This is a genomic window from Rhodococcus sp. ARP2 (assembly GCF_001029585.1).
GTDB lineage: Bacteria > Actinomycetota > Actinomycetes > Mycobacteriales > Mycobacteriaceae > Rhodococcus_F > Rhodococcus_F erythropolis.
The window spans coordinates 1-43,718 of record NZ_LEKE01000018.1; the positions used below are offsets into that span (position 1 = coordinate 1).

Below are 43,718 nucleotides of genomic sequence, written 5' to 3' on the forward strand. Positions count from 1 at the left end.
GCCACTGCCACCTCTGCCCGCCTCCGATCGGGAACTGCCGATCACGACACCCCTGCAAGGAGGAACGCGATGAAGAACCGAACCGTCTATTTCGAGATCGTCGCCTTTCTCCTCATCGCGGTGGTCAGCACGACGTATGTGCTCCGACAAGTAGGTGCTGGAGATCCCTTCACCGGAACGTTCTCGGTCACCGTCGAATTGGAGAACGCGGCCGGAATCGCTCCGGGTTCGGAAGTGGCCTATCGCGGAGTCACCGTCGGCGACGTCGAGTCGGTGGAGGTGGACTCTGCCCAGGACCTCGTCGTGATGACGTTGAGCATCGCCGCCGACAAACAGATCCCCAACGATTCGCATGTGGCCATCAGCCAGGACACCGCCGTTCCCGTATTGAAAGTTCAGTTGTCCTCGCAGACCGACGGCGGCCCGTATCTGGTTGAAGGTTCGGTTGTTCCGACTGAGCGCACTTCGATCCCGGTCGCGTTGGGAACCGTGATTGCGAATTTCAACGCTGCTGCCGACACCGTCGATCCGGCAGATCTGCGTACCCTCTCGCACGAACTCGGTGAGGGATTGAACGGATTGGGTCCGGATCTGCAGGCGCTCGTCGACAACTTCGACGTGCTCGCGCGCACTGTCCAAGCCGATCAACCGCGTGTCAACACACTCGTCGAGAACTCGCGCTCACTGTTCACTGCGAACGAGGAAAATGTTGACGCTCTTCCCGAAGTTGCACTCACACTTCGCCAATTGACAGATCAGGTACGAAACTCCGATCCGCAACTGCGCACACTCCTCGATCGAAGCCCGAGTGTTCTCGACAATCAGATACTGCCTCTCATCGAACAGAGTCGTGAGCCGTTCAGTCTGCTGTTGGCCAATTCTCTCGTCTCCACTCAGATCGTCACTGCACGGATGCCTGCCGTCGATGCCTTGTTGGTGGTGGTGCCCAAAGGATTCGAGAAGTTCGGAAGTATCGTCAAAGACGGACGGGCACAGCTTGATCTGATCACAGCACTCGGCCCGGTCTGTATCTACGACACGCCCCGGCGATCGGTACAGGACACCTCACCGACCACGCTCGACAAGAACCAACACTGCGCGGACCAGTCGGGCCGGATCCAGAATCGCGGTTCGCAGAACGTCCCCACCGGAACTGGAACGATCGACGGGGTTGCCGAATACGATCCTGCTCTCGGCACAGTTGCGGCCGGTGACGGAACGTCGATTCGTCTGGGCCTCAACGGTGGTCAGTACACCGTTCTCGGTGACAACTCGTTTGCCGCACTACTAGTACAAGGAACGCAATGACCGAGACACCCCAATCCCAGACCCCCGACAGTCCGACACCCGAGAGTCCGACACCCACAATCGTCGAAAAGCCCAAGCGGCTTCGCAAGCAGACCTTGTTGATCGTTGCCGGCGTCCTGGTCGTGGTCGCGGCGCTCGGATGGGGCGCATTCGCGACCTGGCAGAAATCGGCCGACGAAGACGCGCGTACCAGCGCACTGGACAGCGGACGACAATTCGCCACTGATCTTGCGACGTACAACTTCCAGAACCTCGATCAGAATCTTTCCGTGGTGCGTGACAACTCTGTCGGTGAGTTCGCCGGTCAGTACGCCCAGGTGGCAGCCAACCTGCAGAACATGATCGTGCAGTATCAGGCGACCTCGTCCGCTCAGATCATTTCAGCCGGGCTGGCGAGCAGTGATCGCGACAACGCCGAGGTGCTCGTGTTCCTCGATCAGACGATCACCAATACCAACTCCCCCGATCCGAGGATCGACCGTAACCGCATGCAACTTTCTCTGGTCCGCGAGGACGGCGATTGGAAACTGAGCAACGTGCAGTTGTTGTGACTTCGTCGCGGCGTAGTATCTCCCCGAGCATTATCGAGCGATAGCTAGGGGACCACGTATGGCCACGAAAGATTCGGCGAAGGACGCCACAGCCAGTTGGCGACGGATCGAGCCGCTCGAGCTGACTCCTATCCTGGAAGCCGCCCTCGAAGGATTCTACGACAACGGGTTCCACGGTACTTCGATACGCGAGATCGCACGCCGCGTCGGCGTGACGATCCCCGCCCTCTACTACCACCACCAGAGCAAAGAGGGGATCCTCCTTGCTCTGCTGGAGATTTCGACCAGTGACGTCCTCGCTCGTGCCCACAGCGCGTACTCCGACGGCGGAGACGACCCTCGACAACAGCTCACCAACGTCGTCGAAGCGATCGTGCTTCGTATGACGACCCGCTCTCGGTTGGCGGCCCTCGAGGGGGAAGTGCGCTACCTCAGTCCCGAACACCGACAGCGATATCGTGTCGTACGCAAGGGCGTCGAAGAATTGGTGCTCGGTATAGTCACCGAGGGTTCGGAACGAGGTCTCTTCTCAGTAGCAGACGTGCCCGAGACCACCCGCGCACTTCTCGCGATGTGCCAGTCGATTCCGCGCTGGTATCACGCCGAGGGAGAACTCACCCCGGAAGAGGTAGCTCAGAAGTACGCCGTGATCGCACTGAGTACGGTTGGATGCAAACCCGGCCGCAAGCGTGCACGTTGATTCTCATACTGTCCTGTATCGCGCCCGAAGTTCGCGCTTGAGGATCTTGCCCGTAGCACCCAACGGAAGTTCCGTGACTATCTCGATGGACTTGGGGCACTTGTAGCCGGCAAGTCGGCTTCGAACGAAACCTGAAATCGAGTCGGTATCGAGTTGATGCCCTGCAGCAGCAACTACGACGGCTTTGACCGCCTCGCCCCACAGTGGATCCTCCACTCCAATGACGGCAACTTGGGATACTCCCGGATAATCGGCGATGACCGATTCGACTTCGATGGGATAGACGTTCTCTCCACCCGTGATGATCATGTCCTTCATCCGATCGGTGATGTAGACGTAGCCCTCGCTGTCGACCCGTCCCACGTCGCCGGTGTGGAACCACCCGTCGGTATCTATCGCAGCGGCAGTCTCTTCCGGCCGTCGGTAGTAACCTTCGGTCGTTTGCGGAGACCTGACATAGATCTCGCCGGCCTCGCCGACCGCAACTTCCTCGCCTTCCGGTGACATCACCTTCAAGTCCACCCAGGGGTAGGGTTTTCCGACCGAGCGCAGCAGTCCGACCTTCTCGCCGTCCACCGCATGGTCACAAGAATCAAGTTGTGTTACTGCTCCATGCGTTTCGGTCAGCCCGTAGACCTGGAACAGGGGCTTGCGGAACGTCTCGAGAGCTCGCTTCAAGACCCATGGTGTGATCGGGGAGGAACCGTAAGCGATGGATCGGAGAGTTGCGAAATTGCGCTCTCGCGCGCCTGGTACGTCGACCAGCATCCCGATGACGGAAGGCACGAGAAAGGTATTGGTGATACTCATCCCTTCCAGTACTTCCAACAGACCGGCAGGTGTGAATTCTGGGAGAACGACGTTATGGGCGCCATTCGCAAGCCCCACGAGCGCCCAACCCAATCCACCGATGTGGAACAGTGGCATCGCACACAAGCTGACCGAGGATTCGTCGAATCCCCATGGCCCGCCGGTTCGCGTGCATGCCTCCAGGTTCCTGTTGGACGTGAGAACGCCTTTGGGTTTTGCCGTCGTTCCGGATGTATACAGTTGCAGTACAACGTCGTCCAGGCTCCCGCTCCATCCCGGATCGACCGAACTTGCGCCTGCCGATCGCGCTTCGTAGTCGAACTCCTCGGAACCGTCGATCCTCACGACACGCAGCTTCGTCCCTCCCGATGCCTGCACCGCCGAGACCACACCCTCGAATTCACTGTGGAAGAACAACACACGAGCGTCCGCGTCGGCGAGCACCTCGGCAACCTCGGCGCCGGACAACCTCCAATTGATCGGGATTGCCACTGCCCCGATCTTCGCTGCCGCAAGTACGATCTCGACGACTTGAGTCGAGCCTCTGTCCACCACGGCCACCCTGGTTCCAGATCTACAACCCAGGTCGAGAAGAACGTTGGCCAGCCGACTGGTGCGGAGGTCGAGCTCGGCAAACGTCATCGACCCGTCTCGACCTGTCAACGCGAGGGCGTCTGGTCGTGCAGCAGCGTGGCGTCGAGACTCATCGGCAAGGCGATATTGCGAGCACATCGTGAAAAGCCCTTTCTGGATTGGACGTAACTTCCGGCCCGGGCGCGTGGACGACACCCGGGCGCTATCAGAACCGACGAACTCTCGACGAGCTATTGCATCGCCCCGATGTGTTTCATCACGTCCGGGTACCGACGTAAGTGGGCACCCCCGTTGACATCGAGAACCTCGCCCGTGATCCACGAAGAAGCATCGGAAGCGAGGAAGAACACCGCTTCGGCAACGTCGCGTGGCAACCCATTACGTCCGAGCGGAGTGTTCTCGGTGAAGTCCGCCTGAATAGCCGGCACACCGGTGAGACCCTCGACAAGTGGCGTTTCGACAAGACCTGGCGAAACCGCGTTGACGCGTATCCCCCGGTCTCCGAGTTCGAGTGCCGCAACCTCGGTGAGCATGGCGAGGCCAGCTTTGGCGGAGCAGTATCCTGCAAAACCTGCAGCCGCCTGCCGTGCGTTCAATGAGGTGATCGAGACGATCGATCCACCGGCAGTCATGGCACGCGCCGCGTGCTTGATCACGAAGAAACCTCCGGTGAGACAGATGTCAACGGTGCGCCGCCAAGTCTGCGCCTCCAAATCCGTTATGTAGCCCGGCAGATTCACCCCGGCACAATTGACCGCGATATCCAACCGACCATGCTGCGCCTCGGCCCCCTCGAATATCCCCTTGACCGATTCTTCGTCGACGACGTCGACCCGGACTGCTTCAGCTCGCCCACCGAGTTCTACGGCGCGTTTCCGCCCGCCTTCGATGTCGATGTCGCCTATCACGACGCTCACACCTTCGGCAGCCAGCAATTGCGCTGTTGCCCAACCGATACCGGATGCTCCGCCGATCACGACGGCTACTGCACCTTCCATTCGCCCCGGCATCAGCGAGGAATGTTCTCGTAGTACGGGACAACGATTTCGTCCGTACTCGTGACGTCACCGAGCATCATCGTCGTGATGGGGTGGACTACGTGCGGGTCCACCTCGACGTTGATACATGCGGGAACCCCTGCGTCGAACGCGCGTTTCATAGCGTCGGCGATGGAGGCGACATCCTTAACACGCTCTCCGTATCCACCGAAGGCCTCGGCAACCTTCTCGTATGCGCTGTCTGCGAGTTCGGATACGACAATTCCTTCGTCCCCGTACACCGCTTCCTGACCGTGGATCGACATCCCCCACACTGCATTGTTGAATATCACTGTCACAACAGGTATTCCATGACGGGCCATCGTGTCGAATTCCTGGATGTGGAATCCTGCCGCGCCGTCACCGGTAATGAGCACGACGGGTGATTCCGGTCGTGCTCGATGTGCGCCGATTGCGAAACCGGGCCCCACACCCAGACATCCGAGGTAGCCGAGCCTCAAGACACCACCAACCTCTTCGGCGGTAGTGAAGAACTCGCCCCACGACGGGGCCTCGGCACCGTCCATCACGAAAGTAGTACCGGGCGGGCAGGCTTCGACGATCGCGCGCGCTGCAAAGTACGGATGCGCCTTACCGCTTTCCGTCGCTTCGTCCTCGAAACCATGCCGGTGCGCATGTTTCGCACTGGTGGCGGCATCGACCCAGGCACTCCAATCGGGCCATTGACGTTGATCAGCAGCAGTTTTCAAAGCGATGAGCGCTTCTCGACAGTCGGCAAGTATCGGAACGTCCACGTCCTGCATACGCCCGATTTCGGACGCGTCGACGTCGATCTGCACCAACCGCGCACCGGGGAACAAGCTGGTGCGTCCGCCGGTGAACATCCCGGCTCGGGCACCGACAACGAACACCACGTCGGGGGTCGGATACCCAAGGGCAGGCAACGAGCCGATCGCCAACAGTCCGCCGCCGGCCAGTCGATGGCTTGCGGGTACCGCTCCATCGGACTTCCCGGGGTAGAACACCGGCACGTCCACCGTTTCCGCGAACGCCACCAGCGCCGCGCTCGCATGGGAGAAAGTGACGCCACCCCCGATCACAATGGCGGGGTTCGTCGCTTCACCGAGCAGATCGAGAGCGGCCTCGACCGCTGCAGCAGTCGGACCCGACCTCGCACTCACGGTGTAGTTCACCGGAAATCTCACGGTGTCTTCGTCGGCTTCACCGAACATCACGTCGATCGGCACTTCGAGCAGCACCGGACCCGGAATTCCGGTCGTCGCCTTACGAATTGCCAGAGCAACTATCTCGGGGACGCGTGCCGGATCGGTGATGCGGTATGCCCACTTGGTCACCGGAACAGCTGCGGCAATCTGATCGAAACCACCCTGAAGCGGATTCGTCTCGGTCTCACGCATCGGCGGAGCACCGACGACGAAGATAGTCGGCGTGCGATCGAGGAGTGCATTGGTCAGCGCGGTGTAGACATTGGTGAAGCCCGGGCCGGAGGTGACCACACAAACGCCGTAATTGCCCGTCACTCGCGCGTACGCATCCGCAGCGTGTCCCGCAGTGGCTTCGTGTCGGGTGTCGGTGAGCCGGATGCCGTGACGTCGACAGGCTACGAGGAAAGCATCCAAGTGCCCTCCGTGCAGGGTGAAGACCTCGGTTGTGCCCGCTTCAGCTAGTGCCCTGGCAAGTAATTCGCCACCGTTGACAATCATGTATTTCCTTCCGGAGTTTGCCGCTTGATTAACGATCGCTAAGTCATTTCACTGTATCGTGGGTCACAGTGCGACGCCAGAGTGGCATTATGCGAACACATGGCACGAAATTCCCCTCAAACCGATCGAATCGTCATGCTGACCGAACTGCTGGCATCCGACCCCACGGCGGGGCGGAGCCTCGCCGACATCGCACGACACCTCGGCGTCGCAAAGGCGACCTGCTACCCCATGGTCGTCGCTCTCGCCGAGGCCGGCTGGCTTGTCCGTCACCCGATCCGCAAGACCTACCAACTCGGCCCGGCGCTAGTCCCCATTGGCCAAGCCGCTTCCCGCGCAATCGATGTCGTCGATCTTTCACGCACCGTCATGCAAGAACTGGCCGACACATCCGAACTGGCCTGTCTCGGATTCATCCGATCCGGCGCCGACCTCGTTGTCGCCGAGGCAATTCAACCGATCTCCAAGCGCAGCGGAACTCTCGGCTTGCACATCGGCGACAATGTGCTGATGGCACCTCCACTGGGTGCAGGCCTTGCCGCATGGTTCGACGAGAACGATCTTCACGAATGGTTTCTCCTCGGCAAGGAGGCATTGGACACGGAGGCCGCACTTCTACGGTCGGAGTACGAGCCAATCCTCACGGCCATTCGAGAGCGCGGGTTCGCCGTGGAATGCCTTCGCCAACAAGAACGTTCAATTTCCGACGCCGTCGCCGAGATGCGCGGCCCGGGAGTCGGCGGCCAGAGGGCAGCACTCGCACTGAGAGAAGTGCGACGTCTTCTGTCCGCGGATGTCGCGGTCGGAACACTCGACCTCGACGCCAATTATCAATTGCTGTCCGTCAATGCCGTCGCCTTCGCCCAGGACTCGACACCGGCGCTGATCCTCTGCTTGGTCGATGCCCCGTCCTCACTGACCGGGGAGCGGATCGCCGCACTGGGCAAACTTGTGCGTGAAGCCGCCGATCAGGTCACCACTCTCATGCACGGCCGGACACCTCGACCATTGACATCCACAGGCGGAGCAACATAGCTTGTGAGTCGAATGACTTATATAACGATCGCTAAGTCAATGAGTGTGGCGGTTTGCCTACGTCCACGTGAGCGCCCCGATCCCCGCACACCCACCCACCGCAAGGAGCCTGCATGATTCTCACTCACTCCGCCCTTTACATAGACGGAACCTGGCAATCACCGACGACTTCGGACGCCATCTCGGTGCACTCGGCCAGCACAGAAGAGAAGATCGGCAGCGTGCCGGGCAGCGCACCAAACGACGTCGATTCTGCCGTCGCGGCGGCGGGCCGGGCCTTCCGGACGTGGTCGCGACTCGAGCCTGCCGACCGAGCCGACGCCTTGGATCGATTTGCCGCAGCCTTGGGGCGTCGCGCCGACCTCACAGCCCGATTGGTCAGCCAGCAGAACGGAATGCCCGTATCGATCTCCACTGTCGCTGAAGGACAGGGACCTTCAGGGCTTTTGAGCTATTACGCCGCGCTTGCCCGCACGACCGAGCTCGAAGAACCCCGTCACGCGCTGGCCGGAACGGGAACCACCATCGTTCGGAAAGAACCGATCGGTGTTGTTGCCGCGATTGCACCGTGGAACTTCCCATCTCTTCTCGCAATGATGAAAATCGCCCCCGCGCTCGCATCGGGATGCACTGTCGTACTGAAGCCGTCACCCGAGACCTTGCTCGACGCGTTCGTCCTGGCGGAGGCCGCAATGGAGGCCGGTCTTCCTGCCGGTGTTCTCAACATCATCACCGGCGGACCCGAAATCGGCAAATACCTCGTCGCTCATCCGGGTGTACACAAGGTCGCGTTCACTGGCTCTACACCGGCAGGCCGACACATCGGAGCAACCTGCGGACAACTTCTGCGTCCGGTATCGCTCGAACTCGGCGGCAAGTCCGCCGCAGTCATTCTCGACGATGCGGACCTCGACGCGACGATGGCAGGTTTGGCGACGGCATCGTTGATCAACACCGGACAAACCTGCTACGCCTCGACAAGAATTCTCGCGCCCGTCGGACGCTACGAGGAAGTGCTCGATGCCGTCACCGCAATGGTCGAGTCGCTGCCGGTGGGCGACCCGTTGGATCCCACCACCTTCATCGGCCCTCTCGTGAGCGCCGGGCAGCGCGAACGTGTCGAGTCCTTCATCGCCGCAGGCACTGCGGAAGGCGCACGGATCACGACCGGCGGATCACGACCGCGCACACTCGAACGCGGATGGTTCCTGGAGCCAACCGTTTTCGGTAACGTCTCCGCAAACCACACGATTGCAACCGAAGAGATCTTCGGCCCCGTACTCTCTGTCATTCCATACACCGACGAGGCACAGGCCATCGCAATCGCCAACGATTCCGAGTACGGCCTCGGTGGAACCGTGTGGACTGCCGACTTCGACCGCGGGATGGAAATAGCCCGCTCAGTCGATACCGGTTCGTTCGGGATCAACGGCTACACACTCGATTTCGGAGCACCGTTCGGAGGCACCAAGGCGAGCGGCATCGGTCGCGAGCTTGGACCGGAAGGCCTGGCCGCATACTTCCAGACCAAATCGATCTTCACCACGGCCTGATTCGTCACCTGCGCCATGAGTGGCCGGAAATCGTCGAGCACATGATGATTGCACACTTACTTAACGATCGTTAAGCTAGGTTCAATGCAGTAACCGCTACAGAAGATCAAGGAAGTATCCAGTGGCCGTGCGATCCAGTGACCAGTACCGAAAAGGGCTCAGCGACGATCGCCGAGTCTTCTACCGAGGCAAGAAGATTTCCGATGTCTACGCCGAACCCGAACTGACTCTCGCAGTGGACCATTCGGCATTGTGCTACGACATCGCCGACGATCGACCCGACCTCGCGGTCACCGATGTCGACGGTGACCCAGTCAGCGCGTTCTACGTGGCGCCGACATCTGCGGACGATCTGATTCGTCGCGGCGCCCTGATCGAGGAAGTATCGCGGCGCGGCGGCGGAACCATCGTCCTCAAAGAGGTGGGCAGCGATGCGCTGTTCGCCCTTCTTCGTGCAACCAGCGGTGAAGGTCTCGAGAATGCGCGCGCTTTCTACAAGCGGGTCTGCGACGGCGATCTCGCACTCGCCGTCGCGCAAACCGACGTCAAGGGTGACCGGTCACTTGGACCGCGCCAACAGGCAGACCCAGACCTCTACCTGCACATCGTCGACGAGGACGCCGACTCCATCACCGTGCGCGGCGCGAAGTGCCACACTTCGTTCTCGGCGAACGCCGACGAGTTGATCGTGCTGCCCACCCGCGCGATGGGCCCCGAAGACGCCGATTACGCAGTGTCCTTCGCCATCCCGATCGACACACCGGGTCTCGAGCTGTACGTCTCTCCCTACGCAGCCGGAGAACGCAACTCCTTCGAATTTCCGATCTCCACGAAACACAAACTCCTCGAATCGCTCACCGTCTTCAACGATGTCCGAGTACCGAAGAATCGAGTCTTCCTCAACCGTCAACCCGAACTTGCCGGACCACTCGCGTTGGCGTTTGTCGATTACCACCGGTTCACCGCCATCAACTACAAGTTGCCCCTACTCGACATCATGGTCGGAGCAGCTTCACTGATCGCCGAGGCCAACGGCATCAGCAAAGCAGGCCATGTGAAGGGCAAGATCACCGAACTGATCACCTGGAGCGAGACCGTGCGCGGACTGGCTCAACTCGCCGCCGTTCGATCAAAGCCAGGAGCACACGGTGTCAGGCAACCAGATCCGCTTGCCGTCAACATGGCCAAATACCACTTCGCACATGGATTCCACAACGCGGTCGCCATCCTCACCGATCTCTCAGGTGGCCTCCTCGCCACCGGCCCCGGCGGTGAAGACTGGGACAATCCCGAAATTCGTGTAGTTCTCGAAAAATACTACGCTGCAGCAGTTCCTGCCGAAAAGCGTCTCCGTCTGCTGAACTTCATTGCGGATCTGACCGCCCGCGACTACGGCGGATATCAGTCAGTCCTGGCCACGCACGCAGAAGGATCACTCGAGGCCGAGAAACTGCAGATCTCACGCTCCTTCGATCCGACGAGGGCACGCGAATACGTCAGTGACCTCGCCGGAATATCCCACCTCTGACCATTCGTCCCGAGAGAACAACAAGGATTTTCATGATCTCGACAGCATTCACGGAAACGTTCGGCGTTCGCCACCCCATCGTCCAAGGTGGAATGCAGTGGGTCGGCAGAGCAGAACTCGTCGCAGCCGTTGCCAATGCCGGCGCATTGGGATTCATCACTGCACTCACGCAGCCGACGCCGGCCGACCTGGCGAACGAAATCGCCCGATGCCGCGACCTGACCGACCAACCGTTCGGCGTCAACCTCACAATTCTGCCGTCGATCACGCCACCGCCGTACGACGAGTACCGCCAGGTGATCGTCGACTCAGGCGTGAAGATCGTCGAGACCGCAGGTTCCAATCCCGGTCCTCACCTGCCGATCTTCCATGACGCCGGAATCAAAGTGCTCCACAAGTGCACAACAGTCCGGCATGCGGTCAAGGCACAGGATCTCGGTGTCGACGGAATCAGCATCGACGGATTCGAGTGCGCCGGCCATCCAGGGGAAGACGATGTCGCAGGCTTGGTCTTGATTCCAGCGGCCGCAGAAAAGATTTCGATACCCATGATCGCTTCCGGCGGCTTCGCCGATGCACGTGGTCTGGTCGCCGCGCTGGCGCTCGGAGCAGACGGCATCAACATGGGTACGCGATTCATGTGCACCACCGAGTCTCCGATCCACCAGAACATCAAAGAAGCCATCGTCGCTGCAGACGAAACACAGACCGAACTGATCTTCCGACCACTCCGCAATACTGCACGCGTGGCAAGCAACATCGTCAGCCGAGAGGTTGTCGACATACTCTCCCGCGGCGGACAATTCGAGGATGTGCGCGACCTGGTAGCAGGAGCGCGTGGGCGAAGCGTCTACGAAACCGGTGATCCCGACGCCGGCATCTGGACGGTCGGCACATCACAGGGGCTGATCCACGACATCCCCACCGTCGACGAGTTGGTCCAGCGCATGGTGTCCGAAGCAGAGGTCATCATCGGGGCACGCTTGCGTTCGATGACCGAACGCGTTTCCGTCTAGGACAGGAGAGCAACCCATGCGTCGAACACTGTTCACAGCCGACCACGAGGCCTACCGAGAGACTGTGCGCGAGTTCATTGCCCGCGAGATCACGCCTCACTACGACAGCTGGGAAGAAGCCAGGCTCGTCGACCGATCAGCGTGGCTCGCGGCCGGCAAGATGGGTATCGTCGGCCTGGCCGTCCCCGAACAATACGGAGGCTCGGGTGAACTCGACTACCGGTACCGGTACGTGGTCGCCGAAGAGATCGCCCGTACCGGTACCACCTCGTTCGGCGCCGGACTCGGCCTTCAGGACGACATCGTCATTCCGTACATCGCCGACCTCGGCACAGACGAGCAGAAAGCACGTTGGCTACCGGGTATGGCTGCCGGTGAACTCATCTGCGCCATCGCGATGACCGAACCGGGTACCGGCAGTGATCTGCAAGGCATCAAGACCTCCGCCGTTCGAGATGGCGACGACTGGATCTTGAACGGGCAGAAGACGTTCATCACCAGCGGAATTCACGCCGACATCGTCATCGTTGCGGCCCGCACCGATCTCAAAGCGGGGTCGCGGGGATTCAGCCTCCTCGTGGTCGAACGTGGGATGGACGGATTCACCCGCGGTCGCAAACTCCACAAGGTGGGGTTGGCGGGTCAAGACACAGCCGAGCTGTCGTTCGACAACGTAAGAGTCCCGGTAGGCAACCTCCTGGGCGAGGAGGGCGGAGGCCTCATTCATCTCATGGAGCGTCTTCCCCGTGAGCGTCTGTCGATCGCCGCGAGCGCAATCAGTTCCGCGCGTGCGGCCTACGAATGGACCAAAGACTACGCGTTCGACCGCACCGCCTTCGGCAAGCCGATCGGCGACTTCCAGAACACTCGATTCGCCCTCGCCGAGATGCTGACCGAGATCGACGTGACACAGGCATACGTCGACAACGCAGTCCTGGCCATCAACGACGACCAGCTGTCAGCAGTCGAAGCGGCACAGGCGAAGTGGTGGGCCAGCGAACTTCAGAAGCGCGTCGTGGATCGATGCGTACAACTACACGGTGGATACGGCTACATGATGGAGTACCCGATCGCCCGGGCGTACGTAGACAGCCGAATCCAGACCATCTACGGCGGAACCACCGAAATCATGAAGGAGATAATCGGTCGCGACATCGCAAAGAGTTGATCAGCACCGAGAACGACCGTGGTCCCGAACATCCTGTGTTCGGGACCACGGTCGTTGTAAGCGCCGTTCTCGCTTCGTCTATCCGAAAACTGCTGCGCGCTTTTCCTGAAACGCCGCAACACCTTCGGCAAAATCACCACTTCCCAACAGGTCGATCTGGCCTATGCGCTCGCGTGTGAACGCATCACCGAGTTCGGTGAGCGTAGCGTCGTTGATCGCCTTCTTGGTAAACCGAAAAGCAGGGGACGACCCGGCGACCAATCGGTGCGTCAGGTCTGCCAATTCCACCGCGAAGGCGTCGTCCTCGCACACGTGCGAGACCAGGCCGCAGTCGAAAGCATCTCGAGCGGATAGTCTTTCGGCCAGCAGCGCCATGCGCATCGCGCGCGCGCGACCGATCGACGCTGCCACCAGTGCGGTAGCTCCACCGTCCGGCATCAATCCCACCTTGGTGAACGCGAGCAGAAAGTAACTCGACTCCGCCGCGAGCACGAGGTCGCACGCCAAAGCCAGCGAAACACCCACACCTGCAGCAGGGCCTCGTACCGCAGCGACCACCGGAAACGGAAACTCTCGAATGGTCTGCACCAAGGCATTGGCGGCATCGATCGTGTCCGCCGACGGCGGACCGGACAACGTCACGTCCGCGAGGTCCGCGCCCGTGCAAAAGGCCTTGCCCTCTCCTTCGAGAACCGCCACCCGCACATCCGAGGATTGTGCGTGCTCGACGAAGATCGTGGCAAGTCTCTCCAGGGTTTCGGTAGTCAACGCGTTCATTCGCGCTGGCCTGTTGACAACTATGCGGAGCACCCCGCCGTTTCGGCTCGCGTAGACATCCGGTCGCGTTTCGGTCATTGAAATTCCTTGTCAGTCAGACTCGATCGAGTTGTGCTACAAAAGTTGATCTTCGCGATCCATCGACGATGAGTAGGGGGGGCAACGTAAGAACGATCGAGAGAGGCTGTCGCGACATTCCTCGCCTGTACTTCTTCCCCTCAGCCGCCCAGCCAATCCTTCGTCACGACGGTGGTGTCGGCCCCGGGTGGCCGAGCACCTGACGGCTGTGCAGTCCTGGAACGGGAGAACCGCGGCGCGGGTGCCGCCTGCACTATTCCGTCGGCCTCGACAAGAGTTCCCCGCTGGGCAAGATGCGGGTGCAGCGCGGCTTCGGCGGGACTCAGGACAGGAGCAACACAAGCGTCCGTCGATTCGAACAGCGCTGCCCAGGCGTCTCGCGTGCGCGACGAAAACGCCTCCGTGAACCGTTCTCGGATTGTGGGCCAGCCCCTTCGATCCATCTGTTCAGGCAACGATTCCGGCGCGATATCCAGGCCTTGGAGGAGCGCCGCGTAGAACTGCGGTTCGAGGGCACCGACTGCTACGAACTTACCGTCCGAACATTCGTAGGTGTCGTAGAACGGCGTGGAACCGTCCAGGAGGTTGGTTGCACGTGAGTCACTCCACTGTCCGCTCCCTCGCAACGACCACATCATCTGCGCCAACACCGAAGTTCCGTCGACAATTGCGGCATCGACCACTTGTCCTTTGCCCGAACTCTCTCGCTCGTACAAGGCAGAGACGATTCCGACGATCAAGAACATGGAGCCACCGCCGAAGTCCCCGACGAGGTTCAGCGGAACCGTGGGTTTCTCGGCCGGACCGATGGCGTGCAGGACTCCGGTCAGCGCCAAGTAAGTAATGTCATGCCCCGCCCGCTGCGCGAGTGGGCCGTCTTGGCCCCATCCGGTCATACGTGCGTAGATCAGCCGGCTGTTGAGTTCGGTGCACACGTCGGGACCGAAACCCAGCCGCTCGGTCACGCCGGGCCGAAAACCTTCCAGGAGCACATCGGCTTTCGAGACGAGGGCCCTCACCAGCTCTCGGCCTGACTCGGTCTTGAGGTCGGCTTCCACCGACCGTCTCCCCCGCAAAAGTTGGTCCTGCTCCCGTGGCGAGATCTCGAGTCCACCAGACGGACGCTCGACTCGAACTACGTCCGCTCCGAGATCTGCAAGCATCATCGCAGCGTGTGGCCCCGGCCCCAACCCGGCGAGTTCCAGCACTCGAACACCGTGCAACGGGCCGCTCATCCGACGGACACCTTCCCTGAATAGCGCTCGCGCAGTTTCCCTTTGACTAGTTTCCCGGTCGGAGTTCGAGGTAGATCCGTACTGAACACGAGTCGCCTCGGCAACTTGTACTTGGCGATCTGTCCGCGCAAATGAGAAAGCAGTTCGTCGCGAAGCGCATCGCTGGCTTCGGCTTCGGGGACTGGCTCGACGACAGCCATCACTATCTCCCCCATCTCGTCGTCGGGCAACCCGATCACCGCCGCGTCCAATACCGAGGAATGCTCGATCAGCACGTTCTCGATCTCCTGCGGGTATATGTTCACACCACCCGAGATAATCATGAAGGACTTACGGTCGGTCAGAAACAGATAACCCTCCTCATCCATGAAGCCGACATCACCCGTAGTCGTCCAGGTCGGGTGGGCGGGATGCTGTGCTTCCTGGGTCTTTTCGGGCGCATTGTGATAATTGAAGGGCAACTCGTCACGTTCGAAGTACAGCGTACCCACCTCGCCGGAGGGTAGATCTTCGCCGTTCTCCCCACATACGTGGAGCACTCCCAGGGCGGCTCGCCCCACTGTGCCCGGCTTTCGCAGCCACTCGTCCGAGTGAACAATGGTCATGCCGTTGAGTTCCGTCGAGGAGTAATATTCATCCAGAATGGTTCCCCACCAATCGATCATCTTTCGCTTCACATCGACGGGGCACGGTGCGGCTGCGTGGACGGCAAGTCGCAGAGACGATATGTCGTAACGGTCTCGGGTTTCCTGTGGCAGTTTGAGCATGCGCACGAACATTGTCGGCACCCACTGGCTGTACGTGACGCGATAACGCTCGATGTATTCCAGGGCCTTTTCCGGATCGAACCGATTCATCATCACTACGGTGCCGCCCAGCGCCTGGACCGACGCGCACGTCCGGAGCGGAGCGGCATGATAGAGCGGCGCCGGGGACAGATAGATGTCGTCTTCGGTTACACCCCAAACACTTTGGTTCATTGTCGTCATCTGATCGCCGGGATCCTGTATCCGGCGATTCGGTAGAGCCGGCTTGATGCCCTTGGGACGGCCGGTTGTTCCCGACGAGTACAACATGTCGGCGCCGCGCGGTTGATCCGGGAGCGGTATGTCCGACTCCATGTCAGCCGCCTGGTCGAGGGAGTCGTATCCGTCTAGTTGACCGCCGAAGGAAAGCCTGGTCACCTGCCGGGGAACGAGGTCGGACAGCGTCTCTGCCAGTTCGCCCAGAGCAGCATCGACGATGACTACCTTTGCCTCGCAGTCCTCAACGATGTATGCACCTTCCGGAGCGGTCAGGTGCCAGTTGACCATCGTCAGGTAGACACCGGATCGCATAGCCGCCCAGTAGATGTCGAAGACCTGAACGTTATTGGTGGCGAGCACGGCCAGGTTGTCGCCTCGCCGCAACCCGAGTCCGTGGAGCACTCGCGCAATCCGAATCGAATTCGATTCCAGTTGCGCGAACGTCACCGCTTCACCGGTCTCGGCAACGATTACCGCGGCCTTATCCGGGTTTGTCGCAACATACGCTCCGGGATACATGGTTTACTCCAAGGTTCGTTCGCTAAGGTCATTTGTTCACAAAGTTGTTCGTGTAGAGATCATTCGAGAGACAGCGCGACTTTTCCTACCGCCGTACGCTCACTCAACGACTTCAATGCATCGGCGGCACGCGCCAAGGGGTAGAGGGTGGGCTCGGGCACCCTCAGAGCTCCGGACTCGAGCAGGGGGTAGAGCTCCTGCCATTGACGCGCCAGATATTGGGGATCGGTTTTCAGATATTCACCCCATCCTGCACCGGTAATCGAAATATTCTTCAGGAGAAGTCGATTGACTTTGACCGTGGGAATATCACCGCCGGTGAATCCCAAAACGACCAGGCGACCGTTCGGCGCAAGGCTGCGCAGGCTGTCGGTGAAGCGGTCACCACCGACCGGATCGAGAATGATGTCGACACCGCGCCCATTCGTGATCCGTTGGACGCGTTCCTTCCACCCGTCGACCGACACGACGTGCGTTGCCCCGGACTCCGCGGCGATTTTCTCCTTCTCGCCTGTACTCACGACAGCGACGGTCTCCAGACCCAGCGCTGACGCGACATGCAACGCGGCCGTACCCAACCCACCGGCCGCGCCGTGAATCAGGACGGTCTCGCCGGCACGGTATCGCGCGCGTTCGTCGAGGGCGAAATGCGCGGTCAGATAATTCAGGAGAAATCCCGAGCCGGCCGAGAGCGAGACCGCATCAGGCAGAGCAAAGACATTGGACGGCGCGACCGCAACGGTCTGCTGCCACGCGCCTTCCCCGGTCGTAAGCACGGCCACGCGCCGCCCGGGTGTGAAGCCGGACCCTGGCGGCGCGCTCCGAACGGTACCGGCGCCCTCAACGCCTAGCGCGCAAGGTAATTCGCGCACCGTTTGGTAGCTGCCCGTGGTCTGGAGAAGATCGGGGAAACTCACTCCGGCGGTGTGCAGATCAATTACCACCAGTGCCGGATCGACAGGTTCGTCGACATCGACCAACGACAGACCTCCGGGCCCCGTCGCCTCCACCAAGTGGACTGCTTTCATTCAAACTCCTCGGACTGGTCCCGGCGACTTCGTTGACAAACGGAATCCGCCGTAGCAACAGTTTAACGATCGTTAAGTAGGACTCTACGGCGACAGGCAGACCATGGCAATGACGTCTGACCGCGGGATGCCCCCGGGCCGTAGTCCTCGACGATGTTCGCGAAGCCACACTGGCAGAGAGCGGTTTTCGATCAGGTCGTCAGTACAGGTAATCCTCGCCGCTGGCGCGCACGGTTATGTCACTGATGCTGATACCCCATGGTTGATCGATGATGTGAACAACAGCGTCAGCCAGGTCGTCGGGCTTGATCAGCCAGTATTCGATGGAGTCGACGTCCTTCTGCCCGGGGCTGAGGGTGCCGTCGGTTAGATGCCCGACGTTCTCCATGTAGGTACCCGCACGTTGACCGGTGAGACCGAGGATCGCGTTCTCGTTGACGATCCAGCTCGCCAAGTTTGTTCCTGTCACGCCTGTGGGCTTGACCGTCGTCACCTTGATCTTGCCCTTGGCTTCGATTCGCAGTGAATCCGAGATCGTGGTGACTGCAGCCTTGGTCGCGCTGTAGACGCCGGAACCGTCGATGCCTGCGTTTCCGAAGATCGACGAGATGTTGACGACTTGACCGCGTCCCTGCTCGATCATCTGGTCGTATACGGCCGAGATTCCGTTCACGACGCCCTTGATGTTGATGTCGATTGCCTTGTGCCACTTCTGCCACGCACGTTCGTGATCGGCGAAATACGCGAGAGGCATGACGCCTGCGTTGTTGACGAGTACGTCGAGCGCTCCGTACTCCGAAATGCCGTGCTGCGCCGCAGCGATGACCTGATCCATGTCGGTGACGTCGGCAATCTTGTAGGTACCGGTGAATCCCGCGGCCGCGATACCGTCGAATACAGTCTTCAGGCCCGCCTCGTTGATGTCCACGCCGACGACTTTGGCGCCCTGCGCTGCCACCTTCTCGGCGATGAGTTGACCGAACCCACCGCCTGCACCGGTGATGAGAATGACCTTGTCCTGCAAGTACTGAGACATAGCTGTTTCCTCTTGTTCTGGATCTCGGGTTCGTTGTGGGTCAGACGATGTCGATGGCATCGAGGACTGCGGCGACGGTCTTGCGGTCGCCGGAAACCTCGACGGCAGACCGCCATGCAGATCGAGTGGTCCCCCACCGCAGGAATTCGGTGGCCTGGGTGGTCGCGACGTTCTCCGGCACGTCGTCAGCTTCGGTGACGGTCACTCCCCCATCGCCATGAGAGATGACAAAAGTGCGCTCGGTGGCGCCGTTGAGGCGCAGTGCCACAGGCGATGTCAAGGCGGCGGCGACAGCTTCGCCGCACATCTGCGGGAGCCCCGCAACCATCCAGTCGATCGCCGGATCGACAGCGGCCGCCACGTCGATCTCACCGTGAGGAAACGGTCCGAACGGCGACAGAAGATCCGACGTCAAATGGACGAGATGGTCGAACGACACTGCGTCACTGAGCTGATGAAGGCGATAAGTCCCGAGGTCGAGCATCTCGAGTGTGTTGTTGCGAAGCTCCTCTGTCTGCAGCGCGGCCAACGTCGCGAGTCCCGCTTCGGATTGTTCCCGGTAGTAGTCCAGAATCTGCTCGTGCGGTAGATCGGCACGCTCGCGGACGGCAGCGTCGTTGAGCCGCTCGGACTTTCCACTGGGGTTCGGCGGGAACACCAGATCCGGATCGGCGATGAAGTTGAAGAAGAACGCCATGTGACCGATGAGATCGTGGACGCGCCAACCGTGGCACGCACTGTCTGCTTCCCACTCGGTGGTGCCGAACTGCTCGGCGATTTTCAGTGTGTTTTCTGCCAGCGCACGAGCGCCGGCGAGTCCTGCGTCGGACATGGTGGCTCAATTCTTACGAGGATGCGAGGAAAATGGATTTGAGCTGCTGGTACGCCGCGAGCCCTTCGGGACCGAGTTCACGACCCAGGCCGCTGGCTTTGACTCCACCGAACGGTGAACCCCAGTCGAGGTTGAAGGTGTTGACACCGAACGAGCCGGTCTCGACACGTCGAGCAATTGCGATACCGCGTTCCTCGTCGGAGGTCCATACAGTCCCACCGAGGCCGTACTCGGAGTTGTTGGCAAGCACGACAGCCTCATCGACGTCGTCGTATGAAATGACTGACAGCACCGGCCCGAATACTTCCTGCCGTGCGATGGTGCTGTCGTTGTCGATATCGGCGAACACCGTGGGCTGCACGAAGAATCCGGTGTCGAGGTCGGCGGGGCGTCCGCCACCCGTGGTGACAGTTCCGCCCTCCGAGCGTCCCTGGTCGATCAAGGACAGCACACGTTCCTGTTGCCTTGCGCTCACCATCGGGCCGACGAACGTCGACGGCTCCATCGGGTCGCCGACCTGCAGACCCTCGGCCATTGCGGTAATGGCGTCGACGTACGTTCGACTATGGCTGCGGGGAACCAAGATTCGAGTCGACATATAGCACGTCTGCCCACTGTTGAGCAGGGACGCAGTTGCCAGACCGGTTACCGTCTCCTCGACATCCGCGTCGTCGAGGACCAGGGCCGCCGACTTGCCACCCAACTCCAAGGTAACGGGGCGAAGCATACCGCCACACACCGTGCCGATGTGTCGACCGGCCGCAGTGGATCCGGTGAAGGCTACCTTGTCGATCCCGGGATGCGCCACGAGATACTGACCGATCTCCGGTCCGCCAGTCACGATGTTGATGACACCCGCGGGAAGTTCTGCCGCAATGGCGGCCTCGGCCAATATATAGGAGTCCAAGGTGGTTTCGGGAGAGGGTTTCAGCACGACGGTGCATCCCGCAGCAAGAGCCGGGGCGATCTTGAACATCGAAAGCACAGCCGGGAAGTTCCAGGGCGCGATGGCAGCAACGACACCGATCGGCTCGCGTCGCACGATTGTCGTACCCGGCATCGGTTGGCTGGCCCGTCGCTCTTCGGTAGGCATCGACTCGGCGAGGCCTGCGTAATAGCGCAAAAGCTGGACGGGTGCGGCCCCCTCGGCGAAACGGGCGAGCTCGATAGGCATGCCGTTCTGGTGAGTGACCGCCGACGCGCGGTCTTCGGATCGTTTCGCGAGTTCGTCGGCGAACCTGCGGATGACACGCGCACGTTCGGCGGGGGAAAGATCGGCCCAGTCATTCCGTCGCAACGCTTTTCGAGCCGCTGATACAGCTGCGTCGACATCCGTCGATACGGAGGCGGGGAACGAGCCTATCTGCTGCTCCGTGAAAGGTGATACGGCTCGGATGATTTCGGAAGTATCCGGCGCTCTCCACAGTCCATCGATGAACAGTGCAGTGCGGTCGGTGAGTGTTGTCATTTCTGGCTCCTCCAGGGATGGCGCTCGACGTTGAACCAGCCAACCTGTGTTGATCATCACTGCTCAGAGGACGAGAAAATTGACATCATGCGCCAATTTATTTACATTTCGACACATGGCAGATCTGATCAGTGCCTCGTCGCTGACGCGACTGCCCGAGTTGATCTCCGAACTCGGCGGAGATCCGTACGAATTCCTCGACCGTGTGGGCATCGATCCGGCCATCATCGGCGCGTACGACCACTTCTTGCCGTTCAGCGCCCTGTCCACGCTGCTCGGACTCTGTGCGGATGAATTGGAGTCGCCCGACTTCGCACTCAGGCTCGCAGGCAGACAGGACCCGGACATTCTCGGTCCGGTTGCCATCGCGGCCCGCAGTGCCGAGACAATCGGAGATGCGTTGCACGACGTCGCCCGATACGCGCACGTGTACAGTCCGGCGTTGGCGGTCGATCTGACAGTCGGCGACACCGAGGTGTCCTACGGACTCGACACCGTGCTGCATCGACTTCCGTATCGGTCCCACGTCGTGGAACTGGCGATGGGCGTAACGCTTCAGACGTTCCGGATGATGGCCGGCCCGGATTTCCATCCGACGCAAATCTCGTTTCAACATCCACGGATCTCCGAAATACGGAGGTACGTCGAGTATTTCGGTTGTTCCGTCGAGTTCAGCTCGGATCGGAATCTGTTGACCTTTCCGCGCGGAGTCATGCATCGCCACCTGCCCCGGGTGGATCCGTTGGCCTACGACTTCGCCGTGCGTTTCATGGCAGGTCGAGATCCGGATGTGGCGTTCCACGACGCGGTGTCGGCTTTGATCGTGCGTTCCCTGCCTGCAGGGGCAGCCACACTGAAGCAAGTCGCGACATTGATGATGCTGCACCCGCGAACATTGCAGAGACGATTGGCGTTGGAAGGCAAGGCGTTCGAATCGCTCGTCGACGATTCACGACGCGAACTCGCTCTCGGTCTTCTCTCGAACAGAGACGTGTCCCTCTCCGAAGTGTCACGCCAACTCGGCTATTCCGAACCGAGCACCCTCACTCGAAGCTGTAGGCGTTGGTTCTCCACAACGCCCCTGGAGAAGCGGAGGGCACTTACCCGCCGCGCTGGTTGACCGCATGAGCTACGACGCCGACGGTTCGAAGGTCGTAGCGGCTCACCACCGGGGGCGTGGGAGATGGGATGAGAACAGATCTGGCATTGCGTCACTGCAACGGTCAGGAAACACGGCCTCTCGCTTTTCCAGAAACGCCGCAACACCTTCACGAACGTCAGCCTGAGCACCGCGAGCATTAATTCCGATGCTCTCGACGCGATGCGCGACCATGGGATGTTCGACTCCCAGCATGCGCCAGATCATCTGACGCGACAGGGCAACCGATACCGGCGCGCTGTCACGGGTCAGGCTATGCGCGAGCGCCGTCGCCTCCCCTAGAAGATCTTCGCGCGAATGCAGTCGGTAGACCAACCCGGCCGAAAATGCCTCCGTAGCAGTGAAGATCCGTCCGGAGTAGATCCAGTCGAGGGCTCGCTGGAGCGGAACCAGTTTCGGCAGCAACCACGACGAACACGACTCGGGCACGAGTCCTCGCCGATTGAAGACGAAACCCATCCTGGCGTCGTCGGCGGCCAAGCGAAAGTCGGCCGCAAGAGTCATGGTGATACCCACGCCGACCGCCGGTCCGTTGATGGCCGCAATGATCGGCTTCAATGAATCGAACATTCGCAGGACGACGCGTCCGCCGCCGTCCCGACGTAGATCGTCACCGTCCGCGTCAGTTCCGTTCGACTCGGCGCTCCATTCGGAGAACGTCTCTGCCCCCGAGGACAGATCTGCCCCCGCGCAAAAGGCGCGGCCCGCTCCTGTCAGGATCACCGCGCGCACAGCGTCGTTCGCGTCGGTGGAGTCGAACGCTTCGATGAGCTCGTTTTCCATCGTCGTGGTGAATGCGTTCAGCTTGTCCGGTCGATCAAGGGTGATCACGGCGATACCGTCTTCGATACTCATCGATATGTGTTCCACAGGTACCTCTTTCTCCGGGTGGCGATTAGCGAACGATAATCGGTATTCTGCCCATATCGGCAGTTCAAGACGGTTCCTTTCCATCAGGTGTGTCCCGCGACTGTTCGGCTCTAAGCTGGGCAAGACGCAGGCACCGAGGAAATGAGAAGGAAACCGAACAATGAGTGGGTCGAAGACAGTCGTTGTCCGGCAACTCATACTCGATTCCGCTGTCCGAAACATGAACGAGCGCGGCTATCACGGGACGTCCATGCGTGATATCTCCGCCGGCGCCGATCTCACTGTCGCGTCCATCTACCACCACTTCAAATCCAAGCAGGAAATCCTTCAGGAAATCATGATTCGGGCGCTCCACGACGCCATCAGCATGACCCGCAGTGCACTGCTGCGCTCCGGCGGCGACCCGAAAGACCAACTGCAAGCAATCGTCCGCGCTTGGGTCATGTTCCATACGACCAGGCGCGAAGACGCCCTCGTAGGAGCGACAGAATTGCGTAGCTTGGACGAATCGGGTCACCGTCTGGTCGTAGCCCTGCGCGACGAGCAGGAAAGCATGTTTCGCGACGTCGTCGAACGCGGCATTGAAGAAGGTGCTTTCCACACTCCATTTCCCCGAGATGCCGTGCGCGCCATTATCAACATGGGGCAGCAAGTCTGTGTGTGGTGGCGCGTCGACGGACCGATGAATGCGGAAGATATCGCGTCTCGGTACTGCGCATTGGCGACCGCGATGATCGAATCAAGCTGAGCTGGGCGACACCTCCGCCAAAGAAGATCTGAAGGCCCGAAGACCTGAAGGGCTCCAGGACAGAAGCCACATAACGCCGTCGATGTGCGAGACCAGCGTGCCTCGACTTTCGTCCGCACCCCGCCGCTCGAATCGGTATCTCCATTCCTGAGACCTGCATCACTGACTAATCATCATCTCAGGCGAACGATCGTTTGGCAACAGATTCCGAATCGCACCATCCCTGCGGAGAAAGTCGCTGCAAAAGCGCACTTTTCCCGACTATTGACATTTAACGATCGTTAGGTCAATGATGACTCGCAGCCGAACGATCGTTTGGCAAATTCGGAACGAAGGAGTGCGGGCCACATGACCACCTCCGCATTGCCACGAGATGACGCTGCACACGTCGCCGGCGGCCTCGACGTGGTCACCTTCGCCACCCGAATTTGCGAGCGCCTCCGGTACGGCAATGGCGGCGAGATATGACTTCTCGTATCGAAGAACCCACTCGCACTTGGATATTGCGTCACCACCTTTCGACCCCATACCCGGCGAGCACGATTCCGTCTGGTGCCGGCGCTCGGGACAAGCTCGTCGACGGCCGCACACCGAACTTGCCGCAACTCACGTCCTGACCGAACTCAACTGAACGACCCCACAGAGAGCGAATCGCGATGACCAACAACACCGAATCTGCGGTGGAGCGCCCGGGCAGATCTCGGCGCGCGTCCTTTGCAGCCGCTATCTCCACTTCCCTGGAGTGGTACGACTTCTTCATCTACGCGACTGCCGCCGCGCTCGTGTTCAACTCGACGTTCTTCGCCACCGACAGCGAGGTGGTCGCTGCAATGAGTTCGTTTGCCACCGTCGCAGTCGGATTCATCGCCCGTCCTATCGGTGGAGTGCTCGCCGGTCATTTCGGTGACCGGTACGGCCGAAAGCCGGTGCTCGTTGCCGCCGTGGTCCTCATGGCTGTGGCAACCTCCTTGGTTGGTTTCGTCCCCAACACCAATGTCGTGTGGCTTGCCCCGGCCATTCTCGTGACGCTGCGAATCTGCCAGGGCTTGGCCGTGGGAGCACAGTGGGGCGGGGCCGTATTGCTGGCCACCGAGAACGCACCGGCGGACCGCCGCGGGCTCTTCGGCAGCTTCGCCCAACTCGGTGTTCCGATCGGTGTGGTGCTGGGCAATATCGTGTTCCTGGTCCTGACAGCAACTCTTGCGGCTGATTCGTTCCTCTCATGGGGATGGAGGATCCCGTTCTGGATCAGCTTGGTCATGCTTCCAGTGGCATTCCTCATCCATCGCTATCTCGAAGAAACCCCCGAGTTCAAGGCACTCGCAGAAAAACTCGCCGAATCGCCGGTCGTTCGGAAGTCCCCCATTCTCGAAGTGCTCAAGAAGAATCCAGGCACAGTCCTCGCAGCAGCAGGCGCCAATGCCATCGGCGTGATCTTCTTCTACACGATGATCACCGGTTCGGTTCAGTTCGCGACCACCTACCTGGAGATACCGCGGTCGACGGTCCTCACCTACATCCTGATCGCATGTGCAATACAGATTCCCCTGGTTCCGCTGGCGGGATATCTGTCCGACCTCTACGGTCGCAAACTAGTCTTCGGCCTCGGCACCGCAGCCATGATGCTCTGGGGTATCCCGATGTGGCTGATGATCGGTGGATCCAGCCCGGACACGATCTGGCCGTTTGCCGTCGCGGTTATCGTCGGCGTAGTAGCAATGTCCCTCCAAACCGGTACGCAGGGAACACTCTTCGCTGAACTGTTCCCACCGGAGATTCGATTCTCCGGCGCTTCACTCGGTTATCAGATCTCCGCAATCATCGGAGGTTTCGCGCCGATGATCATGGTGATGCTGATCAACGGAAATCCGGACAACGCATGGAAGGTCGGTTCCTTCCTCGCCGCTGCCGGTGCTATCGGATTGATCTGCCTCTACGTGATCATTCGCCGATACTCCGGAACCTCGCCGACCGTCGCAAGCACCCGTGTGGAGACCGCGAACGCTCAGTACGCATCATGATCAACCTGGGGTGAGTGGTCTCGATGCCACTCACCCCAGGTTTTCGGGTACGAGAAATGACTGTCGGCGACTGCCGATAAAGTGGCCCCCACAAGTCGACGTGTCCTTCGTCGACCAGGAGCACAGGTTCGAGGAGTGTGTCGGTAGCAGTGGCAGTGGAATCTTCGGTGCTGCTGAAGTGGTACTCCGAGACGGCTCGTGACCTGCCGTGGCGACGCGAGGGCGTCAGTGCCTGGCAGATCCTGATGAGCGAGATCATGCTCCAGCAGACGCCGGTGGTGCGCGTTGCGCCCATCTGGGAAGAGTGGGTGGAGCGCTGGCCGGTACCGTCGGCGATGGCAGCGTCGAGTCAGGCAGAAGTACTTCGCGCGTGGGGCAAACTTGGTTACCCACGACGCGCGCTGCGGCTTCACGAATGCGCGGGCGTCCTGGCTGCCGAGCACGGTGACGTGGTGCCGGAAGACGTCGACACCCTGCTCTCCCTACCGGGAATCGGTTCGTACACCGCCCGCGCCGTGGCGTGCTTCGCCTACGGACAGCGAGTGCCGGTGGTGGACACCAACGTACGACGCGTAGTTGCGCGAGCCGTCCACGGCAATGCGGAACCAGGCAATCCGTCCAACACACGCGACCTCGCCGACGTCGCGGCGCTGCTGCCACGGACACGAGCGCGCGCCGCCACCTACAGCGCCGCTCTCATGGAACTCGGTGCACTGATCTGCACTGCGCGGACGCCGAACTGCGAGAACTGCCCTTTGCCGAACTGCGCGTGGGTCGCTTCGGGCAAACCGGCACACACCGGACCGCCCAAGAAGGTGCAGAAGTTCGCGGGCACCGATCGCCAAGTTCGCGGAAAATTGATGGCCGTTCTGCGCGAGAGCCACCGTCCGGTCGAACGCGCGCAATTCGACATCGTCTGGCCGACCGATCCTGGTCAGCGTGACCGCGCACTACATTCCTTGTTGGTCGACGGACTGGTCGAGCAGACCGATGACGGCCTGTTTGCACTGGCTGGAGAAGGTACGCCCTAGCCCACTCGCATCGGGTCGCATGCTTCTGCTGGTTCGACGGTCTGGGGTGGTGTGACATCAGGATCCGAACGCCGAAACGCAGCGGGAACGACGGGTACCACCGGGTCGCAAGGCGGGAGCGTCAGGATCGGTAGGGCCGCTCCGGACGGTGGCCCGCTCGTCGGGTTCGCCGGCTCGGCGCCGACGTTCGGGCGATCAGTGGACACCGCTCGCGACCCGTCCGGCGACAGAGCGATCAGCAATCCCGTCAGCATGAGCAGGAGCGGCAGCACTATTGCCGCCGCCCACCGGATTCTGTTGACGGGCTGAACAGCCGCGCCGCCAGCGGACCTGACCTCACTCCCCCGACCGGCCGCTACCAGCGCAGCGCCTATCGCCAGTTGGGCGCGCTCGCCGAGATACAGGAAGCCGAGCCCTGCCGATTCGGCGGCTTCGGCGGACAGCTGCCGAGACTCTTCCTTCACCAGCATCGCGACGAGCATCTTGGGCACGGGGTCTCGTTCAGCGACGAGCAGGTCCAATGTCGCAGCAAATGTCGAGCTGTCTGTAAGCAACTCGGCGGTTGCGTAACGGTGCGCCGAGTCCACGACGCCGGCGCTCGGATCGATGGCAGCGATCACAGTCTCACCGCCGTCCGGCCAGAATGCGAGAATCGGCGAAATACCATTCAGGGCGTCGACCGTCCGCAAGTAGGCAATGCGAGCGTCCAGACCGTTGACCAACTCGATGTTCTCGAAAGTGCTGGAGGACAATGAACCCGGGACAAATTCGCGCACGTCCGCGCGCTCGCACATCACTCCGAGGACGGTGGGGCACAGGTTCGAGCGCAGGGCCCGACCGGTGGCGACCTCGGCAGCGGAGGCGAGCGCGCGTGCCGACGCTTGCGCAGAGGGAACAGTCCCGTTCGCGCCCCACGGATGACGGAACTCGTCGATCGAGCCCAGAAGGGGCGTGTCCGCATCTACGAGAGCTGTTGAAATGGAATTGTTTTCGAATACCACGCCCAGGCTTTCACGCACTGGATCCTCCATCGACTGTTTCCAACTGGTTCTGAACTGTTTCAGGTGTTGCTATCACTGTGGAGCTGTATCAGAACGTCAGGCCACCGACCGCCATTGCCCCTGGTTCCAACACCACGTCCACCGGCGCTCGGCCGTCGACCGTGACGCGATACGTCCCCGGCAGGAGTCCGACAAACGAGAAGCGACCCTCGAACGGTTTCACCGTCCGCGCTATCGCGTGCCCGCATTGATCGACGCCGTTGATCACCACCGCCTCCGAGATGCCCGACGTCACCAGACCTGAGATCCGACCATCTGCCGAGACAGCTGTCCCCTGGTCTCTCCGACCACCAACAGAATTCCCTTGTGGATCACACACTCCCGGGGTGGTCGCCACCCGCACGGTGACATCGTCCGACCGCACGCGAGCCGCCCCTCGATCTGCGGTGACCAGTGCAGCAATCGATAGACCGTCGGCGTCTTCCCGCTTTCCCGCAGTCATCGTCGCTGTCCGGGTGAAGTACCGATCCGCTTCCAGATTGCCTATCGGGCAATGTAACCCGAACTCGTCGACACCCGAGCCATCTTTGCAGTAGTCAGGCACGGACGGTAGAACGAAACCTCGAGGCACCGGAAGCTGCACGACCACGTCCGAGAGCGGATGCCCCCGGACGCCGATGTCTACGACATACGTCACCGGATCACCTTCTCGGACAATGCCGTTGGACGGTCCGGAATCGAGCCCTGGACCGTCACCGGGATCGAACGGCGGCGCACCGTCAATCACCGTCAACTCGACTGTGAAGGGAGAAGCGGACTCTCCCTCGGCTGCCAATCGAACATCCGACTGCATCGGTAGCGCACCGAGCGCAGCTGCGCCGACAAGTAACACTCCTGTCACCACGACTACGCCTCGCACTCTTCGGGCGCACGCTCTCGGTCGGAGTCGGACCGTAACCGCCTTCGACCACACCACTGACAGACGAGTTCTCACGACACTCCTTCGATGGCCGACCCCTCGGGGCCCGGTCGGGCACTCTCGACCAGATTTGGCGAATCCCGAGCTACGTTCAATAGAAGTCGCTCGAGGGACTCGAAAGCCAATGGTGACGGCATGATTATGTGGGTGAACTTCTCTCACCCGGGGTGAAGTCGCGGGTGAATTGCCCGGGATGACACGCTCTGGATTCGCACCAGCTACGCTCCTCCATGTAGATAGATGGATCGAGACAATCCGCCCAAATCCGCCAATTAGCGTGGGGCGTGAAAGCAGAAAGGGTCCGCGTTGATGTTCGGGAGGGACGGCCACGACTGGGCAGCTATTCCCGAAAGGCGCACTCTCACCGAGTCGATTCCTCGGCAAGCACTGTTCGCGAAACTGGATCGACGCGCCGCTCTGACCATCGTCCGTGCACCGAACGGCCACGGGAAATCGTCGTTGATCGCATCGTGGCTGCGCGCCCATCTGGCATCCGAACGAATACTCGTCTGGGTCTCGGCCCCACAGCCCTCGTCGACACTCGAAGATTTCTGGGCCGTTGTCCTCGATCGAATCCACGCTGCCGGAATCGCACTGCCCGACGTCGACGATCTCGCCGATCCTTTCACCGCTGCCGCCAAATCCCTGAACGCCCTCAGCCGCCCCGTGCTGCTCGTGCTGATCAGGCCGGATCTGATATCGGAACCAGAGTTGGACGATCAGTTGATCGATCTCCTCACCCTCTGCCACAACCTGGACCTCGTGGTCACGCTCTCTGGATTCGGCATGTTCGCCGAGCCATACCTTCTCGACACGGATCACGAGGTCATCGGCGCCGATGAGCTGTTGTTCACGACATCCGATACCGCCCAATTGCTGGAACAGGCGGGGGTGCGCACGGCTGAGGGTGATGCAGAACAAATCACATCCCTGACGGGTGGGCTGCCCGCATTGGTTCGCACCGCAGTCGCCGCCGTCAGGGACTCACGTAACAGCAACCGTGAGCGAGAGATCAAAACGAACACCGCGCAAGCGATAGACGATTACGTGACTGATTCCGTTCTCGCCACCGCTGAGCGCCTAAAGCAACATGAGTTCCTACTCGCGACCGCCTTTGGTCGATCGATCACCGTCGGCGTCGCCACAATGCTGTTCGAGTCCCAGCGCCCTGACACTGCCGAAACCGTTCATGAGATCCGCTCGCGGCTGGTGACGCTGGAGACAGCCGGCTTGTTGTCGCGCGTCGAGGCCGAAGCCGACGAAACATGGGAATTGCCTCCCGCCATTCGACGATCGATACTCGCGCACCACACTCGCGTGGGAATCGATCCGTCGCAACGTCTTTCATTCCTCGCTCACAATCGACTCGACAACGGTCATCACGCGTCGGCGCTGGACTACGCGGTCGAGGCACAGAACTGGACCCTGGCAGTAGACATCGTCGAACAACATTGGGTGACGATGATCGTGCATAACCTGGACTCGGTTCGCTCCGCCCTCCAACGGATTCCGGCGGAAGCTGCCGACAAGCACTCTGCCGTCGAGGCCGGGCGTGCCTTGTTCACGATGCATCCGAGCAAGCGATCCACGGCAATCGACTTGCTACCCGAATCGCCGGCCGAACTGTGGGAACTCGGCGCCCAACCCAGCGCGAAGGACGCCTTGAGCATCGCCTGCGTTCAATCGATCATGCTCAGGATGGCCGGTGAATACGGGCTCTCGGCAGAGACCACCAGGCGGCTGTCTCACCTCAGCCGCAGTGCGCTGGAAAACAATCCGGAAGCGGTCAGCGCACAACTCCCCCTGATGCGACTTCAATGGGCGATCAATTTTCAATTGAGCGGCAGGTTCACCGAATCCACGATCAAGGCTCGAATGGCATACCACGGCGCCCTGTCTCACGGAGTCGACTTCATCGCTCGCAACTCTGCGGGTAGTGCCGCCCTGAATTGGGCTTTGGCAGGTGAGCCGCGGCAGGCCAGACACTGGTTCGAACTCGAACAGAAGCATCCTGACCCCGGGGGTTGGCTCGAACCTGTAGTCAAGATCGCCGGCTTGACGGCACGGGCTCTCGCCGCTCTCGACACACTCGACTTCGGTGACGCACGTATCGCACTGACCGACCTCGGCGTTCCGTCCGACACCGAGGAGCTATGGGCGTTCGTCGTCTATGCGCACAGCCAATTCGCCCTGACTCAGAGCAATGCATCTTCGGCTCTGTCGTTGCTCCACAACGCAATTGGAGTGCATTCCAAGCAGTACACTGCCACGTCTTTCGCGCTTCCTCTGCTGCAATCCGCAGAAATCGATCTCCTGCTCGCACTCGGCGAGGGAAACAAGGCGACGGCTCTGGCCAAGGAAATTGCCGATCCTGCAGCCAACCCGTGGACGCTCGCATCGGTGGCGCGTTTACGTCAGCGAATCGGCCAGAACGAGGCCGCTGTGGCGCTGTGTCATCAGTTCGACTGGTCTGGCGAATCCTATCCGCGGGCACAGATGGAATCGCTTCTGGTGCAAGCGGTTGCGCACTCCGAGCTGGGTGAGCCACGCCTCGCCTCTCAGGAGTGGTCCAGAGCGTGCAGTATCGCGGACCAAACCGGACTTCTGCGTCCGTTCGCGACCATCGGATCGGCGGACGTCGAGAAACTCGAATCGATGGCAGTAACAAAATCGCGTGCACTCGCCGAGTTCTCGAAAAGGACTCCTGCGGAATCATTTCCGGGATTCGTACGTATCGTGGAGCTGACCGAACGCGAACAGAAGGTCCTCTCACTCCTGGCGCTCGGCATGGGGTCGGCCGCGATGGCCGACAAACTGTACGTGTCCGTCAACACCGTCAAGACTCAACTGCGCACTCTCTACAAGAAGCTCGACGTACACAATCGAAACGAAGCGATCACGAAGGCACGTCAGCTGCGCCTGCTGTAGTCCCGGGTCGGATCTGATTCGGACTACATTCTGTAGGCATGAGCACCGATACCTGTGTCTTCTGCAAGATCGTCGCGCTGACCGAGCCGGCGATTCTCGTCCACGAGAGCGAGACGACTCTTGCATTTCTCGACGCCCGACCGGTGAGTCGCGGACACACCCTGGTGGTCCCCAAGCGTCATGCAGAAAACCTCGATGCTCTCGAAAGCCACGAGGGCGCAGAGATGTTCCGCGTCGGCACGCTCATCGCCGGAGCTCTACGCCGCTGCGACATCGCCGCTGACGGAGTCAACTTTCTCGTCAACGACGGGCGTGCCGCGGGCCAAACCGTGTTCCACTCGCACCTCCACGTCGTCCCCCGCCATCGCGGCGACAAGGCGAAGTTCGCTGCCGGACTCCTGGCCAGGCGAGCCGTCGAACTGGAGCAGGTGGGCGCGTCGATCCGCAGTCAGCTCACCGTCTGAAGGAATTCCGTCACCACTTCGCGATAGCGCTGCGGTTGATCGTCGTGAACCAGGTGGCCTGCATCGGCAATACGTACGTACCGAGTTCCCGGCCTCTCGGCCATCTCTCGCATCTGTCCCTCGGGGGTGATGGTGAACTCTCCCTCGATCAGCAAGGTTGGCACGTCGATCGCCTTCCACTGATCCCAGAAATGCCTCGTGCCCCACTCCTCCGAGATGTCGCGGAAGGTCGACACCTCGCCGTGCAGGTACCACCCGTCGTCGCGGCGGTCGAAAGAGTCGAGAAAGTACTGGCCGGCGACTGGCCCGAAGAATTCCTTCATCGCGTCCTCGGAAGCAAACGGCTGCGGCCACGCCGAGATCATCTGAGCCCAATCCGCGGCGGTGCGTCCGCGAAAATCCGGAGCCATGTCTTCGAGGACCAGTGCACAAACCTTTTCGGGATGCGATGCGGCGAAGCACCACGCGTGCAGAGCCCCCATCGAATGGCCGATCACGATCATCGGCTCCTCGATGGACGCAACGGCAGATGCCAGGTCGTCGACGAATGCCTCGGTGGTCAGCACTGACGGCGCGGGCCGGCCGTGACCGGCGGCGTCGAACGTGTAGACGTGGCCGAACTCGCGGATCCACGGCACCTGGCGTCGCCACGTCCTCGAGCTGCCCATGAGGCCGTGCAACAACAGAATCGGTTGTCCTGTTCCACCTTCGTCATGCAACACGAGTGTCACGGTACGCGGTGAAGGTGCGCGGGTAATGTCGCTTGCATGGCAGTCGTGAAGATCAATGCAATCGAGGTCCCCGAGGGCGCCGGCCCCGAACTGGAGAAGCGCTTCGCAGCACGCGCTCATGCAGTCGAGAACTCCCCGGGCTTTCTCGGATTCCAACTCCTCCGCCCCACCGCAGGTGAGAGCCGTTACTTCGTGGTGACGCAGTGGGAGTCCGAGCAGGCGTTCGCCGATTGGCGTGACGGCCCTGCCCGCGAAGCCCATTCCGGCGAGCGTGCGAAGCCCGTCGCTTCGGGTGCGTCGTTGCTCGAGTTCGAAGTTGTCCTGGACGTCGCCGCAAAGAGCTGATCTAGAACGATTGTGCCCGCCTTGGCGGGCACAATCGACGGTCATCTCGGCTTACGCGTTGACACGGTGCGGGCAGTAGTGCAAAAGTTCGCATGTAAACGCGATGGTCCGACAGGAATCCGGTGAAAGCCCGGAGCGGTCGCGCCACTGTAATTCGAGGTGAAGTGCCTTTTTCGGCACGACTATTTCGACAGCCAGACACTTCGGCCATCGCATGGACCTAGGGGACGCGAAAATCCCAGGAGGCTTCGATGGCTCTCGCCTATTCTCCCGATACGTCGATCGATTCGACTCGTCTTGCTTTCCTCGCCGCTGCAGTAGTTCTGTTCGCGATGCTGGCTCTCTACCTGGTCGGATTCGACCAGGGCGCTATCTCTCGCACCGGCATGTACATGCATGAATTGATGCACGACGGTCGACACTTGATGGGCCTGCCGTGCCACTAGTCGACAATTTCACGAAGCTTCTCATTCGTGGTTTGTTGGCTGGTTTGATCGCAGGCCTCCTTGCCGGCGGAGTTGCCTTCGTGCTGGGTGAACCGCACGTCAATGCCGCCATTGCGATCGAAGAAGCCAACAGCGCCACCGGTGAGGTTGCCGGCGAAGCCGCTGGGCATTCGCACGGTGACGAAGAAGAACCACTGGTGAGCCGCGACGGGCAGCGCGCCGGGCTGTTCCTGGCCACAGCGCTGGCCGGACTGGCACTCGGGGCGATCTTCTCGGTCGTTGCCAATTACGCTCGACGACTCACCGGAATGTCCGGGCCGTTGTTGGCGATCACCATCGCCGTCGGTGGTTGGCTGGCCATCGAGGCCGTGCCCTTCTTCAAGTACCCGGCCAATCCGCCGGCCGTCGGAGATCCCGACACCATCAACCAGCGCACACTTCTGTGGCTGGCCGCCGTGATTCTCGGGCTACTGTCCGTCACCGCGGCAGCAGCGGCGGCAAAGGCAGTTTCCGGGCACGAGTTCCTCAGCGTGCGCATCGCTGCTCCGGTGGCTGCGTTCCTGGTGATCGCCACGATCGGTTACGTCTCGCTTCCCGGCATCAACGAGGTGGGCGAGGACTTCCCGGCAACTCTGCTGTGGGAGTTCCGACTTTCCTCGCTCGCTACGCAGGCGACGCTCTGGCTCGTACTCGGGTTGGCATTCGCCTTCCTCACCGAGCGCGCGACCAAGAACACCGAAGTAGCAAAAAAGTACGCCCTTCGCTGAACCTGCTGTGCGCCTTTATTAACCGCCGGCGGTTAATAAAGGCGCACAGCAGTTCTATTTCAGCTCAGATGATGCACTTCCTGCAGTCCGTACACCGGCGTCGGGATGCCCTCGTAACGCGCCTTCAACTGCAACGCCAAGTACAGCGAGTAGTGGCGCGACTGGTGCAGATTGCCTCCGTGGAACCACAGCGCTTCCTGCTGCGTCGGCTTCCACATGTTGCGCTGCTCGCCTTCCCACGGTCCCGGATCCTTGGTGGTGTTCGACCCCAGGCCCCACACCTTGCCGACCTTGTCGGCGGTGTCCTGACCGATCAGATCCGCCACCCAGCCGTTCATCGAGCCGTAGCCGGTCGCGTAGACCACCACGTCGGCAGGCAATTCCGTACCGTCTTCGAGGATCACGCTGTTCTCGGTCAGCTCACGAATGTTGCCGTGCGCGAGCTTGATGTCTCCATTGGCAACCAGTTCGGCCGCGCCGACGTCGATGTAGTACCCCGAACCGCGGCGTAGGTACTTCATGAACAGACCTGAACCGTCGTCGCCCCAGTCGTGCTCGAAGCCCGCCTTCTCGAGGCGATCGTAGAAGTCCTTATCGCGCTCACGGATTGCGTCGTACACCGGGATCTGGAACTCGTGCATGATCCGGTACGGCAGCGAACCGAACGTGAGGTCCGCCTTGTGTGTCGTCATGCCCGCGGCCAGTGCTCGCTCCGAGTACAGATCGCCCAAGCCCAAATCCATCAGCGAATCCGACTTCACGATGTGCGTCGAGCTGCGCTGCACCATCGTGACGTCGATGCCGTTCTCCCACAGTGCGCCGCAGATGTCGTGCGAGGAGTTATTGGCCCCGATCACGACGACCTTCTTGCCCACGTACTGATCCGGGCCGGGGTGCTTGCTCGAGTGGTGCTGATCGCCGAGGAACTTGTCCTGCCCGGGGAACGTCGGAACGTTGGCCTTGCCGGACATACCCGTCGCCATCACCAACTGCTTGGGACGCAACGTCAGCTTCTCGCCGTTGCGGTTGACCTCGACGGTCCATTCCTGGGTCTTCTCGTCGAACGACGCAGAGGTGCAGGTCGTGGAACTCCAGTACGGAACCTCCATGACCTTGGTGTACATCTCGAGCCAGTCGCCGATCTTGTCCTTGGGCGCGAACACCGGCCAGTTGTCGGGGAACGGCATGTATGGCAGGTGGTCGTACCAAACCGGATCGTGCAGGCACAGGGACTTGTAGCGTCCGCGCCACTGGTCGCCCGGCCGCTCGTGGCTGTCGATCACGATGGCCGGAACTCCGAGTTGGCGCATCCGGGCACCGAGGGCGATGCCTCCCTGGCCGCCGCCGACGATCACGACGTAAGGCTGTGTGGTGTAACCCAGTTCGCGATCCTCGATCTCCTTCTGCTCGGCCCACGTGATGCGGTTCGGGTCCGCTCCGTGCTTCGCTCCACGAGGCCGGCGAGTGCCCTTACCTTCTTCGTGTCCCTTCAATTCCTGCAACGACGTCAGCAGGGTCCAACCTTCATCTCCTTTCAAACGAAGGTGCCCGTGCGCGCGACCGGTTGCAGTCTCGAATTCGATCCAGGCCGACGTGACGCCGTCGGCTTCGTCGGGTATCTCGGTGGTCCGGAATCCCGAAGGATCGGTGTCGTCGAGACGCTCGGAGAGCATGTCGGCAATCTGCTCGCGACCTTCGACGGTCTTGATGTTCCAGGTGAACGACACCAAGTCTCGCCAGAAGCTGTCGAGTGCAAATTTGCCTGCCACACGCTCGATGTCACGAGCCGCGAGGGCCGACTCGAAATCCGCCAGCCAGGCGTCGACGCGTTCCTGAGGTGTCACCGCCGTCAACTTCACCTCGGGGGTGACTGCGGAATCGATGGTTTGCGTCATCACTTCTCCTTGTTTGTGAATGTGACACACAGCACATCCCATAAGTGGCCCCGGTCACAAGCGTTGCAGTCTGTTGCAATCAGCGGGCGCGGTGCCGCCACCCGATACCGGTTACCCGCACCGATGTGCGGGCAACCGACTCACCCCTCAGCAGGCTTGAATTTGCCGAGTCCCAGCGACTGAAATCCCACGACGTAGAACAGCGTCCACAACACGGCCCAGTCCACGAAACCCAGTGCATTGCCGTGCAATCCGTCGACAACTGCCGGCTCGTGAAGAATGTGCTCTGCCGCAAAGCGGTAATAGAACAAGAATGTGACCACCGCGAGCGCAAACGTGAACAGCGCGCGGATCGCCAGATTGACCCCGTCCGAAAAGCCCGTGGGCTTGTTACCGAAGGCGTTGGCCCAGAAGATCATCCAGAAGGCCCAGCACACACCGAGCTGCGCCGGGAACTGATGGACCACACCACCCAACTCGGCAACGGCATCGCTTCCCACAAGTGCCTTCACCACTGGAAGCGCCACGAAGTACAAGCCGGTACCGACGGCGAAGTTACCGATCGTCGCTGCGAGCGCCGTCTTACCCCCGCCGCCGAACAGTCGCCACGGCCAGTTGTCGAGCGTCTGGCCAGTCAGGATCACGACCACCACGACGCAGTAGAACCACCCGAGTACGGTGTCGACGGTCATCAACGGATCCGTGGCGGACAGCGACACGGACGGCAGACCGAACACGAAGTACAGCGCCAGCGTCGGGACGGCGACAAACGCGATCTCACACAAACCCACCAACGGCTGCTTCATCCCTAGGGAAGTCCACGGCCAATGCTGCCAGTTCAGGACCACCATCACCCAGGTCCCGAAGCCGAAGAGCACGAACAGCGCACCCGCGAAATATCCGAGGCCGCCCTCACGATCGGCCGCGAAATCCGTGTACAAACTCCCCAAGCCGTTTGCCAGGAGCCACGTCACCACGACGGCGAAGACCGCGGTCGCGACCATGATCGCCAAGCCTTTCGCCGGCTGTGGGAGTCGATCGAAGCCGGCGAACTCGCAATTGAAGCCGATGAACACAACAAAAAGGATTGCCCAGAAAAGCGCCGCGTTGAACGGCAGAGGATAGAAACTCCAGGGACTGGTGGTCGGATCGGCCAGAAGGTACCAACTCGCCACGGCCAGCACGAGAACGATCACGAGGTTCGCGATCCCGAACCCGATCCAGCGGCGTGACGGTTGTCGGCTCGGCGTGGCCGGTTCCGTGGGTGTGTCGACTGTAGCGGTCATGTGCCCTCTCCCAGATTGTCTCGCAAGATGATTCGCGAAGTGGTGGCGCAACTATGGAACCGTCGCGCGGGGTACCGGGAGGGTTGCCGAGGGTTGCAACTGCTGTCCGATTTTCCGGAATTGCAACACGGTGCAACCCTTCCGCATTGTGGTCGCCGTCACATACAAATCACTCACCGGTTCACAACCGACTGGTTCACTGCTTACGAGGAGATCTGCATGAGCATCACGGGCAAGGTAGTACTGGTCACCGGCGCCGGCCAAGGAATCGGACGCGGAATCGCTCTCCGCCTCGCCCACGACGGCGCCGACATCGCGTTGGTCGACCTCGACCAGACCAAGCTGGATGCGGTTGCCGACGAGATCAGACAGATCGGTCGTCGTGCGACGACGTTTATCGCCGATGTCAGCGATCGCGCGCAGGTTCACGCCGCAGTCGAACACGCGCACAGTGAGTTGAGCGGATTCGACGTCATCGTCAACAACGCGGGAATCGCTCTCGTCGGCCCGATCTCCGATGCGACGCCGGACGAGGTCTCCAAGATCTGGAGCGTCAACGTCGACGGTGTCCTGTGGGGAATTCAAGCCGCAGCGGCAAAGTTCCAGGCGCTCGGTCAGCGCGGAAAGATCATCAACGCGTCGTCCATCGCCGGTCATGACGGGTTCGCCATGTTAGGTGTTTACAGCGCAACAAAATTCGCGGTCAGGGCCCTCACTCAGGCTGCGGCCAAGGAATACGCGTCCGACGGAATCACCGTCAACGCGTACTGCCCCGGCGTCGTGGGCACCGACATGTGGGTGACGATCGACAAGAGGTTCGCCGAGTTGACCGGTGCGCCAGAGGGCGCCACCTACGAGAAGTTCGTCGGCGGAATTGCGCTGGGTCGAGCTGAAACCCCCGACGACGTAGCCGGTTTCGTCTCTTACCTCGCTGGGCCCGATTCCGACTACATGACCGGGCAGGCCGGTCTCATCGACGGCGGTCTCGTCTACCGCTGACCGAGGTGTCTTCACTGAAAGCGGCGTCTTCGCCGAAAGCGGTGTCTTCACTGAAAAAGCGGTTGCCAGAGCCTGCGATGCCGCCCGGCGAGGATCCTCGCGACTACGCGAGGACCCTCGCCGCGGTGTACGACGCGACGATGGCCGGAGACCGCGCACCGGCCCGCCCGAGGGACGTGGTTCGCCAATCGTGGCAGCGCCTGCGCGAACTCGGTATCGATCCCGAGCACAGCCGGGTCGAACCGTCGATGGACGTCGCCGAACTCGATCTCCGTCGTCGTGAGTCCGGACTGTACGACGTGCTCGACGACGTGACACGCGGACTCGAATCGGTCACCGCGAGCGGTGAGAACATCATGGTCGTCGCAGATCTTCGCGGAACTGTACTGTGGCGCAGCGGTTCCCATCGCGTACTGGACCAAGCTGCGCGTCTGGGATTTGTCGAAGGGGCGAACTGGGCGGAGGACAGCGTCGGCACCAATGCCATCGGAACGGCATTGGTGTCACGACAGGCGGTTCAGATCTTCTCGGCGGAACACTATGCGCGCAGCCATCATCCGTGGACGTGTGCGGGGGCGCCCATCCGCGATCCGCGGGACGACCGTGTCATCGGCGTCGTCGACATCAGTGGTCCTGCCAAGACCGTCCATCCCACGACGCTCGCTCTGGTCGACGCCGTCGCACGCCTCGCTCAATCACACCTGCGCGACAAGCATCGGGACAACCTCGATCAACTACGTTCTGTTGCAGGGCCGATGCTTGCACGAAGCGGATCACCCGCATTGGTGATCGACACCCACGGATGGGTCGCAGCGGTCGACGCGTTACCTCATCGCTCGCGCGTGCTGCTCCCCGCAGCTTTGGCTCCCGGCAGGGCATGGTTCCCGGCACTGGGCCTGTGCGAACTGGATCCGCTTCCCGGCGGGTGGCTGGTTAGACCGATCACCACCGGCGAGAGAATCAGCGCGCCCACGGTACATATCGATCTGCGCGATTCCGAGAACATGTCGGTGACCGTCACGTCGGGTTTCGGCGAATGGGCATACGCCCCCACCCAACGACACGCGGAGATTCTGTTCCTCCTCGGATCCGAGAGACGGGGACTGACTGCATCTCGGTTGGCGCAAGATCTGTTCGGCGACCCGGCCCGCACGGTGACCGCGCGGGCCGAGATGTCGCGTCTGCGAAAGAACCTCGCCGGAGTTGTTGCAGCGCAGCCGTACCGGTTCGTCGATGCAGCGCACGTGACGTTGTCCTGCCCCGTGAACGGCGCACATCTGTTGCCGTTTTCGAACGCCCCGGCGGTGCGTGCCGCTCGCCTTTCTCAGGCCGGTTCGGAGGCCTGAGTAAGCAACTGCAGAAACACCTCTTCGGGCTGAGCGCCCGACACGGCAACCGCACGGTTGGCGACAAAGAACGGAACGCCGCTGACCTGCAGTTGGCGGGCCATGGACAGATCTTCGCGGACAGCCTCCGCTGCGGCATCGGAATCGAGTTGCTCGCGCACGACATCGGCGTCGAGGCCGACGCTCACGGCCAACTCGACCAGCACCTCACGGTCGTCGATCACCTTGCCGTCGCTGAAGTGCGCTTTGAACAGCGCTTCGAGGAGTTCGTTCTGCCGCTCACCCGCGAGATGCAGCAACCTGTGCGCATCAAACGTATTGGCGGCGATCACGGTTTCGAAGTCCAAGGTCAACCCGACCTCGGCGGCCGTCGCGCTGACGTGGGCGAACATCTGACGTACCTGATCAGGCGCCATCCCCTTCATTTCGACCAAGGCGTCGAGTTCGGTTCGGCCCTCTCCCACCGGCGTCTCCGGCGCGAGCTGGTACGAGCGCCAGATGACGTTGACGCGGTCCTTGTTCTCGAAACGATCCAGCGCCGAGAGGAACCTGGTCTTTCCGATGTAGCACCACGGACAAGCGACGTCCGACCACACTTCGATGGTCACGTCTTGGTCAATCACGATTTGATCAGTCACCGAAGGTGCAACAACGAACAGGGTAGGGATTAGTCCCGAGTCACGTCACAAGGCCACACCGGAACGCGATCAACGATGCACTCACGCGGTTGGGCACACCCAGCTTGGCGAACAGCGAAGAGATATGCGTCTTGACGGTGGTCTCACCGAGGTACAACCGCTCCGCGATGACGCTGTTGGCCGCGCCTGTCGCCAGGATTGTCAGCACTTCGCGCTCGCGCTCGGTGAGCGAAGCGAGCGGAGTCTGATCGGGCGCTTGCCGCCGCGGCGACGAGGCCACGATGGCGCGCAGAGAATCGCAACTGAACAACGAGTGGTCCGACGCCACTACCCGCACTGCCTGCTGGAACGCCTGCGGAGCTGCGTCCTTGCTCAGGAAACTGTGCGCGCCCGCCTCGACTGCCTGCACAACCATGTCGTCGACGTCGAAGGCGGTCATGGCAATGACCTTCGGCGGATTACTCATGGTCATCAATTCACGCGTGGCCTCCAAGCCACCGACCCGTGCCATCTTCAGATCCATCAGCACCACGTGGGGACGAAAACGAGTGACCTTGGCTGCGACCTGATCGCCGTCCTCGGCCTCGGCAACCACCACGATGTCCGGCGCTGCTTCCAGGATGTCCTTCATCCCGCGCCGAACCCACGCGTCGTTGTCGACGATCAAAACTGTGATGCGCGAGTCAGCGTCCATAGTGCGCTCAGATTACCCAGAGCCCCCGACAGTTAGAGGGTGGGAGGGCTACGACGACCAGGGCACCCAGCAACTGACGAGGAAATCGTCCCCCAACGCGCCTGCCTCCACCTTGCCGCCGATCTCTCGCGCCTGTTCGGCCAACCCGCGTAGGCCGGATCGTGAACCGATCGACGTCATGGGTGCAAGCTCGCTCAGCTTGTTGCGTGCGAGGATGCGGATTCCGTCGTGCGGCGACCCGGTCACGGAAATGACGAGCATCTGGTCGCTCGCGTACTTCTGGACGTTGGTCAACGATTCCTGAACGACGCGATAACAGACATGCCCCGCCAACATTCCGACATCACCCGGGAGCAACTCGGATTCGAGACGGCAGTGGATGCCTGCCGCGCGTGCACTGTTGACCAGGTCACCGATCGCGTCGATCCCCTGGTGCCCACCGTGTTCGCGGCGATCACCGCTTCCCCTGAGCACTCCGACGATTCCCTTCAATTCGTCCAAAGCTTCGTGTGCGGTGGTTCTGATCATCGCTGCGGTGTTGACGACCTTCTCGGGATTGTCTGCCGCGCTGACCTGCAACCCGCCGGCGAACAACGAGATCCGGCTCAAACTGGCCGCGATCGTGTCGTGCATGTCGCGAGCGATCCGCGTTCGTTCCTCGGTGCGAATCATCTCGTCACGCATCACATCGGTTTTCTCGGTGGCCAGATCCCGTACGTGCTCTGCCTCGACGAGTTCGGTTCTGGTCCGAATCAGGAGCGAGAGCGCCACGACAATGCCGACCATGACGGCAGCGACGAGCCACGGGATCCAGATGGCGACGTCGTATTGAACAACCACCGAACCGTCTTTGGGTTTCGCGGTGCCCATCGTGAGAACGGAGTACTCACGATTTCGAAAAGCATCGTAGGTCAACGAAATTCCGCACACGACGAAGACAGCTGCCGCGGCTGCTGCAAGCCGAGGCCCACGCGCGATCCGAGCAACGGCGAACAACGCGATGAGCGCCGCCGTCGCATCGGTGGGGAAGAACAGCGGGCCGACCAGCGTGATCGCCAGAACCACCCAGGGATGTTGATGGCGCCAGACAAGCGATATCCCACCGGCCACGCCCAGGACGAACCCGATCCCGACCAATGCCGGTGGCATATTTCCCGACGCGCCTGCGATGCCCACCGTCATGAAGGAACAGAAAAGGCTGAACGCGACGGCGGCGGTAGTCCATACGCGTCGTCGCACAACGGTTCCTTTGGTGGTGATCACCGAGCAAGCGTATCCACCGCCACCGACGCCTCGAATCAGCCGAACGGGTGGACGAACCGTCAAGCTCCGACCGAAAGGATGAGGCTCCCCGATCTTTCGACCGAAGCGGTGAGCGGTCCCCACATCGTTGACTTGTGCCATACCAACTCTCGAAAGGCGCACATCATGCGATCACTCCGTACTCCCCTCGCCCTCCTCGCCGTCGGCGCAGCCCTGTTCGCAACCATCGCCTCGGGCGAGACCGACGAAGCGAAGAAGGTCGACGACAACGGTTCTTCCGCCGCACCCGCGGCTGCCTTCGGCATCGGTGACGTCGTCGAACTGGGCAACTGGCGCGTCCAGGTACACGGCGTTGTCGATCCCTATGTCTCGACCAATCAGTTCATCACCGCGGATCCCGGAAACCGCTACGTCGTGGTCGACACCGAGGTCACCAACAACAGCGACAAGCCGTCGACCGTGTCATCGATGATGTGCTTCGAACTGCAGGACTCGACCAACAAGTCGTACAACATCACGTTCACCGACAGCAGCACGTCGAGTGTCGACGGAGAGCTTGCGCCGGGTGCAGCCAAGCGAGGCGAATTGGCGTACGAGGTCCCCGAAGCCGCCACCGGTCTTCGCCTTCAGTTCAAGTGCGACCTGTTCTCGTCCGGCTCGGCAACCATCAACCTGTCGTGAACCGCCCGGGCGATCTGCTGCTGAGTCCGTGGGCGCTGGTCTCGGTGGCCGTCATCTTGGTCAACGACCACGTACTCAAAGGGGCATTCGGGAACACGATGACGGGCAAGCTGTCCGACGTCGCCGGCGTGTTCCTGTTTCCCTTGCTCCTGCTCTCGGTTCTCGAGGTGCTCAGACGAAAGCTGGCGGGGCGAGCAGCGATCGCCTGGTCCATCGCGGTCACGGGCATCGGCTTCGCCGCGGTGAAGACGGTCTCGCCGATCGGCGACGCGTACGAGTGGGTGATCGGGTTTTTCCGCTGGACCGCAGGAGGATTCCGCGGCGAGCTCTTGCCGATCGTGGTCTTTCGTGATCCCTCGGATCTGTGGGTGCTCCCGATATTGTTCGCAAGCTACCTGGTCGTCACACACAACCGCACTCGGGCGCCGCAGGGGGCGCCCGAG

The 43,718-nt window shown here is 61.2% G+C and carries 40 protein-coding genes and 1 riboswitch; of the genes, 21 read left to right on the forward strand and 19 right to left on the reverse strand.

The genetic code is table 11. From position 1 onward, the window contains the following. The first annotated feature begins 69 nt into the window (after positions 1-69). The 3 genes from ABX74_RS03080 to ABX74_RS03090 are packed head-to-tail and all read left to right on the forward strand — an operon-like array spanning position 70 to position 2,559. Positions 70-1,308: an MlaD family protein gene (locus tag ABX74_RS03080; protein ID WP_020906099.1), complete on the forward strand. Its 1,239-nt coding sequence runs from the start codon at positions 70-72 to the stop codon at positions 1,306-1,308. Continuing rightward, on the forward strand, positions 1,305-1,859 hold the full coding sequence (locus tag ABX74_RS03085; protein WP_019746822.1) for a hypothetical protein: 555 nt from the start codon (positions 1,305-1,307) through the stop codon (positions 1,857-1,859). Before ABX74_RS03080 ends, ABX74_RS03085 begins: the two co-directional genes overlap by 4 nt. A 58-nt stretch (positions 1,860-1,917) precedes the next feature. After that, positions 1,918-2,559, forward strand: a complete 642-nt coding sequence (locus tag ABX74_RS03090) for a TetR/AcrR family transcriptional regulator (RefSeq protein ID WP_047888201.1) — start codon at positions 1,918-1,920, stop codon at positions 2,557-2,559. 3 nt (positions 2,560-2,562) lie between these two features. Here the strand turns inward: ABX74_RS03090 and ABX74_RS03095 are convergent, their stop codons facing one another. The 3 genes from ABX74_RS03095 to ABX74_RS03105 form a co-directional block, all read right to left on the reverse strand. Continuing rightward, complete coding sequence (locus ABX74_RS03095; RefSeq protein WP_047888202.1) at positions 2,563-4,101, reverse strand: long-chain-fatty-acid--CoA ligase; 1,539 nt, start codon at positions 4,099-4,101, stop codon at positions 2,563-2,565. A gap of 92 nt (positions 4,102-4,193) precedes the next feature. Then, complete coding sequence (locus ABX74_RS03100; RefSeq protein ID WP_047888203.1) at positions 4,194-4,973, reverse strand: SDR family NAD(P)-dependent oxidoreductase; 780 nt, start codon at positions 4,971-4,973, stop codon at positions 4,194-4,196. Further along, positions 4,973-6,685, reverse strand: a complete 1,713-nt coding sequence (locus ABX74_RS03105) for a thiamine pyrophosphate-binding protein (RefSeq protein ID WP_047888204.1) — start codon at positions 6,683-6,685, stop codon at positions 4,973-4,975. The genes ABX74_RS03100 and ABX74_RS03105 overlap by 1 nt, the downstream gene beginning before the upstream one ends. A 99-nt stretch (positions 6,686-6,784) precedes the next feature. Here ABX74_RS03105 and ABX74_RS03110 point away from each other — a divergent pair, with 99 nt between their 5' ends. The 5 genes from ABX74_RS03110 (at position 6,785) to ABX74_RS03130 (ending at position 12,985) form a co-directional block, all read left to right on the forward strand. Next, positions 6,785-7,720 carry a helix-turn-helix domain-containing protein gene (locus tag ABX74_RS03110; RefSeq protein ID WP_047888205.1) on the forward strand — a complete coding sequence of 312 codons (936 nt, stop codon included), beginning with the start codon at positions 6,785-6,787 and terminating at the stop codon, positions 7,718-7,720. Positions 7,721-7,833: 113 nt separating this feature from the next. Next, a complete protein-coding gene (locus tag ABX74_RS03115; RefSeq protein ID WP_047888206.1) occupies positions 7,834-9,273 on the forward strand; it encodes an aldehyde dehydrogenase in 1,440 nt (479 codons plus the stop codon). 121 nt (positions 9,274-9,394) lie between these two features. Beyond that, the gene (locus tag ABX74_RS03120) at positions 9,395-10,801 is read left to right on the forward strand and encodes a 4-hydroxyphenylacetate 3-hydroxylase N-terminal domain-containing protein (protein WP_047888207.1); all 1,407 of its coding nucleotides are present in this window, start codon (positions 9,395-9,397) and stop codon (positions 10,799-10,801) included. Between the two features lie 32 nt (positions 10,802-10,833). Next, positions 10,834-11,817, forward strand: coding sequence for an NAD(P)H-dependent flavin oxidoreductase (locus ABX74_RS03125; RefSeq protein ID WP_047888208.1), 984 nt, complete (start codon positions 10,834-10,836; stop codon positions 11,815-11,817). 16 nt (positions 11,818-11,833) lie between these two features. After that, positions 11,834-12,985, forward strand: coding sequence for an acyl-CoA dehydrogenase family protein (locus ABX74_RS03130; RefSeq protein ID WP_047888209.1), 1,152 nt, complete (start codon positions 11,834-11,836; stop codon positions 12,983-12,985). Positions 12,986-13,063: 78 nt separating this feature from the next. On the opposite strand, the gene ABX74_RS03135 is transcribed toward ABX74_RS03130, so the two are convergent. The 7 genes from ABX74_RS03135 to ABX74_RS03165 all read right to left on the reverse strand — a co-directional run bounded on the left by ABX74_RS03135 (position 13,064) and on the right by ABX74_RS03165 (position 20,983). Further along, positions 13,064-13,840, reverse strand: a complete 777-nt coding sequence (locus ABX74_RS03135) for an enoyl-CoA hydratase (RefSeq protein WP_047888210.1) — start codon at positions 13,838-13,840, stop codon at positions 13,064-13,066. A 140-nt stretch (positions 13,841-13,980) separates the two neighbouring features. Continuing rightward, complete coding sequence (locus ABX74_RS03140) at positions 13,981-15,075, reverse strand: CaiB/BaiF CoA transferase family protein (RefSeq protein WP_047888211.1); 1,095 nt, start codon at positions 15,073-15,075, stop codon at positions 13,981-13,983. Beyond that, the gene (locus ABX74_RS03145; RefSeq protein ID WP_047888212.1) at positions 15,072-16,619 is read right to left on the reverse strand and encodes an acyl-CoA synthetase; all 1,548 of its coding nucleotides are present in this window, start codon (positions 16,617-16,619) and stop codon (positions 15,072-15,074) included. Before ABX74_RS03145 ends, ABX74_RS03140 begins: the two co-directional genes overlap by 4 nt. Before the next feature lie 59 nt (positions 16,620-16,678). Next, positions 16,679-17,647 carry an NADPH:quinone oxidoreductase family protein gene (locus ABX74_RS03150; RefSeq protein WP_047888213.1) on the reverse strand — a complete coding sequence of 323 codons (969 nt, stop codon included), beginning with the start codon at positions 17,645-17,647 and terminating at the stop codon, positions 16,679-16,681. Positions 17,648-17,846: 199 nt separating this feature from the next. Further along, positions 17,847-18,683 (reverse strand): SDR family oxidoreductase, encoded by an 837-nt coding sequence (locus tag ABX74_RS03155; RefSeq protein ID WP_019749697.1) that lies wholly within the window; start codon positions 18,681-18,683, stop codon positions 17,847-17,849. Positions 18,684-18,723: 40 nt separating this feature from the next. Next, positions 18,724-19,515: a maleylpyruvate isomerase N-terminal domain-containing protein gene (locus ABX74_RS03160; RefSeq protein ID WP_019749698.1), complete on the reverse strand. Its 792-nt coding sequence runs from the start codon at positions 19,513-19,515 to the stop codon at positions 18,724-18,726. Positions 19,516-19,528: 13 nt separating this feature from the next. After that, the gene (locus tag ABX74_RS03165) at positions 19,529-20,983 is read right to left on the reverse strand and encodes an aldehyde dehydrogenase (protein WP_047888214.1); all 1,455 of its coding nucleotides are present in this window, start codon (positions 20,981-20,983) and stop codon (positions 19,529-19,531) included. Between the two features lie 115 nt (positions 20,984-21,098). Here ABX74_RS03165 and ABX74_RS03170 point away from each other — a divergent pair, with 115 nt between their 5' ends. Then, positions 21,099-22,103 (forward strand): AraC family transcriptional regulator, encoded by a 1,005-nt coding sequence (locus ABX74_RS03170; protein WP_019749700.1) that lies wholly within the window; start codon positions 21,099-21,101, stop codon positions 22,101-22,103. A gap of 42 nt (positions 22,104-22,145) precedes the next feature. On the opposite strand, the gene ABX74_RS03175 is transcribed toward ABX74_RS03170, so the two are convergent. Then, on the reverse strand, positions 22,146-23,012 hold the full coding sequence (locus ABX74_RS03175; protein WP_047888215.1) for a crotonase/enoyl-CoA hydratase family protein: 867 nt from the start codon (positions 23,010-23,012) through the stop codon (positions 22,146-22,148). Between the two features lie 160 nt (positions 23,013-23,172). On the opposite strand from ABX74_RS03175, the gene ABX74_RS03180 reads away from it, so the two are divergent. The 3 genes from ABX74_RS03180 to ABX74_RS03190 all read left to right on the forward strand — a co-directional run bounded on the left by ABX74_RS03180 (position 23,173) and on the right by ABX74_RS03190 (position 26,812). Then, on the forward strand, positions 23,173-23,760 hold the full coding sequence (locus ABX74_RS03180) for a TetR/AcrR family transcriptional regulator (RefSeq protein ID WP_019749702.1): 588 nt from the start codon (positions 23,173-23,175) through the stop codon (positions 23,758-23,760). A 656-nt stretch (positions 23,761-24,416) separates the two neighbouring features. Further along, on the forward strand, positions 24,417-25,781 hold the full coding sequence (locus ABX74_RS03185; protein WP_042451923.1) for an MFS transporter: 1,365 nt from the start codon (positions 24,417-24,419) through the stop codon (positions 25,779-25,781). 149 nt (positions 25,782-25,930) lie between these two features. After that, the gene (locus tag ABX74_RS03190) at positions 25,931-26,812 is read left to right on the forward strand and encodes an A/G-specific adenine glycosylase (protein ID WP_047888216.1); all 882 of its coding nucleotides are present in this window, start codon (positions 25,931-25,933) and stop codon (positions 26,810-26,812) included. On the opposite strand, the gene ABX74_RS03195 is transcribed toward ABX74_RS03190, so the two are convergent. Together ABX74_RS03195 and ABX74_RS03200 are read right to left on the reverse strand one after the other, a co-directional pair. Further along, a complete protein-coding gene (locus ABX74_RS03195) occupies positions 26,809-27,831 on the reverse strand; it encodes a hypothetical protein (protein WP_223257811.1) in 1,023 nt (340 codons plus the stop codon). The genes ABX74_RS03190 and ABX74_RS03195 overlap by 4 nt on opposite strands. A gap of 70 nt (positions 27,832-27,901) precedes the next feature. Continuing rightward, entirely contained in the window at positions 27,902-28,714 is an 813-nt protein-coding gene (locus ABX74_RS03200) for a hypothetical protein (RefSeq protein WP_223257812.1), read from the reverse strand. Between the two features lie 387 nt (positions 28,715-29,101). Here ABX74_RS03200 and ABX74_RS03205 point away from each other — a divergent pair, with 387 nt between their 5' ends. Both ABX74_RS03205 and ABX74_RS03210 read left to right on the forward strand, forming a co-directional pair. Further along, positions 29,102-31,720 (forward strand): helix-turn-helix transcriptional regulator, encoded by a 2,619-nt coding sequence (locus ABX74_RS03205; RefSeq protein WP_047888219.1) that lies wholly within the window; start codon positions 29,102-29,104, stop codon positions 31,718-31,720. A 38-nt stretch (positions 31,721-31,758) separates the two neighbouring features. Continuing rightward, positions 31,759-32,184 (forward strand): HIT family protein, encoded by a 426-nt coding sequence (locus ABX74_RS03210; protein WP_019746817.1) that lies wholly within the window; start codon positions 31,759-31,761, stop codon positions 32,182-32,184. On the opposite strand, the gene ABX74_RS03215 is transcribed toward ABX74_RS03210, so the two are convergent. Next, a complete protein-coding gene (locus ABX74_RS03215) occupies positions 32,169-32,906 on the reverse strand; it encodes an alpha/beta fold hydrolase (protein ID WP_047888226.1) in 738 nt (245 codons plus the stop codon). The two genes, ABX74_RS03210 and ABX74_RS03215, sit on opposite strands and share 16 nt — an antisense overlap. Before the next feature lie 45 nt (positions 32,907-32,951). Between ABX74_RS03215 and mhuD the strand changes: the two genes are divergently transcribed. From mhuD to ABX74_RS03230, 3 genes are all read left to right on the forward strand, one after another. Then, positions 32,952-33,260 (forward strand): mycobilin-forming heme oxygenase MhuD, encoded by a 309-nt coding sequence (gene mhuD, locus ABX74_RS03220; RefSeq protein ID WP_007726927.1) that lies wholly within the window; start codon positions 32,952-32,954, stop codon positions 33,258-33,260. An 87-nt stretch (positions 33,261-33,347) separates the two neighbouring features. Beyond that, positions 33,348-33,487: riboswitch (cobalamin riboswitch) on the forward strand. Positions 33,488-33,511: 24 nt separating this feature from the next. Next, positions 33,512-33,706, forward strand: coding sequence for a CbtB domain-containing protein (locus tag ABX74_RS03225; protein ID WP_003945915.1), 195 nt, complete (start codon positions 33,512-33,514; stop codon positions 33,704-33,706). Beyond that, positions 33,697-34,473 carry a CbtA family protein gene (locus tag ABX74_RS03230; RefSeq protein ID WP_047888220.1) on the forward strand — a complete coding sequence of 259 codons (777 nt, stop codon included), beginning with the start codon at positions 33,697-33,699 and terminating at the stop codon, positions 34,471-34,473. The genes ABX74_RS03225 and ABX74_RS03230 overlap by 10 nt, the downstream gene beginning before the upstream one ends. Before the next feature lie 59 nt (positions 34,474-34,532). Here ABX74_RS03230 and ABX74_RS03235 read toward each other — a convergent pair whose 3' ends face one another. Together ABX74_RS03235 and ABX74_RS03240 are read right to left on the reverse strand one after the other, a co-directional pair. Beyond that, positions 34,533-36,368 (reverse strand): flavin-containing monooxygenase, encoded by a 1,836-nt coding sequence (locus ABX74_RS03235; protein ID WP_041814630.1) that lies wholly within the window; start codon positions 36,366-36,368, stop codon positions 34,533-34,535. Between the two features lie 140 nt (positions 36,369-36,508). Next, on the reverse strand, positions 36,509-37,654 hold the full coding sequence (locus ABX74_RS03240) for a hypothetical protein (protein ID WP_047888221.1): 1,146 nt from the start codon (positions 37,652-37,654) through the stop codon (positions 36,509-36,511). Between the two features lie 219 nt (positions 37,655-37,873). On the opposite strand from ABX74_RS03240, the gene ABX74_RS03245 reads away from it, so the two are divergent. Together ABX74_RS03245 and ABX74_RS03250 are read left to right on the forward strand one after the other, a co-directional pair. Further along, positions 37,874-38,653: an acetoin reductase gene (locus ABX74_RS03245; RefSeq protein WP_047888227.1), complete on the forward strand. Its 780-nt coding sequence runs from the start codon at positions 37,874-37,876 to the stop codon at positions 38,651-38,653. Positions 38,654-38,730: 77 nt separating this feature from the next. Further along, positions 38,731-39,999, forward strand: a complete 1,269-nt coding sequence (locus ABX74_RS03250; protein ID WP_047888222.1) for a GAF domain-containing protein — start codon at positions 38,731-38,733, stop codon at positions 39,997-39,999. Here the strand turns inward: ABX74_RS03250 and ABX74_RS03255 are convergent. The 3 genes from ABX74_RS03255 to ABX74_RS03265 are packed head-to-tail and all read right to left on the reverse strand — an operon-like array spanning position 39,978 to position 42,735. Further along, positions 39,978-40,622: a DsbA family protein gene (locus ABX74_RS03255; protein WP_223257813.1), complete on the reverse strand. Its 645-nt coding sequence runs from the start codon at positions 40,620-40,622 to the stop codon at positions 39,978-39,980. The genes ABX74_RS03250 and ABX74_RS03255 overlap by 22 nt on opposite strands. Positions 40,623-40,677: 55 nt before the next feature. Beyond that, complete coding sequence (locus ABX74_RS03260; RefSeq protein ID WP_019746809.1) at positions 40,678-41,331, reverse strand: response regulator; 654 nt, start codon at positions 41,329-41,331, stop codon at positions 40,678-40,680. Between the two features lie 48 nt (positions 41,332-41,379). Next, a complete protein-coding gene (locus ABX74_RS03265) occupies positions 41,380-42,735 on the reverse strand; it encodes a sensor histidine kinase (RefSeq protein ID WP_030534796.1) in 1,356 nt (451 codons plus the stop codon). 24 nt (positions 42,736-42,759) lie between these two features. On the opposite strand from ABX74_RS03265, the gene ABX74_RS03270 reads away from it, so the two are divergent. Both ABX74_RS03270 and ABX74_RS03275 read left to right on the forward strand, forming a co-directional pair. Further along, the gene (locus ABX74_RS03270; RefSeq protein ID WP_047888224.1) at positions 42,760-43,275 is read left to right on the forward strand and encodes a DUF4352 domain-containing protein; all 516 of its coding nucleotides are present in this window, start codon (positions 42,760-42,762) and stop codon (positions 43,273-43,275) included. Then, positions 43,272-43,718, forward strand: a 447-nt coding sequence (locus ABX74_RS03275) for a hypothetical protein (protein WP_047888225.1), incomplete at its 3' end; no start/stop codon positions are given. The genes ABX74_RS03270 and ABX74_RS03275, both read left to right, overlap by 4 nt.

What these genes read in the sequence shown, in the direction of transcription:
- ABX74_RS03135 (WP_047888210.1), bottom strand. Translation starts at nt 13,840, where the DNA reads ATGACCGAAACGCGACCGGATGTCTACGCGAGCCGAAACGGCGGGGTG.
- ABX74_RS03150 (WP_047888213.1), bottom strand. Translation starts at nt 17,647, where the DNA reads ATGAAAGCAGTCCACTTGGTGGAGGCGACGGGGCCCGGAGGTCTGTCG.
- ABX74_RS03085 (WP_019746822.1), top strand. Translation starts at nt 1,305, where the DNA reads ATGACCGAGACACCCCAATCCCAGACCCCCGACAGTCCGACACCCGAG.
- ABX74_RS03250 (WP_047888222.1), top strand. Translation starts at nt 38,731, where the DNA reads ATGCCGCCCGGCGAGGATCCTCGCGACTACGCGAGGACCCTCGCCGCG.
- ABX74_RS03145 (WP_047888212.1), bottom strand. Translation starts at nt 16,619, where the DNA reads ATGTATCCCGGAGCGTATGTTGCGACAAACCCGGATAAGGCCGCGGTA.
- ABX74_RS03185 (WP_042451923.1), top strand. Translation starts at nt 24,417, where the DNA reads ATGACCAACAACACCGAATCTGCGGTGGAGCGCCCGGGCAGATCTCGG.
- ABX74_RS03105 (WP_047888204.1), bottom strand. Translation starts at nt 6,685, where the DNA reads ATGATTGTCAACGGTGGCGAATTACTTGCCAGGGCACTAGCTGAAGCG.
- ABX74_RS03100 (WP_047888203.1), bottom strand. Translation starts at nt 4,973, where the DNA reads ATGCCGGGGCGAATGGAAGGTGCAGTAGCCGTCGTGATCGGCGGAGCA.
- ABX74_RS03210 (WP_019746817.1), top strand. Translation starts at nt 31,759, where the DNA reads ATGAGCACCGATACCTGTGTCTTCTGCAAGATCGTCGCGCTGACCGAG.
- ABX74_RS03265 (WP_030534796.1), bottom strand. Translation starts at nt 42,735, where the DNA reads ATGGCACAAGTCAACGATGTGGGGACCGCTCACCGCTTCGGTCGAAAG.
- ABX74_RS03245 (WP_047888227.1), top strand. Translation starts at nt 37,874, where the DNA reads ATGAGCATCACGGGCAAGGTAGTACTGGTCACCGGCGCCGGCCAAGGA.
- ABX74_RS03165 (WP_047888214.1), bottom strand. Translation starts at nt 20,983, where the DNA reads ATGACAACACTCACCGACCGCACTGCACTGTTCATCGATGGACTGTGG.
- ABX74_RS03115 (WP_047888206.1), top strand. Translation starts at nt 7,834, where the DNA reads ATGATTCTCACTCACTCCGCCCTTTACATAGACGGAACCTGGCAATCA.
- ABX74_RS03110 (WP_047888205.1), top strand. Translation starts at nt 6,785, where the DNA reads ATGGCACGAAATTCCCCTCAAACCGATCGAATCGTCATGCTGACCGAA.
- ABX74_RS03235 (WP_041814630.1), bottom strand. Translation starts at nt 36,368, where the DNA reads ATGACGCAAACCATCGATTCCGCAGTCACCCCCGAGGTGAAGTTGACG.
- ABX74_RS03080 (WP_020906099.1), top strand. Translation starts at nt 70, where the DNA reads ATGAAGAACCGAACCGTCTATTTCGAGATCGTCGCCTTTCTCCTCATC.
- mhuD (WP_007726927.1), top strand. Translation starts at nt 32,952, where the DNA reads ATGGCAGTCGTGAAGATCAATGCAATCGAGGTCCCCGAGGGCGCCGGC.
- ABX74_RS03260 (WP_019746809.1), bottom strand. Translation starts at nt 41,331, where the DNA reads ATGGACGCTGACTCGCGCATCACAGTTTTGATCGTCGACAACGACGCG.
- ABX74_RS03130 (WP_047888209.1), top strand. Translation starts at nt 11,834, where the DNA reads ATGCGTCGAACACTGTTCACAGCCGACCACGAGGCCTACCGAGAGACT.
- ABX74_RS03140 (WP_047888211.1), bottom strand. Translation starts at nt 15,075, where the DNA reads ATGAGCGGCCCGTTGCACGGTGTTCGAGTGCTGGAACTCGCCGGGTTG.
- ABX74_RS03155 (WP_019749697.1), bottom strand. Translation starts at nt 18,683, where the DNA reads ATGTCTCAGTACTTGCAGGACAAGGTCATTCTCATCACCGGTGCAGGC.
- ABX74_RS03095 (WP_047888202.1), bottom strand. Translation starts at nt 4,101, where the DNA reads ATGTGCTCGCAATATCGCCTTGCCGATGAGTCTCGACGCCACGCTGCT.
- ABX74_RS03240 (WP_047888221.1), bottom strand. Translation starts at nt 37,654, where the DNA reads ATGACCGCTACAGTCGACACACCCACGGAACCGGCCACGCCGAGCCGA.
- ABX74_RS03125 (WP_047888208.1), top strand. Translation starts at nt 10,834, where the DNA reads ATGATCTCGACAGCATTCACGGAAACGTTCGGCGTTCGCCACCCCATC.
- ABX74_RS03180 (WP_019749702.1), top strand. Translation starts at nt 23,173, where the DNA reads ATGAGTGGGTCGAAGACAGTCGTTGTCCGGCAACTCATACTCGATTCC.
- ABX74_RS03225 (WP_003945915.1), top strand. Translation starts at nt 33,512, where the DNA reads ATGGCTCTCGCCTATTCTCCCGATACGTCGATCGATTCGACTCGTCTT.
- ABX74_RS03270 (WP_047888224.1), top strand. Translation starts at nt 42,760, where the DNA reads ATGCGATCACTCCGTACTCCCCTCGCCCTCCTCGCCGTCGGCGCAGCC.
- ABX74_RS03160 (WP_019749698.1), bottom strand. Translation starts at nt 19,515, where the DNA reads ATGTCCGACGCAGGACTCGCCGGCGCTCGTGCGCTGGCAGAAAACACA.
- ABX74_RS03205 (WP_047888219.1), top strand. Translation starts at nt 29,102, where the DNA reads ATGTTCGGGAGGGACGGCCACGACTGGGCAGCTATTCCCGAAAGGCGC.
- ABX74_RS03090 (WP_047888201.1), top strand. Translation starts at nt 1,918, where the DNA reads ATGGCCACGAAAGATTCGGCGAAGGACGCCACAGCCAGTTGGCGACGG.
- ABX74_RS03170 (WP_019749700.1), top strand. Translation starts at nt 21,099, where the DNA reads ATGGCAGATCTGATCAGTGCCTCGTCGCTGACGCGACTGCCCGAGTTG.